Origin of the sequence: Phenylobacterium sp. (assembly GCF_036963605.1) — a bacterium.
In the GTDB taxonomy this organism is placed as follows: Bacteria; Pseudomonadota; Alphaproteobacteria; order Caulobacterales; family Caulobacteraceae; genus Phenylobacterium.
On sequence record NZ_JBALUY010000005.1, the window covers coordinates 1 to 55,506 of the forward strand.

The window sequence follows — 55,506 nt, forward strand, 5'->3', positions numbered from 1 at the left end:
GAGATCCGCGGCTATGTGGATTCCTGCCCCCATGCCGGCTGGCCGCTCTCAGCCCTGGACGACCGCTACCTGACGCGGGATCACCGCCACATCCTCTGCGCCGGCCACGGGGCGCTGTTTCGCCCCCTGGACGGCGAATGCGTCGTCGGCCCCTGCTTTGGCGAACGGCTTTCCCCCTGGCCCGTCGAGGTCCGCGACGGCCGAGTGGTGACGGCCTGATTGTGAGGATCGCTGCGGCCCAGACGCCAGTTTTCTGGAAGGATGTGGAAGCTGCCCTGGCCTATGCGCGGGGGGTGATCGGGCAGGCGCAGGCGGCCGGCGCCGCCCTGCTCTGTTTCCCGGAAGGGTTTCTGCAGGGCTATCTGGTGGAGCCGGAGGCTGCGCGGCGTGCGGCCCTGGATCTTGGGTCGTCGGCCTTCGCCGATGTGGTCGGCCAGTTGCCGGAGTCCGGTCCCACCCTGCTCCTAGGCTTGATCGAGGCGGAAGGGGAGCGGGTCTACAACACCGCCGCGGTGATCCATGGCCGCCGGCTGATCGGTCGCTATCGCAAGACCCATCTGCTGAAGAGCGAGACGGTGTTTGCGCCCGGCGAAGACTGTCCCGTCTTCGAGGTCGGCGGCGTGAGTTTCGGAATCAATATCTGCTTCGACACCAACTTCCCGGAAGCCGCCCGGAAGGTGGCCGATCAGGGCGCGTCCCTGCTGGTCTGTCCCGCCAACAACATGCTGCCCCGCGACATCGCCCTGGACTGGAAGGATCGGCATAATCAGGTGCGCGGCGAGCGATGCCGCGAGACCGGCCTTTGGTGCCTCTCCGCCGATGTCACTGGCGCGCGGGGCGACCGGGTGGCCTGGGGGCCGACGGGGCTGCTTGACCCCGCGGGCGAGCTGGTGGCTCAATTGCCCTTGGACGCGCCAGGCCTGCTGGTCTGCGACGCCCCAGTTTTCTCGACCAAGTAAAGCCTCGCCTTGACTATCATTTAGACATTTAGCTAAATGTCGTCATGAGCAGTGTCTTCAAGGCCTTGTCCGATCCCACCCGACGTCGGGTGCTACAGCTGCTCAAGGCGCGTTCCATGAGCGCAGGGGAGCTGGCCGACCATTTCCCGGTCTCCAAGGCCACGATGTCGGCCCACTTCGCCGTGCTCCGCGAGGCGGACCTGGTTGTCGCGGAGAAGCAGGGAAAGTCGATCATCTACGCCCTGCGGATCTCGGTCCTGGAGGACGCCCTCCTCGGCTTCGCCGACGGCCTCGGCCTTGGTATCGCCCGCTCGCCGGAGGCGCGCCCACAAGAAGGTGAGACATGAACCGGCACGTGAAGTTCGTTCTGCTCACCGCCGTTCTGGCGAGCCTGGTCTTTGCGCTGGCCGCTATCGGTTGGCGCATCCACATGGTCCAGAACCTCGGTCTGGAGCTTCGGCCCCGGCCGCTGGCGCCCTTCATCCTGCTGGCGGTACCGGCCGTCCTGGCCGTGATTCTCTGGCGGTCGGACCGTCTCCTGGCAGAACACCGGCCAAGCGTCTTCGACGAGAACCCGCGTCACCTGCAGGCGAGCCTCATCTTCATCTTTGTCTTCACGGCGCTCTGCACGGCCTGGATGGGCCTGCTCTATGTCGCGGCCCGTCCCCCGGAGGGCGAACTGCTGATTCGGCTGACCGTCGGCCTGATGGGCCTGAGCGTCGCGATCCGCGCCAACCTGCTTGCCAAGCTGTCCCCACCGGCCCTGGACCGGCCTTTCAATCGCGACGCCTGGTCCCGGGCCGCTCTTCGCGCGGGCTGGGGCTCGGCGTGCATCGGCCTCGTGCTGATCGCCGCAGCCGCCGTTCTGCCGCTGAAACCGCTCTTCTTCGCCTGTCTGGCGGGGTCCGCCGCGCTCATCCTTCTCAGCCTCGCCCTCCGTCGCGCCGTGCGGCCCGGCTAGCCGCGGCCGCCTACATCACCCCCAGGCGGCGCAGGACCCGCAGGTGCAGGTCGCGCTCGTGGGTGTGGACCCCCGGCGCGCCGGCGACGACGATCAGCGCCTTCCAGAGCGCCCAGGCCTGGCCGCGCAGCCAGGTGTCGTCGTCCAGGGCCAGGCGCCGGCGGAAGGTGTCGCGGGCGGCCTCATCCAGGAAGGTCCAGGCGAAGGCCAGGTCGCAGGTCGGATCGCCGACCCCGCAGGTCCCGAAGTCGATCACCGCGGCCAGCCGGCCGTCCCGGACCAGCAGGTTGCCCGGCGCCACGTCCCCGTGGATCCAGACCGGCCGCGCGGTCCAGCGGGTGGCGAGCGCCGCATCCCAGAGGGCGAGCGCCGCGGCGTCGTCGATCTGGCCGCCCAGAGTTTCCACCGCCGCCCGGGTCTGGCTGTCATAGACGGCCAGGTCGCCGCCCCGGTGGAAGTTGTGCGGGCCAGCCGCCGGACCGTCTGAGGCTTCGAGGGCGTGCAGGGCCAGCAGGAAGTCGGCCAGGTCCCGGGCGAGCAGCTCATGGTCGAGGCCGTCTATGGCGGCGACCGTCTCGCCCGCGATCCAGGCGCAGATCGACCAGGGGAAGGGATAGCCATGGCCGGGCGCGCCCACCGCCACCGGCGCCGGGACCGGCAAGGGCAGGCCAGGCGCCAGGCGGGGCAGCCACATCTGCTCCTTCTCCACCTGGGCGAGGTAGTGGGCCGCGGCCGGCATGCGGACCAGCAGATCGGCGCCCAGCCGGAAGGTGCGATTGTCCCAGCCGCCGGGCTGAACCCGGGTCACCGGCAAGCCTGCCCACTGGGGAAACTGGTCGGCCACCAGGGCTGCGACCGTCGCCTCGTCCACCTTGACCCGCTCGGCCATCGCTTCATCCTTCCCCAGCGTCAGGGTTGAAGCCCCTGATCGGCGCGGTCCATGGTCCGCCCCATTGTTTTCACCCATTCAAGACACATAAGGGAGGGCCATATGCCCATCAGCCGCGAAGTTCATCTGATCACTCGCCCCAACGGCATGCCGCAGGAGCGCGAGTTCGAGATCGTCGAGACCAACGTCCCTGACGCCGCCGACGGCCAGGTGCTGGTCCAGAACCTCTACATGTCGGTGGACCCGGCCATGCGCCCGCGGCTGACCGCCGGCCAGGCCCTGAACGAGGCCATGATGGGCGGCGCGCTGGGCCGCGTGGTCCAGTCCAAGAGCCCCGACTTCGCCGTGGGCGACCTGGTCACCAACCGCCTGGGCTTCCGGGAATATTTCGTCTCCGACCCCAAGGGCCTGTCGAAGCTGACCCCGGCCGAAGGCCTGCCGCTGACGGTCCACATGCATGCGCTGGGTATGACCGGCTTCACGGCCTATGGCGGTCTGCTGTTCATCGGCGCCATGAAGGAGGGCGAGCAGGTGTTCGTCTCCACCGCAGCCGGCGCTGTGGGCTCCATCGCCGCCCAGATCGCCAAGATCAAGAACGGCTATGTGGTCGGATCCACCGGCTCGGACGACAAGGCCGCCTGGCTGCGGGACGAGATCGGTCTGGACGCGGTGATCAACTACAAGACGCAACCCATCCGCCAAGCCCTGGAAGAGGCCACCCCCAAGGGGATCGACGTCTATTTCGAGAATGTCGGCGGCGAGCACCTGGAAGCCGCCCTGCGTCGGATGAACACGCTGGGCCGCATCGCCGTCTGCGGCATGATCTCGGGCTATAACGAGGGCCAGGCGCCGGTTCGCAACCTGTCCAACATCATCTATTCGCGGGTGATGCTGCGGGGCTTCGTCGGCACCGACTTCATGCACCTGCAGCCCGACTTCCAGCGCGACATGGCCGCCTGGCTGCGCGAGGGCAAGATCAAGTACCAGGAGACGGTGATGGACGGGATCGCGTCTGCGCCCAAGGCGCTGATCGGCCTGCTGGAAGGCGCCAATTCCGGCAAGATGCTGGTCAAGCTCGCCGAGTAGGGGCGTCACCTGTCGCCGAGGGGTCCTGCGATGCAGGACCCCGGAAGGGGCTGCGCTTACAGCCCCAGGTCGGCGGTGACCGGGGCGTGGTCGCTGGGGCGTTCCCATTCGCGGACGTCATCGTGGACCCGGGAGGAGGCCGCGCCGGTGCGGAAGGCGGCCTCCTTCAGGCCCGGCGACACCCAGATGTGGTCCAGGCGCAGGCCGCGGTTGGACTTGCGGAAATCCGCCGAACGATAGCTCCACCAGGAAAACAGCTTTTCCGGCTCCGGCGTGGCAGCCCTTGGCAGGTCGATGAAGCCCAGGGATTTCTGCAGGGCCTCCATGGCCGCCACCTCGACGGGCGTGTGGCTGACGATCCGCGACATCTGCTTGTGGCTCCAGACGTCGAACTCGCCGGGCGCCACGTTCAGGTCGCCGACGATGGCCAGGGGCGCCTTGGGATCGCGGCGGCCCATCTCGGCGGTCAGGCTCTCGAAGAAGTCGAGCTTGTGGTCGAACTTCGGGTTCAGGGCGCGATCAGGCGTGTCGCCGCCGGCCGGCACGTAGAAGTTCTGGATTTCGACGCCAGCCACCTTGGCCGAGACGCAGCGGGCGTGGCCCTCGCGGCAGACATTGAGGATCGGCGCGTCCTCGATCGGCAGGCGCGAGGCGATGGCCACCCCGTGCCAGCCCTTCTGGCCGGCGATCTTCACATGCGGCAGGCCCATGGCGGCGAAGGCCTCGCGGGGAAACTCGGCCTCCTGGCACTTGATCTCCTGCAGGCACAGCACGTCGGGTCCCTGCTCGTCGACGAAGCGGGCGACCTGCTCGGCGCGCAGGCGGACGGAGTTGATGTTCCAGGAGGCGATACGGAGGCGCATGGCGGTGGTTTTAGGCCAGGCGGCGCCATAAGAAAACGCCCGGGGACTGGAGAACCCCGGGCGCCAAGTCATTCGTCTCTCATGCCGCCGCCGGGAGGGGATAGGTTCCGGCACGGCGCTGATATCGGGCCAGCGGCCCTGCCTCAGCGATGCGTGTCATATTTGCCACGAGCCCAATAAAAGTCAAGCGTCAATCACGATGATTCTTGCCTGTTGTGCGATTGTCACATTCGGCCCCGGCCGGGACGGAGATTGCGGGGGTCCTTGAGGACGAACAGGCTGTCATCCAGGCTGGCCACCCTGTCCAGGCGGGTCAGACGCACGCGGGTGGCCTGGCCCTGGGCGTCACTGATCGTCCAGCCCGCCAGCTTCAGCGGCGAATTGGAGAAGCTGAGCGTGATCTGGCCCTCGGCCTCCTTCTTGCCATCGCGGGCGGTGATCGAGAAGCCGTCCGCCAGGCGGTTCACCCGGGTCACCTGCACGCCGCGATCCAGCCGGATCTGCTTGGCCAGGAACAGGGACAGGGGCGTGGCGCCCAGGGGATAGGACTCGAAGGTCTTGAGCTTGGAATTGGCGACCGAGACCAGGCTGCCATCCGACACCACCAGCAGGCCTGAGGGCGCGGCATAGGCGAAGCGCGCCTTGCCGGGGCGCTTCAGATAGATCTCGCCCTGGGTGGTGACGCCCCGGGGATCGGTCTGCACAAAGGTCCCCTTGGCCTGGGTGAGGTCTTCCAGATAGGCCACGGCGCGGTCCACCAGGGCCTGGTCGGCCGAGGACAGGGCGGCCGCAGCCGGGCTCGCCGACAGCAGGCCGGCGAAGGGCGCGGCGGCGAGGCCAAAGGCCAGCGTGCGCCGGGAAAGGGCGGGGGTGCGGATCATGAAAATCGGCTCCTTGGTCTTAAGCGGCGGCCTTAGCAGGCGCCGGCGGCGTCAATAGGGCGGCGCACCCCTTCGCCCGGGGCATGGCCTAACGGCCACGCTTTGGCTTCGTTCCCGGGGTTCGAGGGCGCCTTCAGGCCGCAAGTTCTAGCCGAGGGCCGATGAATGGGTCATGTCCAGAGGGTTCAGCCCGCAGTGGATCGCCCATGACCTCCTCGTCCCCCACCTCGCCTCGCCCCGATCGCCCCATGGCCAGCCTCTGCCGCGACCGCGCCTGGATCGATCAGGCGGTGCAGACCATCGAGGCCGACTTCAACCGCTCGGCCGACACCCATCTGCTGCGCGCGCCCCTGGCCGGGGGGGTCCATCTCTATTTCAAGGACGAGTCCACCCACCCGACCGGCAGCCTCAAGCACCGGCTGGCTCGGTCGCTGTTCCTCTACGCCCTGTGCAACGGCTGGATTGGCCCGCGGACGCCGATCATCGAGGCCTCCAGCGGCTCGACCGCGGTGTCGGAGGCCTATTTCGCCCGGCTGCTGGGTCTGAGATTCATCGCGGTGATGCCGAGGTCCACCTCAACCGAGAAGGTGGCGCAGATCGAATTCCACGGCGGCGAGACTCACTTCGTGGAGGCCAGTCCCGATGTCTATGCCGAGAGCGCCCGGCTGGCCGCCGAGCTCTCCGGCCACTACATGGACCAGTTCACCTATGCCGAGCGGGCCACCGACTGGCGGGGCAACAACAATATCGCCCAGTCGATCTACAGCCAGATGGGTCAGGAGCCGCACCCCGAACCGAGCTGGATCGTGGCGGGCGCCGGCACCGGCGGCACCACCGCCACCCTCGGCCGCTTCATCCGCTACAACCGCGCCCAGACGCAGCTGTGTCTGGCCGATCCCGAGGCTTCGGTCTTCCATCGTCATGTGGCTGATCGCGCCGTGAAAGTCAGCGGCGAACGGGGCTCGATCATCGAGGGGATCGGCCGCGCCCGCTGCGAACCGTCCTTCAATCCCGAGCTGATCGACCGGGCCATCGCCGTGCCCGACGCGGCCAGCATCGCCGGCGCCCGGGTGGCTTCGCGGCGCCTCGGCCGGTCCTGCGGCGGCTCGACCGGCACCAACCTCTTCGCCTGCGCCCAGGTGATCGAGGCCATGGCGGCGCGGGGCCAGACCGGATCGGTGGTCACCCTGCTGTGCGATTCCGGCGAACGCTACGCCAGCACCCTGTCCAACCCCGCCTGGCTGGCGGCGGCGGGCCTCGACACCGCCCCCTACGAGGCGGCGCTGGAGGCCTTCTTCGACACCGGCCGGTTCAGCCTCTAGTCGGCCGGCCAGGGCTGGCGGGCGCCGTCCTGCCTGTGGATCACGCCCCGGCGCATGACGAAGGTGACCCGCTCCAGCTGGGTGACGTCCTCCAGCGGGCTTGTGGCGACGGCCACGATATCGGCCGACTTGCCGACCTCCAGCGTGCCCAGGCTGGCCGAGAGGCCCAGCAGGTCGGCGGCGTCCACCGTGGCGCTGCGGATGGCCCGGGCCGGCGTCATGCCGGCGTCCACCATCATCTTGAACTCCGTCGCATTGTCCCCGTGGGCCGAGACGCCGGTGTCGGTGCCAAAGGCGATCTTCACGCCGGGGGCGGCGTACTGCTCGATGTGCTTTTCGAAGGCGATGCGCGCGGCCTCCTCGGCCTTGGCCAGGACGGCGGGCGGGCGCTCGCCGGCCCGGGCCTGCTTCACCGCGGCTTCCGGGGCGATCATGGTCGGCACTAGATAGGCGCCGGTCTGGCGGAACAGGGCGAGCGTCTCAGCGTCGGTGAAGGTGGCGTGCTCGATGGAATCGACGCCCGCCCGCAGGGCGGCCTCGATGCCGTCCTTGCCGTGGGCGTGGGCGGTGGCCTTGCGGCCGAAGGCGTGGGCGGTGTCGACGATGGCCTTCATCTCGTCGTCGAACATCTGCCGGCCGAGTCCGCCGGCTACATTGGAGAGCACCCCGCCGGTGGCGGCGAACTTGATCACCTGCGCGCCCTGGGACACCTGGATCCGCACCGCGCGGCGGCAGTCCTCGGGCCCGTCGCAGGTGTTGACCGCGTGCGCCCGCTCAAGCTCCGCATAGGGCTCGGCCAGACCGTTGGCGCCGTCGCCATGGCCGCCGCTGATGGAGATCATGCGGCCGGCGTTGACGATGGTGGGACCCTCGATCAGTCCCTTCTCGATCCCGTCGCGCAAGGCGGTGATGGCGGCCGGATCGGAGCCCAGGTCGCGCACGGTGGTGAAGCCGGCGTCCAGGGTGCGCCGGGCGTTGTCGAGGCCGATCACGAACCGGCGCTCGGCGCCCCGCGTCATGGCCTCCAGGCGGGCGGCGGTCTTGTCGTCGTCGGAGAAGATATGGACGTGGGAATCGATCAGGCCCGGCAGGACGAACTGGTCCGACAGGTCGATCAGGCGCCCCCCGGCCGGAACCGGCAGCAGGCCGTCGGCCACCTGCACGATCCGTCCATCCTGCACCAGCAGGGTCGATGCGCCCCGCGGCGCCTGGCCGGGCCGGTCGAGCAGGGCGCCGGCATGGACATAGGTCCGGGTAGGCGCGGCGGTCTCCTGGGCCTGGGCCGACGGGCTGAGAAGTCCGGCGGCGAGGACGGCGGCGGCGATGTGGCGCAACATGAGCTTGAAACTTCCCCCTCTTAAGGCCCGGCGGGCCCCAGTGCGCCAGTCTAGCGGCGCGTCGGCCGCGGTCCAGGCTTCCCGCCTACCAGGGCTTCCACCAGGGCTCGGCGTCCAGGGCCGGGTCGCCGGGCTTCACCTCCTGCTTGCCCCAGGTCATGACCATCAGGAACTTGTGGCTGCGCATCTGGGTCTCGCCGGAAATCCGGTGGATCACCGGCACGGCCGCGCCGGTGCGGGCCTCGTAGGCGAAGATCGAGAACTCGGCGACGCCTGAGCGCTCCGCCTGGCTGTAGAGGGAGAGTTCCGGCACCGAGAAGGTCGAATAGTTGTTGCCGGTGGGCAGGGTCAGGGCTGGGACCCCCAGCACGCGGCTCATCTGGTCGATGGACAGGGCGCCCATCCGCACCTCGACGATCAGGTCGGCGTCGCTCCGGGCGGTCGACAGCCGATAGCCGCTGTTCAGGATCCGCTGGCGCAGGGCGCTGGCGGCATAGGGCGCCCATTCGCCGGTGAAGTTGATGGTGTCGAGGAAGACCAGGCTGCCCTGGGGCGCCTCAAGATGGAAATCGGCCGCCGCCCGCTCGGCGGCGTGGGCCACCAGCAGCTGCTCGGTGGCCGTGCGGCCGGGCCTCGTCTGCACGGCTGTGGCGCAGGCTGCGAGACCGCCCAGGACCAAGCTGAGCGAAAGGACCAGGGCGGCGCGGACGCCCGTATGCGTACTGGAAGATCTCATCACTCGACTCGCGGCCGGTCGCCCCCCGGCTCTCCCGGGGGCTTAAGCCTGATCCGCCGCCGGCCGCAACCGGAGCCCTGCAGATTCCGGGGGCTGCGCCTCGGCTTTCCGGTGGACGCCTGATCGGCGGGCGCGGGCGCCTACCAGGGTCCGGCCCCCTTGCCGAGCGCAGTTCCGGCGGCGCAAGCTGGAAGCGTCAAAAGGGGAAAGACCATGCCGTTCACGCCGCCGGACTTTGAAATTCCCCGCCGGCTCGAGCACGCCGAGTTCCGGCTGCGGCCGCTGACCATCCATGACGTGATCAAGGACTATGCGGCGGTGATGACCAGCCTCGACCGTCTGGCCGGCGTGTTTGGTCCCGGCAATGACTGGCCCCGGGCCGACATGACGCTGGAGGAGGACCTGGTGGATCTGGGCTGGCACCAGGGGGAGTTCGAGCGCCGCACCTCGTTCGCCTTCACCATGATGTCTCTGGACGAGAGCCAGTGCCTGGGCTGCGCCTACATCTATCCCGCGGGCCGGCCGGGCTATGACGCCAAGGCCTATTGCTGGGTGCGCGCCTCGGCGGCCCATCTGGATGAACCGCTCTATGGCGCCTTCAAGACCTGGCTGGCGACCGACTGGCCCTTCGAGCGGACGGCCTTCCCCGGGCGGGACGTCTCCTGGGCCGAATGGGACGCTACTTGATCACCATGCCCTGGCCGGTGGGCAGCTCCAGGATCTGGTAACCGCGCTCGGCCATCCAGGCCACCTCGGCCACCTGCTGGGCGCGGTAGGCGATCCAGCCGAAGTCATCGAGGATCAGCACGCCGCCCGGCGAGATCCGGTCGAACAGCACCTCCAGGGCGCCGAGCTCGGCCTCGGCGTTGTTCAGGTCCAGGTGCATGAAGGCGATCTTGTCCGGCGCCGCCTGCGCCAGGCTGTCGGGCACCCGCCCCTGGGTGATGGTCACATTGGGCATGTCGGAGAACCGCTCGCGGACCTCCTCGACCAGGGTCGCGCTGTGCTCCAGCATGGAGTGATGAGGCATCGACTCGTCATGCTCGAAGAGGTCGTAGAGGTAGTAGTGGCGGGGCAGGTCGGAAAATCCCACCACCTCGGAAATGATCCGGGCCGACACGCCCTTGTAGCAGCCGCACTCGACGAAATCGCCCTCGGCCCGCAGGGCTGTCCGCGCCGCCCAGGCCAGGGTGGCCAGGCGCCAGATGGCGCCCCGCTCCCCGGGGGTGGCGGCGTGCCGCTGGAAGGCGCCCATCAGCACCTTATCGTCCAGGAACCCCAGGGACTTGCCCAGGGTGATCAGGTTGTCGCCGGCGAAGACGCCCCGGGGAATGAGCATGTTGTCGACCAGCTGGTCGAGGGAGCCGATCAGGGCCGAATGGTTCTTCACCCCATAGAAGGAGCGCGAGATGATCGCGGAGGGCTGCAGGATGTCTTTGATGCCGGTCACTGGTCCTTGATCTCCCCGCCTGACGTTGCGGCCTGATCTAGCACGGCCCGGCCTGGACGCCAGTCCGCCAAGCCCGCCTCCCGGGGCCGTCCCACCATGCCTCTCCCGTCAGGTCAGCCAGCGGCGGGGTCGTCGCTCGCCCAGGTCGCGGCGCTCGCCAGGCGCCAGGCCGAGCGCCCGCATGCGCACCGGCGGCAGGGGCGCCAGGGCCTCCACCGGCTCCTGGCCGCCGGCCGGGCTGGCGGCGACCCGCAGGCCCAGGCTGATCGCCATGTCGACGGCCACCCACTCGGCCTGGGCGCGGTCGGCGCGGCCGATGGCGAAGTAGCGGCGGGCCTGTTCGGTCTCGCGTCCGGGTTCCAGCAGCACGGCCACGACCCAGCCGGCGGGCGCCCGGGATTCGGCGGCGCGGGGATCTGAGGGCGGGGCGGTCATGGCGCCCTTCGGATCACGGATGGCGCGCCAAGCCAAGGGCTTGCGACGCCCCTGGCTATTTCGGCCGCGACACCCCATCTGATGCCATGCGTCATCGGGCGTGTGCCGTGTCTCAAGCGGTCGAACCCCTCCGATGCGGCGCGATTCTGGTTTTCCCCAATGTCTCCCCTCCTGATTGTGTCGGCGGCCTGTGTCGTCACCGCCATTCTGGCCCCTGTGGCCTTCTCCCTGCTCGGCCTGCGGCCGCGCTGAGCCGCGACTACAGGCGGTCATCGAAGGCTCACGATGAACTTCTTCTGAGCCCAACCCTTCTCAATATCAGCGGCGCCCCGCCGCCCCGGAGACCCCCATGGCCAAGGGCCAGAAAAAGTCCAACAAAGAAGTCCGCAAGCCCAAGCAGGCAGCCGCCGCCAAGCCGGAAGCCGCCCCGCGCTCCTTCCTCGACGCCACCGGCGCCATGCCAGGCAAGAAGCGCTGAGCGCGCCTCGGGCGGGGACGCCCTCGATCTTCGAGATCGTCCATCAGACCGCCTACCGATTTTCGCGGCCCGTGGTCCTGCATCCGCACCGGCTGATGCTGCGGCCCCGGGACAGCCATGAGCTGAGCGTGCTGGACTTCCAGCTCGCTTGCTCGCCCGCCGCCGACATCACCTGGAGCCAGGATGTTTTCGGCAATCTCTGCGCCGTGGCGGGCTTTCGCCAGCCCACGGAGAGCCTGGTCATCGAGAGCCGCCTGACGGTGGCCTCGCGGGCCCAGCCCTGGCCGGTGTTTCCGATCACGCCGACCGCCCAGACCTATCCCTTCGCCTATGACGACGACGAGGCCACAGATCTCGGCCATCTGCGCCTGCCCAGGCCCGATCCCGACGTGGCGCGCTGGGCGCACGGGTTCGTCGCCGGACCCGGCACCGACACCCTGTCCCTGCTCAAGGATCTGAACGCCGGCGTGCTCGGCGCGGCGGCCTATCGGGTGCGGGATGAAGAGGGCGTGCAGAGCGCCGGCGAGACCCTGCGCCTGGCCAGCGGATCCTGCCGCGACCTGGCGGCCCTGTTCATCGAGGCCGTGCGCCAGTTGGGGCTCGGCGCCCGGGCGGTCAGCGGCTACCTGTTCGACCCAGACCAGGTCGAGCGGCAGGCCGACACCACCCACGCCTGGGCGGAGGTCTATCTGCCCGGCGCCGGCTGGATCACCTTCGATCCCACCCATAACGCCGTCGGCGCCGCGGGCCTGATCCCGCTGGCTGTCGGCCGGGCCAACGGGCAGATCATGCCGGTGGCCGGGAGTTTCGCCGGGTCAGCGACTGACGCCCTGGGCATGGATGTCTCGGTGAAGATCACGCCGGTCGGCTAACGCCTTGATTGCGCCGCGGGGCTTTGGCAGCGTGGACGCCAGAACATTGACCATCCGCCCGCGTCACCCACAAGGACAAGCCCATGACCCGCAACAGCCTCCGCGCCGTGCTGGCCGCCGCCCTGGCGGCCGCCAGTCTCAGCGCCGCCCCGGCCCTGGCCAATCCCGCCGCCGACAAGTGCGCCGCCGGCCTCTCGCCGGAGGGCAAGCTGATGCACAGGACCGTCGCGCCTCATGTGCAGGCCGATTCCGACATCGAAAAGCTGATGCGCAAGCACCTGCGCGGCCTGGTCATGGGCGGCCAGCTGAAGCTGAAGACCGCCGAGGCCAACGGCATGGCCGTCGGCCGCTGTCTCACCCTGCTGAAGGGTTAGGGCGCGACCCTTCGCCGGCCACGGCCGCGGGGATGAGCCCGTCGTCCAGCAGGTCGTGCAGATCGCTCACATGGCTCTCCTCCCGCGGGCGGGGCGAGGGGTCTGAGATCATCACCACGGTGAGGTCGAGGCTGGGGACGACGAACAGCATCTGGCCGCCATAGCCCCAGGCGAAATGCACGTCGTGGCCGGCCGCCTGCTTGGTGAACCAGCCATAGCCATAGTCGTGCCCGCTCCAGGGCGAGCGGGTGCGCGGCGTCCAGCTTTCTTCGATCCATTCGGCGGAGATGATCCGCCGCCCATCGATCTCGCCCCCCAGGCGATAGAGCTCGCCGAACCGCAGCAGGTCCCGCGGCGACATCATCATGTCGTTGCCGCCGAAATAGATCCCCTGCGGGTCCCGCGGCCAGGGCGGGATGGTCACGCCCAGGGGCTCGGCGAGCCAGTCGCGGGCAAGGCTGTGGGTGCTGGCGCCGGCGGCTTGCGTGAGCGCCGCCGACATCAGGTGCGAGGTTCCGGTGGAATAGATCATCCGGCCCCCCGGATCGTCGTCGAAGGGCCTCGCCAACGCATGGCGGACCCAGTCGGGACTGGTCACCCAGGCCCCGTAATACTGGCCGGAGGTGCGCCCGAGGCCGGCCTGCATCGAGAGCAGATGGCCGACCTCGATCTCCTGCAGCCGGGGATCGCCGCCCGCGGGCAGGTCGCTCGCCAGCAGGGGCGCGATCTTCTGGTCGGTTCCGGTCAGCACGCCGCGCTCGATGGCGATCCCCACCAGGGCCGAAAGCACGGTCTTGGAGGCCGACTTGATGTTCACCGGCTGGTCGAGGGCGGCGCCCCGCAGACGGTGTTCGGCCAGCACCTCGCCATCCCGGGCGACGATCACGGCGTGCAGATTGGGCAGGGCGCGGGCCTGCTCCACCACGGCGGCCATGGCCACAGGATCGAGCCCCTGGCTCTGCGCGGCGGACGCCGTCTGGGCCTGGGCGCGATCGGGCGTCGGGGCGGGCGAACAGGCGGCCAGCAGCCCAAGGGCCAGGGCGCCGACGATCTGGCGGGACGGGCTAAATCTCATCCTTCGGAGATAGGCGCCCGGCGGGCAAGGTCCAGCTAGGCCTTGGGCCCGGCGCGCTGCGCGGCGCCGGACCCCGGCTTGCCTCAGGCGGCAGGCGGCAGGGGCGCCGGACCCGGCGGATCAAACTTCTCGCCTGCGGGATTGCTCGGCTGGACATAGAAGAAGATCAGCACCAACAGGCCGATCAGGGGGATGAGCCCGATCAGCACCCACCAGCCGCTGCGACCCGTATCGTGCAGCCGCCGCACGGCCATGGCCAGGTGCGGCAGGAAGACCGCAAGACCCAGCAGAAGGCTGAAGGGCTCCATGTCGCCCGCCCCCAGACCTTCGTCCAGAATACCGGCCACGATGGCTGCGAGGATCACCGCCAGGACCCACCACCAGAAGGTGGCCCGACCGGTGCGGCCGTTGAAGTTCACATAGTTGGCCAGGCCGTACTTGACCGCTTCAATCATGTTTCATTCCTCCCGGCGTTCGGCGCGCACATCGGCGCGCCGCAATATCGTGCCGGCGTCACCTTAAGACGGGATTTGCACAGGGATCGACCCCTGCGTCCTTGGCCAGGATCAAACCGCAGCACCCCAGCCGCGGCGCCCGTGGGCGTGGACCCCATGACCGCGCCGGAGATCATGGCCCTGCCGACCGCCTGTCAGGAACAGATCGACCTGATGTGACGGCTGCTGGACCGGGATGGCCGGTGAGGCCAGCGGTCCGGACATTCGGGACCTGGAGGCCAGGGACGACCGTGGCGCCCGCCGCTGAGAATGCTATGGATTTGGCTTCGTCACCCGGAGCTCGCCATGTTTCGCGCCGTCACCCGCATCGCCCTGGTCATCGCCGTGCTGGCGGCGCCGCTCTCTGTTCAGGCCGCCGACATTCCGCCGATCGAATATCGCGAACGGGTGCTGGACAATGGCCTGCGGGTGCTGAGCGGGGTGGACGCCACCACGCCGAACGTGACGGTGCAGGTCTGGTACGGGGTCGGCTCCAAGGACGACCCGCAAGGGCGCTCGGGTTTTGCGCACCTCTTCGAACACATGATGTTCAAGACCACCCGCAACATGCCGTCCGAGACCATGGACCGCATGACCGAGGATGTGGGCGGCTTCAACAACGCCTCCACCTATGACGACTTCACCAACTATTACGAGGTGATCCCCGCCAACCACCTGGAGCGGCTGCTCTGGGCCGAGGCCGAGCGGATGGGCTCCCTGGTGGTGGACGCCGAGATCTTCGACTCCGAGCGGGACGTGGTGAAGGAAGAGCTGCGCCAGCGCATCCTGGCCGCCCCCTATGGCCGGCTGTTTGGCCTGATGATCCCCCAGGCCAGCTATCAGGAGCACCCCTACAAGCGGCCGGGCATCGGCTCGATCGCCGAGCTGGACGCGGCCACCATCGATGATGTGCGGGCCTTCCACCGGGACTATTACCGCCCCGACAACGCCATGCTGATCGTCATCGGCAATTTCGACGAGAGCGAACTCGACGCGTGGGTGGACAAATATTTCGCCCCCCTTGAGGCCCCCGACGCCCCCCTGAAGCGGGTGACCGCCGGAGAGCCGCCGCGGACAGGTTCCGGCGTCTATGACGGCTATGGCCCCAATGTGCCGCTGCCGGCGGTGGTGCTGACCTGGCTGGGCGCCGAGGCCGCCAGCGCCGACGCTCCGGCCCTGCAGGTGCTGGACACCATCCTGTCCGGCGGCAAGTCCTCGCGGCTCTACAACGCGCTGGTCTATGAGCAGCAGATCGCCGTGGAGGCCTTTTCCCAGGCCGATCTGCCCCAGCAGCCGGGCCTGTTCGCCGTGGGCGCCATCCTGGCCAGCGGCCAGACGGTGGAGGCCGGCGAGGCCGCCCTGCTGGCGGAGGTGGCGCGCCTGCGGGACACGCCGCCGACGGAAGCCGAGCTGGAGGAGGCCCGCAACGAGGTGATCGCCGGCGCCCTGCGCGAGCGCGAGACGGTGGACGGCCGCGCGTTCGCCCTGGGCTATGCCTGGGCGACCCAGGGCGATCCGGCCCGGGCCAATACCGAACTGGCCGACCTGGCCGCCGTCACCGCCGCCGACGTTCAGCGGGTGGCCCAGACCTACCTGCCCGAAGACCGGCGGATGACCATTCGCTACCGGCCCGAGTCCGAGCGTCCGGCCGGCGAGACCCCCGCCGAGCCCGCCCCGCCGCCGGCCCAGGCGGTGGTGTTCGACGGCGAAATCGTCACCCTGGCCCCGGAGGCCCAGCGTCAGGCGCCGCCGCCCGTGGGCGAGCCGGTGGACCCGGTTCTGCCGCAGCCGGCTGAAACCACCCTGGACAATGGCCTGCGGGTGATCGTCGCCCGCTCCAGCGATCTGCCGCTGGTTTCCGCCGCCGTCATCGTGCGGGCCGGCGCCTGGGCCGATCCGAAAGGCCTGGCCGGCGCCATGTCCATGACGGCGGGCATGCTCACCGAGGGCACGGAGACGCGGACGGCGCCGGAGATCGCCCAGCAGGTGGAGGCCCTGGGGGCGACCCTGTCCTCGGCGGCGGGCGCGGAATCCTCCAGCGTCGGCCTGACCGTGATGTCCGACAAGGTGGCGCCGGCCTTCGCCATCCTGGCCGATGTGGCGCGCAACCCGGCCTTTGCGGCCGAGGAGCTGGAGCGCCAGACCGCCCAGGCCCTGGATGGCCTGTCGGTGGCCTATGGCGATCCCGGCCAGCTGGCGGCCATGACCGCCAGCCCGCTGATCTTCGCCGGCACCCCCTTCGGCCACGCCGCCGACGGCACGCCGGCCTCCCTGCCCAGGCTGACGCCGGAAACCCTGCGCCGCCTGCACGGGACCTATTTCCGGCCCGACAACGCCATCCTGGTGCTGACCGGCGACGTCACGCCCGAGGCGGGCTTCGCCCTGGCCCGGGAGGCGTTCGGGGACTGGGACGCGCCCGCGGCGCCCCTGCCGACCCAGCCTGAGGTCTCGCCGACAGCCGCTGGCCAGATGCTGGTCATCGACTTGCCGGGCGCCGGCCAGGCCGCCGTGCGGCTGGCCAAGCCGACCATCGCTCGCAGCGATGACGCCTATTATCCGGCGATCGTGACCAATTCGGTCCTGGGCGGCGGCTATTCGGCCCGGCTGAACCAGGAGATCCGCATCAAGCGCGGTCTCTCCTATGGGGCGGGCTCGTCGCTTGCGGCCCGCCGCGCCGTCGGCGCCTTCCAAGCCCAGGCCCAGACCAAGAACGAGTCCGCGCCCGAGGTGGTCGATCTGATCGCTGCGGAGATGACCAAGCTGGCGGCTGAACCGGTCTCGGCCGACGAGCTGCAGGCCCGCAAGTCGGTGCTGATCGGCGGCTTTGGCCGGGCGCTGGGAACCGCCGGCGGGCTGGGCGGGGTGCTCGGCGACCTGGCGGTGCAGGATGTGCCCCTGGAGGAGATCGGCGCCTATACCGCCAAGGTGGAAGCGGTGAGCGCCGACCAGGTGAACGCCTTCGCAGCAGGGTATCTGTCGCCGGCTGACGCCGCCGTCGTCGTGGCGGGCGACGCCAAGCTGTTCGAGGCCGGCCTGCGCGAGCGGGCGCCGGACCTGCGGATCATCGCCGCCGAGGACCTCGACCTGGACTCCGAAACCCTGACCAAGGTCGATTAGCCGACGAAGCCCCCCAAACAGGGCTTGAACCTTGGCCTTGGGGCATGCCTGGATAAAGGCATGCAGGATCGTTTCGATGTGGTCGTCGTGGGGGCTGGGGCGGCGGGGATAGCCGCGGCTGCGCGCCTGTCGCGGGCGCCGCTGTCGGTGGTGGTGCTGGAGGGCCAGGGGCGGATCGGCGGCCGGGCCCATACCCTGGCCGCCCGCCCCGACCTGCCGCTGGACCTCGGCTGCGGCTGGCTGCACAGCGCCGATCGCAACCCCCTGGCGCCGCTGTTCGAGCGGGCCGACATCCCCCTGGATCGCACGCTCCCGGCCTGGCGCCGCCCCGAAGCCAATCTCAGCCTGGGGCCGGAGGACCGCGCCCGCTTCGAGGCGGCCATGGGCGCGTTCGAAAAGGCCCTGGAAAAGGCCGCGAGGGCCGGCCAGGAAGGCCGCGCCAACGCCTACCTCCCTCGGGCGGCCCGCTGGCGGCCCTTGCTGGAGGCCTTTTCCAGCTATTATAACGGGGCGCCCCTGTCGCAGGTCTCGGTGCAGGACTATGGCGCCTTCATCGACACCGGCGTCGACTGGCGGGCGGTTGAGGGCTACGGGGCGGCGATCTGCGACCTGGCCGACCGCTCGTTGATCGTGCCCCACTGCGCTGTGCTGTCCATCGACCACAGCGGCCAGGCCCTGCGGCTGGAGACGGCCCGCGGGGCGGTGACGGCGCGGGCGGTGGTGCTGACCATCTCCAGCGACCTGCTGGCCCGCGAGGCGATCCGTCTGCACCCCCACCTGCCGGCCAAGACCGACGCGGCCACCGGCCTGCCGCTGGGCCTGGCCGACAAGGTCTTCCTCAGCCCCGCCGCGCCGGAGGCCTTCCCCCGGGAGCACCATCTGTGGGGCGATACCGAGAAGGCCGAGACCGGCAGCTACTACCTGCGGCCCCTGGGGCGGCCGGTGATCGAGGCCTATTTCGGCGGCGACCACGCCCGCGCCCTGGCCGCCGAGGGGCCGCGGGCGGCGGTCGACTTCGCCATCGAAGAGCTGGTGGGCGTCTATGGCGCCGACGTCCGCCCGCAGCTGCGTCTGCTGGCGGCCACCAGCTGGAGCCAGGACCCCTGGGCGCTGGGCGCCTATTCCCACGCCCTGCCCGGCTGCGCCCCGGCCCGCCAGGTGCTGGCCGAGCCGGTCGAAGGGCGGTTGTTCTTCGCTGGCGAGGCCACCTCGACCCGGGCCTTCTCCACAGCCCACGGCGCCTGGGAGACAGGGCTGCGGGCCGCCGACGAGGTGCTCGCCGCCCTGCGGGTGGCGGCGGCCTGACCGCCCTTCAGGCTCCGATCGCCGCGCGCTCGCCCCAGCGGTCGAGGTCGGGTTCGTGGCCCATCAGGGCCAGGCCCGAGGCGATGGATTCCAGCTCCCCGCCGGTCTCGATCCGGTCGGCGGCGAAGCGCCGGGCGAAGATGGCCCGCACGGCGGGCGTCAGGGACGAGCCGCCGGTGAGGAAGACCCGGTCGATCTGATCGGCCGCCAGACCGGCGTCGGCCAGGGCTGCGTCCACCGCGCCCTCGATCTGGGCCAGTTCCGGCGCGATCCAGCTCTCGAACTCGCTTCGCGCCACGTCCCGCGTGATGGAGACGGCGCCAGCCTCGAAGGCGAAGGTGGCCTCGTCCTTCGCCGACAGGGTCTCCTTCAGCCGGGAGACGGCGCGATAGAGGGGATAGGCGTGGTTGTCGTCGAGGATCTCCACCAGGGCGGCGATCTTCTCCGGTTCCACGGCCTCGCGCTCCAGGCTGCGGATCTCGCGCATGTCCCGCGAGGCCCGCAGCAGGGCCAGCTGGTCCCAGCGGGCGAAGGCCGAATAGTAGCGGTTGGGAATGGGCAGGACCTTGCCGAAGGTCTTGTAGCTCGACCCCTTGCCCAGCGCCGGCGAGACCAGGTTGTCGATGATCCGGTAGTCGAAGGCGTCGCCGGCCACGCCGACGCCGGACCGCCCCAGGGGCTCGGCCCGGAAGGCGCCGGCGTCGTCCCGGCGAAAGCGGATGATCGAGAAGTCGCTGGTGCCGCCGCCGAAGTCGCCCACCAGGACGGTGGCGTCGGCCTTGAGCGTGCGGGCGAAGAAGAAGGCCGCGCCCACCGGCTCATAGACATAGAGGATTTCCGAGAATCCCAGGCGGGAAAAGGCCGTCTCATAGCGGGCCAGCGCCAGCTCGGCCTTGGGCGCGGCGCCGGCGAAGGTGACGGGGCGGCCGACGATGACCCGGCCGGGCAGGTCGTTAAGCGCTGCGCCCGCATGGTCGCGCAGCTTCAGCAGGAAGGCCGAGAGCAGGTCTTCGAAGGCGTAGCGCCGACCGAGAATCTGGGTCTCGGTGAAGTTGGCCGAGGCCGCGAAGGTCTTGAACGACTGGATGAACCGCGTCTCCAGCGGGTCCTCCACATAGGCCTCGATGGCCCAGGGGCCGGCCTCCACCGTGCGTTCGGTGGGGTGTTCGGGCGGGGCGTGGAAGGCCAGCGCCGAGCGGAAGGCGAAGAGCTCGCCCTCGGGCGCGGGGAACCGCACCAGCCGGGCCGGCTCGCCCGGCAGGGCGAGCGCCACGACGGTGTTGGTGGTGCCGAAGTCCACCCCCAGGGTGAAGCCGGGGGCGGACGAGGCGGATTCTGAGGCGCCCATGGCGCGGTCTCCCCCGGAGCGGCGGCGACGGATCGCCCGCCGCCCGGAGGCGCGCGATCCCTAGGTCAGGCGGTGGTCTGCCTTGTTGATCACAGGACGGCCTCGACCGGGGCCTGGGCCTGGGTCTGGTCGTAGGCGGCCAGGGTGGCGAGCTGCAGGATGCGCGACACCGAGGCCGAGAGCGGGCAGATCTGCACCGACTTTTCGAGGCCCAGCAGGATCGGTCCCACCACGGTGGCGCCGCCAAAGGCCTGGACCAGCTGGGTGGAGATGGCCGCCGAGTGGATGGCCGGCATGATCAGCACATTGGCCGGGCCGGTCAGGCGCATGAAGGGGAAGTTGCCGCGGCGTTCCGGCTCCAGCGCCAGGGCCGGGGGCATCTCGCCCTCGTACTCGAAGTCCAGGTCCATCTCGTCGAGCATGGCCACGGCATCGCGCACCTTTTCGGAGCGGTCGCCCATGGGATTGCCGAAGGTGGAATAGGACATGAAGGCCAGGCGGGGGGTGTAGCCCAGGGCCTTGACGGCCTGGGCGGCCTCCAGGGCGATCTCCACCAGGTCCTCGGCCTCGGGCATCTCGGTGACATTGGTGTCGGCGATGAACAGGGTGTGGCCCTTGCCCAGCAGCACCGACATGCCCATCACCCGGCCGCCGGCGGCGGGATCGATGACCCGCAGCACCTCGTCCAGCACCTGATCGTAGGAGCGGGTCACGCCGGTGACCATGGCGTCGGCGTGGCCCAGCGCCACCATGCAGGCGGCGAAGGTGTTGCGGTCCTGGTTCACCAGCCGCTGGACGTCGCGCATCAGGTAGCCCTGACGCTGCAGCCGCTCGTACAGATACTCGGCGAACTCCGGATTGTGGTCGGAGACCCGGGCGTTGATCACCTTCAGGCCGGCGCCCTCGGGGCTGAGGCCCACGGTGCGCATGTTCTCGGCCACCAGCTCCTCGCGGCCGACCAGGATGGCCTCGCCGAGGCCGGCGGTCTGGAAGGCGTAGGCCGCGCGGATCACGCTGGGCTCCTCGCCCTCGGCGAACACCACCCGCTTTTTCGGCCCCGACAGGACCGAGCCCTGCAGCTTCTGCAGGAAGGCCGCCGTGGGGTCGAGGCGCTGGGCCAGCTGCGCGCGATAGGCGTCCATGTTCTCGATGGGCTTGCGCGCCACGCCGGTGTCCATGGCCGCCTGGGCCACGAAGGGCGGGATGTACCAGATCAGCCGCGGGTCGAAGGGCGTCGGGATGATGTATTCCGGGCCGAACTTCAGCTGCAGGCCGTGATAGGCCGCGGCCACCTCGTCGGGCACGTCTTCGCGGGCCAGCATGGCCAGCGCCTGGGCGCAGGCGATCTTCATCTCCATGTTCACCCGCCGGGCGCGCACGTCCAGCGCGCCGCGGAAGATGTAGGGGAAGCCCAGGACGTTGTTCACCTGGTTGGGATAGTCGCTGCGGCCGGTCGCCATGATGGCGTCGCTGCGCACGGCGTGAACCTCTTCCGGCGTAATCTCCGGATCGGGATTGGCCATGGCGAAGATGATCGGATTGGGGGCCATGGCGGCCACCATGTCGGCGGTCACCGCGCCCTTGACCGACAGGCCCAGGAACACGTCGGCGCCTTCCAGCGCCTCGGCCAGGGTGCGCTTGTCGGTGTCCACCGCATGGGCGGACTTCCACTGGTTCATGCTCTCGGAACGGCCGCGATAGATGACGCCGGTATTGTCCACCGCGATGCAGTTCTCGGCCCGCACCCCCATGGCCTTCATCAGCTCCAGCGAGGCGATGCCCGCCGCGCCGGCGCCGCACAGGACCAGCTTCACATCGGCCAGCTCGCGGCCGGTGATCTTGCAGGCGTTCAGCAGGCCCGCGGCCGAGATGATCGCCGTGCCGTGCTGGTCGTCGTGGAACACCGGGATGTCGAGCAGTTCCTGCAGCTCGGTCTCGATGCGGAAGCATTCCGGAGACTTGATGTCCTCCAGATTGATGCCGCCATAGGTGACGCCGATATTCTTGACGACGGTGATGATCTCGTCCGGATCGGTGGCCGAGACCTCGACGTCGATGGAGTCCACGTCGGCGAAGCGCTTGAAGAGGACGCTCTTGCCCTCCATCACCGGCTTGGACGCCAGGGCGCCGAGATTGCCGAGGCCGAGGATCGCCGTGCCGTTGGAGATCACCGCGACCAGATTGCCCTTGGACGTATAGTCGTAGGCCTTGTCCGGGTCCTCGGCGATGGCCAGCACCGGTACGGCCACGCCGGGGGAATAGGCCAGCGAGAGGTCCCGCTGCGTGGCCATCGGCTTGGTCGGCACGATGGCGATTTTTCCAGGCGTGGGATGACGGTGGAAGCTGAGCGCCTCCTCGTCGGTGAAGGTGCGTTTCTCGGCGTCGCTCATGAGCGCGGACGGTCCTTGCAGACACGGATGATGGGATGAGGGCCGCAACCTACATAGGCCGCCCCCCCGCCACAACCTCCAGACTCCTGCGGAGCGGTAGGAATTGCGGGTGGGGGGGCGGGGCGGAGCGCGGCTGTTGGCGGATTGGGCTCGAAGCCGTCCTTGGCGATGGCCGCTTCCGGCCAAGATCGCCCAACCTCGGTGGAATGGCCGAGTCTGGCGCTGGCTCGACCCTTCCATACGGGCTCGCCGCCGGGCTGGGCGACTGAAACGCGCGGCCGCGCTGCGCACATTGCAAGGCGCCCAAGGCGCAACCCAGAATAACGAGATAGCTTGGGGGTGGGTGCGGTCGAGTGAGGAACGGCTCTGTGTTAGCCGTCCTCGGCAGCCCCCTTTGGGCGCACGGGAGGCGCCGGGTGGCCTAGGTGAATACCTGCTTCGAAAGAAGCACGTCCACCTTCTGCACATGCGCCGGGCGGATGAGCAGGTGGTTCATTCGCGCGACGTCGCGGAAGATGTCGCCACCCCCGCCAGCCACATGCGCATCGCGCCCGGCGATGTCGGGGAACGTCTCGAAAATGGCGAAGGTCGTGGGTGAGTGGCGCACCGCATACCACGGCCCGGTGGCGGGCTCGTGCTCGACGCAGGCTCGAATATCCCGAAGCATCTGCAGAACCTCGTCCTCGCGGCCCGGCCGAGCCTCGATCAGGATGTAGAAGGCCTTCCGACCCTCGTCGCCGTCGTCGCCGGTCATGACGACGCCGCGGTGCTGTGGTGCGGTGTGCGTGTCCATGGGTGATCCCTCTGTGCGGCGAGCGTTTCCGCCGTCGTATCCTCTTTTCGGGCGATGGCGGGTTGCCCGATCCATCGAGAACCTTGCCTAAATCTCCGACCTCGCCCTACCGTCACGATCAGCCGGTAAGGATGTCTGCATGACCCACGCCTTGCGGGAGGCCATTCGCCGCCACACCGAGCGGCATGCTGACGCGGCGGGCATCGCCCGCACGGCCGTCAGGGGTCTGAACCTCGTGCGCACGACGTCGACGGGCGAGCTTCGGCACGCCGTCGAGCGGCCGCTGATCTGCCTTGTCGTGCAAGGCGCCAAGCAGGTCACGATGGGGAGCCGAACCCTGACCTTCAACGCCGGGGATTCAATGCTCCTCACCGCGGACGCGCCGACCGTCAGCCAAATCATCCAGGCAAGCGGCGGCGCGCCTTACCTTGCGTTGGCGCTCGACCTGGACGCGGCTGTGATCGCCGCCCTCTGCGCCGAGATGAAGGCCGCCGCCGTCGATGTCGGCCCGGCGCTCCGCTTCCAGACTACCGACGCCGAGGTGGCCGATGCCGCGCTTCGCATGGTCACCCTTCTGGAACGGCCGGCTTCCATTCCCGTGCTTCAGGCTCAGTTGGTGCGCGAGATGCACTATTGGCTCCTGGCAGGGCGCCACGGCCTCGCCATTCGCCAGCTGGGCTCTCCCGAGAGCCAGGCGCGGCGGATCGCGCGGGCGGTGGAGATCCTCCGCAAGGACTTCACCTCGCCGATCGCGGTGGCGCAACTGGCGGCAGCGGCCCGCATGAGCCCGTCGACCTTCCACAAGCATTTTCGGACCGCGACCTCGCTGTCGCCACTGCAGTTCCAGAAGCAGCTGCGGCTCATCGAGGCGCGGCGACTGATGCTGGCCAAGGGCCTCAAGCCAAGCGTCGCAGCCTACGAGGTCGGGTACGAGAGCGTGCCGCAGTTCACACGGGAGTATCGTCGCCAGTTCGGGGAACCGCCGGGCCGCGAGACCCAGCAGGCAAGGCGAGTGAACCAAGCGGTCTGAGCGCGCAAGCATTACAAATCCCCGCAGAGGGCCTTCTAGAGCGCCTGGCGGGAGAGGCCGGTCCCTTCGGCCAGTTTCGACATCCCCTTGACCGCGCCCGCCCAGGCGCGACATTCGCATCCCTTGCGCGCGCCCAAGCCCCGGAGAGATCGCCCTGACCGCACCTGTTCGTATCGCCGTCGCGGGCGCCCTGGGGCGTATGGGGCAGGCTGTGGCCGCCGTGGTGGAGGGGCGCGGGGACGCTGACCTGTTCGCCTGTTTCGACCGGCCGGGCGCTGAGGATTCGCGGTTGGTGGATCGGGCGAGCGCCCTGGCTGCGGCGCAGGTGGTGATCGACTTCTCCACGCCGAAGGCCTCGGTCGAACTGGCCCAGGTGTGCGCCGCCCAAGGGGGCGTGGCCCTGGTGATCGGCTCCACCGGGTTCGAGGCCGACCAGATCGCGGCGATCGACAAGGCGGCCCAGGCCATTCCCATCGTGCGGGCCGGCAACTTTTCGCTGGGCGTCAACATGCTGCTCGGCCTTGTGGCGCAGGCGGCCCGGGCTTTGGCTGCGTCCGACTACGACATCGAGGTCTTCGAGGCCCACCATCGGCGCAAGGTCGATGCGCCCTCGGGCACGGCGATCATGCTGGCCCAGGCCGCCGCCGACGGGCGCGGGGTGGCGCTGGAGGATGTGGCGCGGCCTGCGCGGGACGGGATGACGGGGGCGCGGCCAGAGGGCGAGATCGGCTATTCGGTGATGCGCGGCGGCGGCATTGTCGGCGAGCATTCGGTGGTGTTCGCCGCCGAGGACGAGATCCTGACCCTGTCCCACTCGGCCCGCGACCGCAGCCTGTTCGCCCGCGGGGCGGTGGAGGCGGGCCTGTGGGCCGTGCGCCAGCCGCCGGGCGCCTATGACATGCAGGACGTGCTGGGCCTGAAGAAGGTGGACGCGTGAACCCCGATCTCGACGTCCTGGCCCTGGACGCCAGCGGCCAGCTGGCCCTGCTGGGCGCCGGCCGCATCGGCGCGGTGGAGCTCTTGAAGCTGGCGCTGGCCCGTCACGAACAGACCCACCGGCGGCTGAACGCCGTGGTCGCCGCAGACCTGGAGCGCGCCCTGGAGCGGGCCAAGGCCGTCGACGACATCCGCGCCCGGGACGGCACGCTCGGTCCCCTGGCCGGCCTGCCCATGACCATCAAGGATACGCTGGACGTGAGTGGCATGCCGGCCTCGGCCGGGCTGGAGATCCATCGCCGTCGGCAGGCCGAGGACGCCACGGTGAGCGCGCTCGCCCGCAAGGCCGGCGCCGTGATCTGGGGCAAGACCAATGTGCCGGTGATGGCCGGCGACTGGCAGAGCTTCAATGCTCTCTATGGGACCACCAACAATCCCTGGGACGTGAGCCGCACGCCCGGCGGCTCGTCCGGCGGAGCGGCCGCGGCCCTGGCCAGCGGCGTCACGGCCCTGGAGATCGGCTCGGACATCGGCGGCTCCCTGCGCATTCCGGCCCATTTCTGCGGGGTGTTTTCGCACAAGCCCACCTGGGGCCTCGTGCCCCAGCACGGCCATGTGCCGCCGACCCCGGGCTCGTGGCAGGAGCCGGACCTGAACGTCATTGGCCCCATGGCCCGCTCCGCCCGCGACCTGCGGCTGCTGCTGTCGGTGATCGCTGACGGCGGGGTCTCGCCCAAGGCGCCCCCGGCCGATCTGGCCAAGGCCCGCATCGGCGTCTGGGTCGAGGCGCCGGGCCTGCCGCTGGACCCGCAGGTCAGGGCGGTGATCGAGACCTTCGCCGGCGAGCTGTCATCGGCCGGGGCGACGGTCGAGTTCGTCTCCCCGCCGGTGGACGTGGCCACCCTGCTGGACGCCTATATGGTCCTGCTGGGCGCCATCATCGGGTCAGACATGCGCGAGAAGGACCTGCGCAGGATGGAGTGGATGCGTCCGGCGGCGAAGATCGCCCGGGCCCGCGGCGCCGGCCCCTTCTCCTGGGCGGCCACGGCGCTGGCCTATACGGCCCGCCACCGGGAATGGCTGGCCGCCGACGCCATCCGCGCCCGCCTGCGCCGGGAGATGGAGGGGGTCTTCTCCACCTATGACGCCATCCTGGCGCCGGTCGCCCCGGTCACGGCGTTTGCGCACAGCCAGGGCTCGTTCCCGTCGCGGGCGCTGAAGCTGTCGGATGGGAAGAGCGTCCCCTATGTGACCCTGCTGGGCTGGATCGGCTTGGCGACCGCCTGCCTGCTGCCGGCCACCACCCTGCCGGCCGGCTTCTCGCCCGACGGCCTGCCGGTGGGCGCGCAGCTGATCGGGCCGCACGGGGGCGATGCGCGCAACCTGTCGCTGGCCCAGGCCATCGACGAGAATGTGCGGGGCTTCACCGCCCCGGAGCTGAAGGTCTAGATCACTTGCGTGATCTAGTTTTTTCGTGGGCGCGCGTTTCGATCCGATAACCGGTTCCCACTTATCGGAACGCGCTTCTAGCGCACCGCCGCCCACGGCTTGGACAAGAGCGCCGCGCAGTTGATCAGCCCGACCAGGGAATAGGTCTGCGGATAGTTGCCCCACAACTCGTTGCCATCGAACGAGATGTCCTCCGACAGCAGGCCCGCCGCTGTCCGCCGGGTCAGCATCTCCTCGAACAGCTCGCGGGCCTCATCGGCCCGGCCGCTGAGATAGAGGGCCTCGATCAGCCAGAAGGTGCAGATGTTGAAGGCGGTCTTGGGCTCGCCGAAGTCGTCGGGCAGGGCGTAGCGCAGCATGTAGGGACCCCGCCGCAGGCCCTTCTCCACCGCCTCGATGGTGGCGGCCATGCGTGGATCGCCAGGCGGCACAAAGCGTACGTCCACCAGCTGCAGCAGGCTGGCGTCCAGCTCGTCGCCGTCGAAGGTGGCGGCGAAGCGGCCGAGTGCGGGGTTGTAGGCGCGCGCCTCGATCACGCCGCGCATCTCGTCGGCCCGGGCGTTCCAGTACTTGGCGCGCTCCAGCAGGCCGAGCTGGACGGCGGCGTTGCCCAGCCGGTCGCAGGCGGCCCAGCACATCACCGCCGAGTAGGTGTGGATCGCCTCGCGCCCGCGGAACTCCCACAGGCTGGCGTCCGGGGTGTCGTACATCTCATAGGCCCGCTCGCCGACGGGCTCGAGGTCGCGGAAATCCTCCACCGTGGCCGGCCGCAGCAGGCGCTCGTCGAAGAAGGCCTGCACGGTGGACAGGATGATCTGGCCATAGACGTCGTGCTGCAGGTGCTCGTGGGCCTGGTTGCCGATCCGCACCGGCCCCATGCCGCGATAGCCGGGCAGGGCGTCGGCGAACCGCTCGATGAGGCCAGGCTCCAGCCCCACCCCATAGACCGGCTGCACATGGCCGCCGCCCTCGGTGTCCACCAGGTTGCGCAGATAGGAGAGGTAGTTCTCCAGCATGTCGGCGGCGCCGAGCCTCGTCAGGGCCTGGACCACATAATAGGCGTCCCGCAGCCAGCAATAGCGGTAGTCCCAGTTGCGGCCGGACTCCGCATGCTCGGGGATGGAAGTGGTCAGCGCCGCGACGATGGCGCCGGTCTCCTCGTAGGCGCAGAGCTTGAGCGTGATGGCCGAGCGGATCACCGCCTCCTGCCATTCCAGCGGCACCGACAGGGTCCGCACCCAGCCGCGCCAATAGTCGGTGGTCTCGTTCAGCATGCGCGAGGTGGTGGCCATCACGTCGGCGTCGAACCCCTCGTCGGGGCCGAGGAACATGGCGATCGGCTCCTCCAGGCGGAAGACGCGCTCCTCGGTGATGTGGCTGACCGAGGTGTTGGTGGTCAGGCGCATGGTGGTCGGCCCGCCCACATAGCGGATGTGATTGGAGCCGGTGGTCTGTTTGGCCGGCGCCTCGCCCCAGTTGATCGTCGGGCGCAGGCGGATGCGGATGCGCGGCGCGCCGGTGATGGGCCGGACCAGGCGGATATAGGCCGTCGGCCGATAGACCCGGCCGAACTGGCGATAGCGCGGGCAGAAGTCGAGGACCTCGAAGCTGTCCCCGTGCTTGTTGGTGACCTCGGTGCGCACGATGGGCGTGTTGCGAAGATAGGCTTGGCGGGTGCTGGCGTGGTCCTCGGCCTCGATGGCCCACAGGCCGTTCACGTCCCGGTCGGCGGGGTCGCGGTCGCTGAGCAGGGCCGAGAAGAAGGGATCGCCGTCCACCCGGGGCACGCAGCCCCAGACGATGCGGCCGTGCCGGTCCACAAGGCCGCTGGCCGCGCAGTTGCCGATGGGAAACAGGTCCAGGGTCTGGATCACAGGTTAGGCGCCTCGCAGTTGTGTCGCATGGGGCTGCGTCCTTTTTCTCGACGGCGGGTCAGCGCCGTTTGCTAAGCTGTGACGCGCCAAGTGACTCGCCGCCATCTTGGCCCTGTGCGGGCCGCTCTTCCAAACGGGGACCCCATGATCCGAGCCCGCCGCGCGCGTATCGTCGCCACCTTGGGCCCCGCAAGCCGCAGTCCTGCCCAGGTGGAGGCGCTGGCGCGTGCCGGGGCCGACGTCTTCCGCGTCAATTTCAGCCATGGGACCCACGAGGACCATGCCCGCGCCATCGCCACGGTGCGCCAGGCCGAGGCGGCTACGGGTCGGCCTATCGCCGTCCTGGCCGACCTGCAAGGCCCCAAGCTTCGCCTGGGGAAGTTCGCCGACGGCCAGGTGCGCATCCGCCCGGGCCAGACCTTCCGCCTGGACCTCGACCCGACGCCCGGCGACGCCGCGCGGGTCTGCGCCCCGCATCCGGAGATCCTGGCGGCGGTGAAGGCCGGGGCCGACATCCTGATCGATGATGGCCGAGTGCGCCTGCAGGTGACCCGCCACGGGGCCGACTTCGCCGAGACCCAGGTGATGGTCGGCGAGACCCTGTCCAACCACAAGGGCCTCAACCTGCCCGGCCACGCCATTCCGATCCCGGCCCTGACGCCCAAGGACCGCAAGGACCTGGCGTTCGCCCTGGACCAGGGGGTGGACTGGGTGGCGCTGTCCTTCGTGCAGCGGGCCGCCGACATGGCCGAGCTGCGCCAGCTGGTTCAGGGCCGCGCCGCGGTGCTGGCCAAGATCGAGAAGCCCGCCGCCCTGGAGGCGCTGGACGAGATCCTCGACCTCTGCGACGGGGTGATGGTGGCCCGCGGCGACCTGGGGGTGGAGCTCGCGCCCGAGGACGTGCCGGTGGTGCAGAAGGCGCTGATCCGCGCCTGCCGCACCCGGGGCATCCCGGTGATCGTCGCCACCCAGATGCTGGAATCCATGACCACGGCGCCGACGCCTACCCGGGCCGAGGCCTCCGACGTGGCCGGCGCGGTCTATGAGGGGGCCGACGCCCTGATGCTGTCGGCCGAGACGGCCTCGGGCGACTTCCCCCTGGAGGCGGTCTCGATCATGGACCGCATCATCGCCCGGGTGGAGCGCGATCCCCGCTGGCCCGAGCTGATGGCCGCGGAATATCCCATGGAGGACGCCGACGCCGACGCCCTGGTGGCCGCCGCCGGCCGCGCTGCGCAAGGCCCCTCCATCGCCTGCCTAGCGAGCTTCACCACCACCGGCCAGACGGCCCTGCGCCTGGCCCGCGAACGGCCCCTGCAGCCGGCCCTGGCGCTCACGCCCCACGCCGGCGTCGCCCGGCGCCTGGCCCTGACCTGGGGGGTGGAGGCCCGGGTGGTGCCCCAGCCGGCGGACTCCGAGTCCCTGGCCAAGATCGCTACCGAGATCGCCCGCGACCTGGCCCTGGCCGCGCCGGGCCGCCGCATCCTGATCCTGGCCGGCCTGCCCATGGGCTCGCCGGGCGCGGCCAACATCCTGCGCCTGGCCCACGTGCCCCGCCGCTAAAGCTCGGCCTCTCACGAAGGCGTTCAAGGGCTAGCCTCGGGGCTGCATGCCCACGCCGGAGGGGCTATGAGGGGGCATGATCGAGCGCTTCGACATCCCTGAGGCCCTGGCGGACGCCGCCGCGGCGGCCACGGTTTCGGCCCTGGCCGCCGGGATCGCCGCCCGGGGGCGCGGCCGGCTCGTGGTCACCGGCGGGCGCTCGCCGGGCGCCGTCTATGACCGGCTGGCCAAGGCGGATCTCGATTGGGGGCAGGTGGACATCACCCTGTCGGACGAGCGGTTTGTGCCCGTCACCGACCCCGCCTCCAATGAGGGTCTGGTGCGATCGCGCCTGCTGACCGGCCAGGCGGTCGCGGCCCATTTCGTCCCCCTGATGCGGGAAGCGCCGAGCGCGGCGGCCGCCGCCGACCTGGCCGAGGCCGAGGTGGCCGCTTTGGCGGCCTTCGACATGACCCTGCTGGGCATGGGGCCGGACGGCCATGTGGCTTCGCTGATCCCCGGCGCGGAGGGGCTTGAGGCCGCCATGGGGCCGGACGGCGCCCGGTTCTGCCTGGGTTTCGATGAGGCGATCGGCGATCCGCCCTGCCCGCGGATCACCCTGACGCTGGCGGCGTTGTTACAATCGCAAGCCATCATCATCCTGATCGCTGGTCCTGAGAAACGCTGGGTCATTGAGCGGGCCATGGCTGGAGCCGATCTGCCGGTCCGCGCGCTCTTGACCCAGGCCAGGGTTCCCGTGCGGGTTCTCTGGACGCCCTGAAGGGAACTGTCATGCCCATGCATCCGGTCGTCGCCGAGGTCACTGCGCGGATCATCGCCCGCAGCCAGGACAGCCGTAGCGCCTATCTGGCGCAGATCGACGCGGCCAGCCGGTCGGGTCCCGGTCGGGCCAAGCTGTCCTGCGCCAACTTCGCCCACGCCTTCGCCGCCATGCCGGACGACGACAAGACCCGCATGCGCAACCCCATGGCGCCCAACCTGGGGATCGTGACCGCCTATAACGACATGCTCTCGGCCCATCAGCCCTATGAGCGGTTTCCCGACGTGATCCGCGCCGCAGCCGAGTCGGTGGGCGCCACCGCCCAGGTGGCCGGCGGGGTGCCGGCCATGTGCGATGGGGTGACGCAAGGCCGTCCAGGCATGGAGCTGTCGCTGTTTTCCCGGGACGTGATCGCCATGTCGACGGGGATCGCGCTCAGCCACGACGCCTTCGACGCCGGCCTGATGCTGGGGATCTGCGACAAGATCGTGCCGGGCCTGACCATCGGCGCCCTGGCCTTCGGCCATCTGCCGATGATCTTCGTCCCCGGCGGGCCGATGACCTCGGGTCTCTCCAACGCCGAGAAGGCCCGGGTGCGGGGCCTCTATGCCGAGGGCAAGATCGGCCGCGAGGAGCTGCTGGACTCCGAGATGAAGTCCTATCACGGGCCGGGCACCTGCACCTTCTATGGCACGGCCAACACCAACCAGATGATGATGGAGATGACCGGCCTGCACCTGCCGGGCGCAGCCTTCGTCCATCCCAACACGCCTTTGCGTGACGCCCTGACGGCGGCGGCGGCGAAGCGGGCGGTGGAGATCATCGCCGGCGCCGAGGCCTATACGCCGATGGCGCGGGTGGTGGACGAAAAGAGCCTGGTGAACGCCATGGTCGGCCTGATGGCCACCGGCGGCTCGACCAACCACACCCTGCACATGGTGGCCATCGCCCGGGCGGCGGGGATCATCCTGACTTGGTCGGACTTCGACGACATCTCGCGGGTCGTTCCACTGATCGCCCGGGTCTATCCCAACGGCTCGGAGGACGTGAACGCCTTCCAGGCGGCCGGCGGCATGGCCTTCGTCATCCGCCAGCTGCTGGATGCCGGCCTCGCCCACGACGACGTGGTCACCGTGGCCGGCGGGGGCCTGCGGGCCTATCAGCGCGAACCCTTCCTGGAGGATGGCCGCCTGGTGTGGCGGGAGGGGCCGGAGACCTCCCTCAATCTCGACATCCTGCGGCCGGTGAGCGATCCTTTCCAGGCCGAGGGCGGCCTGCGCCTGATGGCCGGGGGCCTCGGGCGGGCGGTGATGAAGACCTCGGCGGTCAAGGCCGAGCACCACGTTATCGAGGCGCCGGCCAAGGTGTTCGACGACCAGGACGCCCTGCTGGAGGCCTTCCGCCGCGGGGAGCTGACGCAGGACTTCGTCGCCGTGGTGCGCTTCCAGGGTCCCAAGGCCAATGGCATGCCCGAGCTGCACAGCCTGACCCCGACCCTGGGCGTCCTGCTCGATCGGGGGCTGAAGGTGGCCCTGGTCACCGACGGGCGCATGTCGGGGGCGTCTGGCAAGGTGCCGGCCGCCATCCATGTGACGCCAGAGGCCGCCGACGGCGGGCCGCTGTCCCGGGTGCGGGACGGGGACCTGATCCTGGTGGATGCGCGCACCGGCCGGCTGGAGATCAAGGTCGATGCGGCTGAGCTGGCGGCGCGGGAGCCTGCCCGGTCGCACGAGCGCCAGATCGGCTTTGGGCGTGAACTGTTTGGCTGGATGCGTCGGGCCGCGGGCCCTGCCGAGGCGGGCGCCTCGGTGTTGTTTGAAGAGGTGGCCTGATGGGCGTGATCTATGCCGGCCTGGTGGGGGATGTGGGCGGCACCAACGCCCGGTTCTCCCTGGTCGATGGCGAGGGCCATCTGCGCAACACCAAGATTTATGCCTGCGCCGACTACGGGGCCCTGGACGAGATCATCGCCGAGTACCTTGAGGAGACGGCCGGCAAGAAGCGGCCGGCCAAGGCCGTGATCGCGGTGGCGGGACCCGTGGTGGACGGCGAGATCGAGTTCACCAACCTCGACTGGCGGGTGTCGGAGATCGACCTGATCGCCAGCTTCGGTTTCGACGCCATCAAGCTGATCAATGACTTCGCCGCCCAGGCCATGGCCACGCCGGTGCTGGACCCCACAGATCTCCGCCGCATCGGCCCTGAGGTGCGCGGCGCCGCCACCTGTCCCATCGTGGTGCTGGGCGCGGGCACGGGCTTTGGGGTGGGGGCCGTGGCGCGCTCGCAGCATGTGGACATCGCCGTGGCCACCGAGGGCGGCCATGCGGGCTTCGCCCCCCATGACGAAGTCGAGGTCGAGCTGTGGCGCCGGCTGATGGGCCTCTATGGCCGGGTGTCGGTGGAGCGGGTCCTGTCGGGCCAGGGGCTCTTCGATCTCTATCTGGCGCTGGAGGACATGGCCGGCCGCACGCCGCAACTGGACCATGAACGCGCCGTGGTAGAGGCCGCCGACGCCGGCGACCGGGTGGCCGGCGCGGTGCTGGACCGGTTCTGCGCCATCCTTGGCGGGGTGGCCGGGGATCTCGCCCTGACCCACGGCGCCCGGGGCGGAGTCTATGTCAGCGGCGGCATCGCGCCCCGGATGGGTGAGCGTCTGATGTCCGGGGGTTTCCGCGACCGGTTCGAGGCCAAGGGACGCCTGACCGACTATGTGCGCGAGATCCCCACCTATCTGATCACCCATCCCTATGCGGCCCTGGTGGGCTGCAGCCGGGAGCTGACCCAGCTGGAAGGCGTGCGCCTGTGACCCTGCCCATGACGGTGGACCACATCCTTGCCCTGGCCCCGGTGGTGCCGGTGCTGATCATCGAGGACGCCGCCGACGCCGTCCCCCTGGCCCGCGCCCTGACCCGGGGCGGCCTGTTCGCCCTGGAGGTGACCCTGCGCACGCCCGCCGCGCTCGACGCCATCCGCGCGATCGCGAACGAGGTCGAGGACGCCGTGGTCGGCGCCGGCACCGTCGTCTCGGCCTCGGCCCGGCAGGCGGTCGCCGACGCCGGCGCCCGCTTCGCCGTCAGTCCGGGCCTGATCGCCGGCGAGCGGATCGAGGGACCGGTCCCGCTGCTGCCGGGGATCGCCACGGCCACCGAGCTGATGGCCGGCCTCGACCACGGCTTCACCGCCTTCAAGCTGTTCCCGGCCAGCGTGGTCGGCGGGGTCGGCCTGCTGAAGGCCCTGGCCAGCCCCTTCCCCCAGGCGGTCTTCTGCCCCACCGGCGGCATCGATGCCGCAAAGGCGCCGGACTATCTGAAGGAGCCCAATGTGGCCTGTATCGGCGGCTCCTGGGTGGCGCCCAAGGACGCCGTGGCGGCCGGCGACTGGGACCGCATCGCCGAGCTGGCCCGGGCCGCGGCGGCCCTGCCCCGGGCCCGACCGGCCCCCGCGATCTTGACCTGATCCATCCACAGGCGCATAAGCGCGCCCTTCCGGCGCAACCTCGGTCAGCGCCCTCCCCCGCCACGACCCCCATCACCATATGGGACGAGGGCGGCGAGGCCCCCCGTCGACGTGATCGTCCACGGGGGTTGATCGCGTTTGGGCTCATGGTTTCCTGTCCGCAGGGGGCCTTGGAGCCGGAAGACAAGCGGGCGTGACGTCGTCACCCCATGGGAGTTTGAATGTTCGACGCACTTTCTGAACGGCTTTCCGGGGTATTCGACCGTCTGTCGGGCCACGGCGTGCTGTCTGAAAAGCACATCGACGAGGCCCTGCGCGAGGTCCGCATCGCCCTGCTGGAGGCCGATGTGGCCCTGCCGGTGGTGCGCGAATTCATCGCCAAGGCCAAGGAGCGCGCCTCGGGCGAAGAGGTGCTGCGCTCGGTTCGTCCCACCGACCAGGTGATCAAGATCACCTATGACGGCCTGGTGGAGATGCTGGGCGGCGAAGAGGTCGAGGGGCTGAACCTCTCCCTCAATCCCCCCACCGTCATGATGATGGCCGGCCTGCAGGGCTCGGGCAAGACCACCACGGCGGGCCGCCTGGCCCTGCGCCTGAGCCGCGAACGCAAGAAGGTCCTGCTGGCTTCGCTGGACACCCGCCGGCCTGCGGCCATGGAGCAGCTGGCCACCCTGGCGACCCAGGCCGGCGTCGACAGCCTGCCCATCGTGGCCGGCCAATCGGCGCCTGACATCGCCCGACGCGCGCTGTCGGCCGCCAAGCTGCAGGGTTATGACGTCCTGATCCTCGACACCGCCGGCCGCACCACGCTGGACGAGGCGATGATGGCCGAGGCGGCCGAGATCGCCAAGATCGCCAATCCGTCCGAGACCCTGCTGGTGGCCGACGCGCTCACCGGCCAGGACGCGGTGCGCACCGCCACCGCCTTCCATGAGCGCCTGCCGCTCACCGGCCTGGTCCTGACCCGGTCGGACGGCGACGGCCGAGGCGGCGCGGCGCTCTCCATGCGCGCGGTCACCGGCCTGCCCATCAAGTTCCTGGGCGTCTCGGAAAAGATCGACGGCCTGGACGTCTTCGACGCCCGCCGGGTGGCCGGCCGGATCCTTGGCCAAGGCGACGTGGTCGCCCTGGTGGAGAAGGCGGCCCAGGACTTCGATCAGGCCAAGGCCGAGGTCATGGCCAAGAAGCTGGCCAAGGGCCAGTTCGACCTGGACATGATGGCCGACCAGTTCGCCCAGATGAAGAAGATGGGCGGCATGGAGGGGCTGATGGGCTTCCTGCCGGGCGTCCAGAAGATGAAGAAGCAGATGGCCGAGGCCAATGTCTCGGACAAGACCCTGGATCGTCAGGCCGCGATCATCTCGTCCATGACCAAGGGCGAGCGCAAGAAGCCCGACATCCTGCAGGCCTCGCGCAAGCGCCGCATCGCCAAGGGCGCCGGCGTCGAGGTGGCCGAGGTCAACCGGCTGCTGAAACAGCATCGCCAGATGGCCGACGCCTTCAAGATGATGAGCCGCGACGGGGGCAAGGGCTTCGCCAAGATGGCGGGCATGCTCACCGGTGGCGGCGCGGGCGGCGCGGACATGGCTCGCATGAAGGCCATGGGCGGCGGCAAGGCCCCGACCCCGCAAGATATTGAGGAGGCCAAGGCCCGCCTTGCCGGACTTGGTGGCCCTGGCGGCCCCGGTCTCGGCGGGCTGGGCGGCGGCCTCCCCAAACTTCCCGGCCTTGGCGGCGGTCTGCCCCCGGGCGTGAATCCCTTCAAGAAATCCTAGAGCTCACAAGGAACATCCATGCTCAAGATTCGTCTGTCCCGTGGCGGCGCCAAGAAGCGCCCCTACTATTCCATCGTCGTCGCCGACAGCCGCGCGCCGCGCGATGGCCGCTTCATCGAGAAGGTCGGCGCCTACAACCCGCTGCTCAAGAAGGAAGACCCCAACCGGGTCGTCCTGAAGATCGAGCGCATCGAAGAGTGGGTCAAGAAGGGCGCCCAGCCCACCGACCGCGTCGCCCGTTTCCTCTCCCAGCAGGGCCTGGTGAAGTGGGAGCACGGCAACAACCCGCAGAAGGCCGAGCCGGGCCGTAAGGCCAAGGAACGGGCTGAAGAGCGCGCCCAGCGCGAGGCCGATCGCGAAGCCGCCGCCGCCGAGGCCGCCGCCCAGCCGGCGCCCGAGCCCGAGCCCGAAGCCCCCGCGGCCGAAGAGCCGGCCGCTGAAGCGCCGGCTGCTGCCGAAGAAGCCCCGGCCGCCGAAGAGGCGCCCGCCGCCGCCGAGGAAGCCGCTGTCGAGCCGGCCGCTGAGGCCGCTGACGACGCGACCGCCAAGGAAGGCTAAGAGCCTTCCCGCCAGGCTCATATCTCTCCGTCATGGTCGGGCTTGACCCGACCATCCATGAACGCTGATTTTGGCCAGTCTGGTTGGGCCGGTGTTCATGGACCTTCGGGTCAAGCTCGAAGGTGACGGGGAGGGGTCTGGGACAAGACCCTCTCAAACGAAGGCGCCATGCCCGACAAGCTGATCCAGGTGGCCCGAGTGGCCGGCGCTTTCGGCGTCCGCGGCGAACTGCGCATCACCACCTTCACCGAAGACCCGATGTCGCTGGCCGCCTTCAAGGCCTTGCTGCGCCAGGACGGTTCGCCTGGCCTGACGCTCACCAGCGCCCGGCCGGTCAAGGGCGGCGTGGTGGCCCGCGCCAAGGAGGTCGAGACCCGCGAGCAGGCCGAGGCCGCCCGCGGCCTGAATCTCTTCATTCCTCGCGACGCCCTGCCGGCGCCGGAGGAGGACGAATTCTATCTGACCGATCTGATCGGCGCCGTGGTGGAGACGCCGCAGGGCGAGCGCCTGGGCGAGGTGAAGTCGGTGCAGGATTTCGGCGCCGGCGACCTGCTCGAGGTTCAGCCGGCCAGCGGCCCGTCCTGGTGGCTGCCCTTCACCCGCGAAGCCGTGCCCGAGGTAAAGCTGGCCGAGGGCCGGCTCACCGCCATCCCGCCGGAAGAGACAGAGTAGGGGATTCACCACCCGCACGTCATCCTGGGCCTTGTGCCCAGGATCCCTCGCGGCGCTTGCGCCCGCCCTCGACAGGGATGCTCGGCACAAGGCCCAGGATGACGGAATGTGGGCAGGCGCTGGCGCGCCCTCAGTCGCCCTTGCGCATCCGCATCAGGCCTTCCTGGGCGACCGAGGCCACCAGGGTTCCGTCCTGGGCGTAGAGGGCGCCGCGCACGAAGCCGCGGCCGCCGGAGGCCGAGGGGCTGTCCTGGGTGTAGAGGTGCCAGTCGTTGAAGTTGGACGGCTTGTGGAACCACATGGCGTGGTCGAGGCTGGCCGACTGCAGGCCCGGCGTCTGCCACGCCACGCCGTGCGGGCGCATGGCGGTGGACAACAGGTTCATGTCCGAGGCGTAGGCCAGGATCACCTGGTGCATCCGCGGATCCTCGCCGATGGGGCCGGTGGCGCGGATCCAGACGTCGGACTTGCCCTCGGTGGGCTTGGTGGCGCCGCCGAAGCCGAAGGCGTCGCGGCCGCGCATTTCGATGGGCCGCGGGCGCGACATCATCTTGCGCATTTCCGGCGGCATCTTCTCGGCCGCCTTCTTCATGGACTCCGCCTCGCTGGGCAGTTCGTCCGGGCCGGGAACCTTGGGCATGGGCGCCTGGTGGTCGAAACCGTCCTCCACCACCTGGAAGGAGGCGGCGAGGTTGAAGATCTGCTTGCCGTTCTGGATGGCCACCACCCGGCGGGTGGTGAAGGTGCCGCCGTCGCGGGACCGGTCGACCTCGAACAGGATCGGGATGCGCGGATCGCCCGGGCGGATGAAGTAGCAGTGCAGCGAATGGCACATGCGCTCTTCGACGGTCTCATAGGCCGCCAGCAGCGACTGGGCGATCACCTGGCCGCCGAAGATGCGGGGCGGCCCGCCCTGCGGGCTCACGCCGCGGAACAGGTTCTGCTCGATGCGCTCCAGGGCCAGGGTGTCTGGCAGGATCTCGGGCTGGATCTCGGGGTTGTCCATAATGACTTATCGTATGTTGCAGGTGCGAAAGCGCCAGGGCTTAACCCTTGGCGCGCCTCGCGGCAAGGCGAAGCCCGGCCTTGGCTTTTGACCCTTCCGTGGTGCAGATGAGCCCATGTCCTTCGACGCCGCCGTCCTGACCATGTTTCCCGAGGCCTTTCCCGGGCCCCTCGGGGTGTCCCTGATCGGAACCGCCTGGCGCGAACAGGGGCTCTGGACGTTGGAAACAGTGGACATTCGCGCCTTTTCCAAGGATAAGCGCGGCTTCCTGGACGACACCCCCGCGGGGGGCGGTCCGGGACAGGTGATGCGGGCGGACGTCATTGCTTCTGCGCTGGACAGCGTGGAGCGGCGAGGGCGGCCGCTTTTGTACATGAGCGCTCGGGGTCGGCCCCTGACCCAGGCGCGTGCGAAGGAATGGGCTGCGGGTCCGGGCGTCATCGTCCTGGCCGGCCGGTTCGAGGGGGTGGACCAGCGGGTGCTCGACGCCCGGGGGTTCGAGGAGGTCGCCGTGGGCGACGTCGTCCTCGCCGGTGGCGAGGTGGCGGCCATGCTGACCATCGAGGCGTGCGTACGTCTTGTGCCCGGTGTGTTGGGCCAGGCGCTGAGTTTGAGCGAAGAGAGCTTCGAAGACGGGCTCCTGGAGCACCCGCAGTACACCAGGCCGCGGGCGTTCGAGGGGCGCGAGATTCCGCCGGTGCTGCTTTCTGGGCACCATGCTGAGGTCGCCAAATGGCGGGCGCAGCAGCGGGAAGAGACGACGCGGGAGCGGCGGCCGGACTTGTGGGCGCAGCATCTCGCCAATCAACAGGCAAAGGGCGCGTAAAGCCCAGTGACAAGGAATTGAACCGATGAACGTGATCCAGCAACTGCGCCAGGAAGAGGCCGACCGCCTCAAGTCCGCCCGCAACATGCCCGACTTCCGTCCGGGCGACACCGTCCGCGTCAATGTGAAGATCAAGGAAGGCGAGCGCGAACGCGTTCAGGCCTATGAAGGCGTCTGCATCGCCCGGTCGGGCGAGGGCGTCGACGAGAACTTCACCGTCCGCAAGATTTCCTTCGGCGAAGGTGTGGAGCGGGTCTTCCCGCTGGTGTCGCCGATGATCGAGTCCGTCGAGGTCAAGCGCCGCGGCGTCGTGCGTCGCGCCAAGCTCTATTATCTGCGCGATCGTCGCGGCAAGTCGGCGCGGATCGCCGAACGCCAGATGACCCCGGCCGAGCGCGAGGCCGAAAAGGCCGAACGCGCCGCCCGCGCCGAGGCCTCGGCCGCGGCCCACGCGCCCAAGAAGAAGGACGCCGAAGGCTAGATCGCCCCAGGCGCAATATTCGGAAAGGCGGCTGCAGGATCTGCAGCCGCCTTTTTTGTGTCCGTCGCACAGGCGCGGACGGCGTCCAGTTCTTCCGACAGGGCGGCCGCCAGATGGTCGAACATCAGCCGCATCCGCGGGGTGGTCCTCAGGCCCTCGGGCATGCAGACCCACATCTCCATCTCGATGGCGAAGCGTTCGGCCAGGATCGGGACCAGGCCATAGCGCCGGGCGACCAGGGTCGGGCAGGCGCCGATCCCCAGGCCGGCCCGCAACGCCGCCAGCTGGGCCACGTCGCTGTCGCTGCGGAAGGCGAAGATGTCGCGGGTGATTGGCCGGCCGATGTCGATCTGGCCGTCGAACTTGGGCGCCGCGCCATCGAAGCCGACGATGGGGTGGTCGTCCAGGGCTGTGAAGTCCGCCGGCGCCCCGTGGCGGGCCACATAGGCCGGCGCGGCGTAGAGCCCGAGATTCACCATGCCGATCCGCCGCCCGACCAGGGCGTTCTGGGTAGGCCTGGCCATCCGCACGGCGATGTCGGCGTCGCGACGCGACAGATCGGCCTGGCGGTTGGAGACGGTCAGCTCCACCTCGACGGCCGGATGGGCGGCATGGAAGGCGGCCAGGATCGGGGGCAGAACCTCGCAGCCGATGAGCTCGCTGGCGGTGACCCGCACCGCGCCGCCGGCCTGGTCGGCCGCGCCGGCCACATCCCGCAAGGCCGCCCCGGCGGCGGCGGCCATGTCCTCCAGCCGCGGACGGAGCGCCAGCGCGAGCTCGGTCGGCCGCAGGCCTCGCGGGGAGCGAAGGAAGAGCGGCGCGCCCAGGCGATGTTCGAGGGCCTCGATATGGCGCCCGATGGTGGGCTGGGTGACGCCCCGCGCCCGGGCCGCGGCCGACAGACTTCCCGCCTCGAGGACGGCGTGGAGGCTTTGGAAGAGGTCCCAGTCGGCGGCGGTGATCGACGGCATGGCTAGATGATGGGGATTGCAGCTGCGCCGTACAATGTTCGGCGAGCCGGGTTCGCCCTCAGGTCGCCGCCCCGGCTTCTTCCAGGGCCTCTTCCAGGGCCTCGGCCAGGGCCTGCTGTTCGGCCTCCCGCTCGGGCCTGCGGCGGCGGCGGCGTTCCATCAGCCGGCCGGCGGGGAAGGCATGCATCATCTTCAACCCGGCCACGGGCGAGAGGTTGGCCACCACGCGCCTCGCCTCCGTCATCATCTGCTGGACCATCTCCTTGTGCTCGATCTCGCCCTCTTCGCGCACCAGGGTCAGGCGGTGCAGGGCGTAGAGGCCGAGCAGGGCCGACATCAGGAAGTAGAAGTCCCAGTTGTTGAAAGCCAGGTGCAGGACGTCGACGTCCTCGCCGGGCTGGGACCAACGGATCAGGAGCTGGAGTTCACGGGTGGCGAAGAAGTCGGCGAACAGGCCCCCCAGGATCGGGGCGGCGGCCGCCGCCATCGAGGTGATCAGGGTGTTGGCGGCGATATAGGCCGTGGCCCCCCCGCGCGGGGCGAGCTTCAAGGCGATATTGACCGTGGCCAGGCCGACGCCGGCCGCCGCCCCGCCCAGCACCACATGCAGGCCCACCAGATAGGCGCCGGCCAGTTGCGGGTCGTCGATCTGCGAGGTGAGCGCCGTGGCGGCGATACAGAGGATGTAGGCCGGCGCCGTCACCGCCAGCACCGACTTGTTGGAGAACCGGTCGCTGAGCTGTCCCCAGAACCGCAGCACGCCGATATTGGCGATCTGGCTGACCACGCTGAGCATCATGACGAAGGTCAGCGGATAGTTGAGCTGGGTGACGAAATAGACGGTGAAGAAGGGGCTCGCCAGGTTCACCGCGAACTGCCAGCTCGACAGGAAGAAGATCAGGCGGCGGAAATTCTCGTCCCGCAGCGGCGCGCGCAGCAGGCGATAGAGGTTCACGCCTGCGGCCGGCGGCGGCATGGGCGGCTCGGGCGTGCGGGCCAGGGCCGCGACGCTGATCATGCCGAGGATGAAGGCGACGCCGAAGAAGGCGGCGAAGACCATGCCGCGGTCCTCGGCGGCGGCCTGGTCGAGGGCGACGCCCGAGAGGATGGTCACGCTGAGGGTGACGCCGGTGGCGATCACCGTGCGCCGGGCGGTGAACGAACCGAGCCGCTCCTCCGGTATCAGGTCCCGCACCCAGGAATTCCAGGCGCAGCTGGTCACCGCGCCCAGGGAGCCGATGACGATCTGGGTGGCGACCAGAGCCGTCAGGCTCCAGGCGTTGTGGGGCAGGAGCGCGATGGCGGCCATGATCGGCAGGGTAAGCCGGGCGCAGAAGGCCGCCGTCGAGGCGATCAGCCGTCGACGCCGCAGCTTCTCCACCAGGGGCACGGCCGGCGCCTGGATCAACTGGGTCAGGAAGGGCAGGGCGGCCAGCAGGCCGATGACCGCGTTGGAGGCCCCCAGGTGCAGGGCGAAGGCGGCCAGGACGATGCCGGAGGTCACCGCCGTCACCGCGGTGGCGGCGGCGGAATCGACCATCATCAAGGCGGTCGCCCGGTCGAGGTCGCGCTCGTCCTGAGGGTCCGTCTCGAGGCTCATGGGGCCTCTCCTAGACGGTTTGGGGGCGAGCCGAAACCTGTCGCGGGCCAAACTCGACGTCCGGACGCGCCTGCGACCTTTACGGAATGGCCCCGGGCCTCCTACATACCGCGCCATGGCCGCCAAGACGCTCTACGACAAAATCTGGGATGCTCACCTCGTCGCCGAACAGGATGGCGAGACGATCATCTATATCGACCTGCACCTGATCCATGAGGTGACCACGCCCCAGGCCTTCGCCGGCCTTCGGGCCAATGGCCGCCCCGTGCGCCGGCCCGACCGCACGCTTGCGGTGGCCGACCACAACGTGCCGACCGAGGGCCAGGCCTTGGGGGCCGCCGCCGTGGCCGACGAGGAGGCGCGCCTGCAGCTCCTGACCCTGGAGCGCAATGTCGCCGACAACGGCATCGAATACTTCCCCATGGGCGACCTGCGGAACGGCATCGTCCATGTGGTGGGGCCGGAGCAGGGGCGCACCCAGCCGGGCATGACCATCGTCTGCGGCGACAGCCATACCTCGACCCACGGCGCCTTCGGGGCGCTGGCTCAAGGCATCGGCACGTCCGAGGTCGAGCATGTGCTGGCCACCCAGACCCTGCGCCAGGCCAAGTCGAAGAACATGCGGGTGACCATCGACGGGACCCCGGCGCCCGGCGTCGGCGCCAAGGACTTCGCCCTGGCGGTCATCGGCGCCATCGGCACGGCCGGCGGCACCGGCTATGTGATCGAATATGCCGGCGAGGCGGTTCGGGCCCTGTCCATGGAAGGGCGGATGACGCTCTGCAACCTGACCATAGAGGCCGGGGCGCGGGCGGGCCTGGTGGCGCCGGACGAGACCACCTTCGACTATATGCGCGGCCGGCCCGCCGCGCCGAAGGGCGGCGCCTGGGACATGGCCATGACCCACTGGAAGAGCTTCTTCACCGACGAAGGCGCGGTGTTCGACCGCGAGGTCGTGCTCGATGCGGGCGACATCGCGCCCCTGGTCACCTGGGGCACCTCGCCCGAAGACGTCATGCCGATCACCGGCCTGGTCCCCGATCCGGCCAGCTTCGCGACGCCGGACAAGCGCGCCTCGGCCGCCCGGGCCCTGGACTATATGGGCCTGGTCGCCGGCCAGCCGATCTCCGAGGCCAAGGTGGACCGGGTGTTCATCGGTTCGTGCACCAACAGCCGGATCGAGGATCTGCGCGCCGCCGCCGCCGTGGTGCAGAAGGCCTTCCTGGAAGGCCGGCTGGTGGCGCCGCACGTCACCGCCATGGTCGTGCCGGGCTCAGGCCTGGTGAAGGCTCAGGCCGAGGACGAGGGGCTGGACGCCATCTTCAAGGCCGCGGGCTTCGACTGGCGCGAGCCGGGCTGCTCCATGTGCCTGGGCATGAACCCTGACCGTCTGGCGCCGGGGGAGCGCTGCGCCTCGACCTCGAACCGCAATTTCGAGGGCCGTCAGGGCCGCGGCGGACGCACCCACCTGCTCAGCCCGGCCATGGCCGCGGCCGCCGCCATCGCCGGCCACCTGGCCGACGTGCGCGACTTCATCTGATGATCAGCGGCCTCGATCACGTCGCGCTGGCGGTGCGCGACCTGGATCAGGCGCAGGCCGCCTATGCTCGCCTGCTGGGCCGCGCCCCCAACTGGGTCGGCGGCGACGGCGGGGCGCGGCACGCCTGGTTCCAACTGCCCAATATGGCCCTGGATGTCATCGCGCCCTCCGGCGAGGGCGCGTTCGGGGACGTGATCCGCGCCCATCTCGACGCCCACGGGGAGGGCGTCTGGGCCCTGGCCTTCACGACGCCGGACATCGAGGACGCCGTCGCCCTGCTGCGCCGGCGGGGGATCGGCGCCTCCGATCCCGGACCCGTGCGCTCCACCCATGAGGATGGCCGCAAGCGCTACTGGACCACCTCGACCCTGGACGTGGCCACGACCGGCGGCATGAACGTCCTGCTCACCGCCCCGCCGCGGGATGGCCAGCCCTGGCCGCTGTCGGCGCCCACCGAGGGCGAGGCCGCCGCGGTCACCGAGCTCGACCATGTGGTGGTCCGCACCCCGAACCCCGAGCGGGCATTGGCCGTCTATGGCGCCAAGCTTGGCCTCGACCTGCGCCTGGACCGCTCGAACGCCGACTGGGGCGCCCGGCAGCTCTTCTTCCGCTGCGGCGCGGCGGTGGTGGAGTTTGGGGCGAGCCTGAAGACGCCCGTTTCCGACGCGCCCGACTCCAGCGGCGGCCTGGCCTGGCGGGTCGATGATCCGGCCGCCGTCCATGCCCGCCTGGCCGCTGACGGCTGGGATGTCTCGGACCTGCGCCAGGGTCGCAAGCCCGGCACCCAGGTCTTCACTGTCTGCTCTGGCGCGCCCGGCCTGCCCGCCCTGATGATCCAGCAGGGGACGCCCGCGACGTCCCAGGAGACCGATCGATGAAGCCCTTCACCAAGATCGACGCCAAGGCCGCGCCGCTCGCCCTGTCCAATATCGACACCGACCAGATCATCCCCAAGCAGTTCCTGAAGACGGTGGAGCGCGAGGGTCTGGCCCGCGGGCTGTTCTACGACTTCCGGTTCGACGAGGCGGGGAACGAGAAGGCCGACTTCGTGCTGAACCAGCCGGCCTACAAGGACGCGGGCGTCCTGGTGACCGGCGACAATTTCGGCTGCGGCTCCTCGCGGGAGCACGCCCCCTGGGCGCTGCTGGACTTCGGGATCACCTGCGTGATCTCCACCAGCTTCGCCGACATCTTCTACAATAACTGCTTCCAGAACGGCCTGCTGCCGGTGGTGCTGAAGGCGCACGAGGTCGACGCCCTCATGGATCAGGCCCGGGGCGGCAACCATGTGGTCAGCGTCGACCTGGAGGCCCAGACGGTCACCGCGCCGGACGGCGCGGTCTTCGGCTTCGAGATCGACCCGGCCCGCAAGCACAAGATGCTCAATGGCCTCGACGCCATCGGCGAGACCCTGCAGCGGGCTTCCGACATCGATGTCTATGAGGGCCGCCGCGCCCTGGACAATCCCTGGCTGGAGCGGGCGTGAGCCTGGTCATCGCCGGGACGATCCGCGTGCCGACCGACCGGCTGGAGGCCTTCCGCCCGCACATGCTGGCCATGCTGGAGGCCAGCCGGGCGGAGGATGGCTGCCTAGAATATTCCTATGCGGGGGACGTCGCCGAGCCCGGCCTGATCCGGGTGTTCGAGGCCTGGCGCGACCAGGCCGCCCTGGACGCCCATTTCCAGACCCCGCACCTAGCCGCCTGGCGGGCGGCCTGGCCGGAATTCGGGGTTTCCGATCGCCGCCTCATCGCCTACGAGGTCGCCTCTGAGCGGGCGGTCTAGTTCTCCGTCCACACGACCAGCGACGGGGGCCCTTCATGACCGATCTTCTCCTCCTGCCCGGTGACGGCATCGGCCCCGAAGTGACCGATCAGGTGCGCCGGGTGATCGCCGCCCTGACCCCGGACCTGGTGGTCGAGGAACGGCCCTTCGGCGGGATCAGCTATGACCAGACGGGCCTGCCCCTGACCGACGAGACCCTGGCGCTCGCCAAGGCCTCCAAGGCCGTGCTGATGGGCGCCGTGGGCGGGCCAAAATGGGCCGGCGTTCCCCGGGACAAACGCCCTGAGGCGGGCCTGCTCGCCCTGCGGGCGGGCATGGAGGTGTTCGCCAATCTGCGCCCGGCCCTGTGCTTCGGCCCCCTGGCCGACGCCTCCTCGCTCAAGCGCGAGCTGGTCGAGGGCCTCGACTTCATGATCGTGCGCGAGCTGACCGGCGGTATCTATTTCGGCGAGCCCCGCTTCATCGAGGACCTGCCCGGCGGCGGCAAGCGGGCGGTGGACACCCAGGTCTATACGACCGCCGAGATCGAGCGGGTGGCGCGGGTGGCCTTCGAGCTGGCCCGGGGCCGGCGCAACAAGGTCCATTCGGCCGAGAAGTCCAATGTGATGGACTCCGGCCTGCTGTGGCGCGAGGTGGTCACCGACCTGCACAAGCGCGAGTTCGCCGATGTCGAGCTGGAGCACATCCTGGCCGACAATGCGGCCATGCAGATCGTCAAGAATCCCAAGCAGTTCGACGTCATGGTCACCGACAACCTGTTCGGCGATATCCTGTCGGATGCGGCGGCGCAGCTGACCGGGTCGCTCGGCATGCTGCCCTCGGCGGCGCTCGGCGCGCCGGGTAAGCCTGGCCTCTATGAGCCGATCCACGGCTCGGCGCCGGACATCGCCGGGCAAGGCCTGGCCAATCCCCTGGCCGCCATCCTGTCGTTCGAAATGGCCCTGCGCTGGTCCCTTGATCGCACTGAGGCCGCCGACCGTCTGCAGGCCGCAGTGATCAAGGCCCTGGAGGACGGCGCCCGCACCCGCGACCTCGGCGGCGCCCTGACCACCGTGCAGATGGGCGACGCCGTCCTGGCGGCGCTGGCTTAGGCGGCTCCGGGCTTAAAGGTCCTCGGCCAGGGAAGGCTCCAGCGCGATGGCGGCGGCCTGATCGGCGGCCGCCCCCTCGGCGTCCCCCAGTTCGCCGCGGACGAGGCCGCGGACAAAGAGAGCTCCTGCCAGGTTTGGATTGATCGCCAGGGCCTTATCCAACCACTCGCGGGCGCTGAGCGGGTCATCCAGCATGTAGTAGACGCCGCCCTTCTCCTCCATCAGGTCCGCATCATCGGGCGCCAGCGCCAGACCCGCATCGGCCTCCCGCAGGGCGGCCTCATAATCACCCTTGTTGCGGCGGATGACGGTGGCGACATAGCGGGAATAGGCGGTGTCGGCGCCTGCGGCGGCCAATCTGTCCATCTGCTCCAGGGCGCCGTCGACCTCGCCCAGCAGGTAGAGCGCCTCGCCGCGGATCAGCCTGTATTCGGGATTGTCCGGGGCGAGCGCCACAGCCCGCGCGCTGGGGCGCTCGGCCTCCTCGAAGCGATCCAGCCGGACCAGGGTCGCGGCCCACGAAGCGTGCATCTCGGCGTCGTCGGGATAGCGCTTCACGAGGCTGGCATAGCTGGCTTCGGCCCCTTCGTAGTCGCCGCTCCAGAACAGAGCCTCGGCCAGGCCATACGCGTAGGCGGCGTCGTCGGGATTGATGTCCAGAGCGCGCCGATAAAGCAGCACGGCCTGGGCGGGGTCTGTCTCCAGAGCCAAGGCGGCCAGGCCAGCCCAGGCGTCGCCCTCTTCAGGGTCCAGAAGGGCCGCCCGCTCAAGATCGGCCTTGGCGCGCGCATGGTCGTCCAGCAGGAACAGCAACCTTCCGCGCCGGGCGAGGCTGGCTGCGAGATCCCTTGCGCCGGTGGCCTCGACCATGTGTTCGGCGAAGACCAGGGCGCTGTCCAGGTCACCGGCCGCCTCGGCGGCGAAGGAGGCGTAGATCAGGGCCACGAAGCTGAGCGCCGCAGGATCGGGGATGGCGGCGAGATCGGCCCGGCCGCCGTCGAGATCGTCCATTGCGATGCGGGCGAAGGCTCGAAGGGCGTAGGCGTCCCCGGAGGGCGCCTCGTGGATCGCCCGGTCGAGGTCGCGGAGAGTCGCTTCTGGGCGGATCGGCATCTGGAGAGCCGCTCGGGCGAGGCGGAGATCAGCAGAATCCGGGGCTCGGGCGATGGCGCGATCCAGAATCTGGTCGCGCTTCTTGGGTTGCCCCGCATCATGAAGGAGGTCGATCAGCGTTACGGTCAGGTCGATATCGTCAGGGCGCTCACGGTGCAGCCGCTCAAGGTCTGGAATTACGTCCGAGCCGCGGCCCAGGGCGATGAAGAGCTCGGCGCGGGTGGACCTCAGCTCCATGGACTCCGGGTCGTCGCGAAGGCCGGCCTCGGCGAAGCCCAGAGCCTCGTCAAATCGTTCGGCCAACAGGCGCGTTCGCGCCTGAGCATTTCTGACGCCCGTGGTCGGCTGAAGCGCTGCAGCCTGGTCGGTGGCGGCGATGGCGTCGTCAAGCTGGCCGGTCGAGACCAGGGCGAACGCCATCCACAGGTGGACAAGGGCGCGATCCTCGTCGGTCTGCGCCATGGGCAGGGCTTCGCGGCAGAGGGCGAGGCTGGCGGCCGGGTCGCTGCTGGGTTCCGAATCCAAACAGGCCTGAACCTGAGGCGGGGTGGCCCCGTCCGCCCCCGATGTCTGCGCCGACAAGGGACTGGTCCAGAGGCTGGCGAGGATCGCCCCGGCCCCCACGGCCGAGGCGATGGACCGAGATGTCGCGGTCATGGCGGGTCTCCCAAGGGCGCGGCCGCGGGGCGGGCCAGGACGATGATCGGGGGGGTGGAGAGCCAGGGCCTGGCCAGGGCGTGGACATCGGCCGGCGTCAGCCTCGCCAGGGCCTGGCCCAGGCGGTCCAGCTCCTTGCGCTGGGTGTCCCAGTCGACGGGGCCGCCCAGGGCCTTGGCCCAGTAGAGGTCGGACCCGCGCAGGGGGTCCAGCTGGGTCAGCATGGGGCGGCGGGCCTGTTCGAAGGCCTCGGCCGTGGGCGGCGCGGCGACAAAGCCGGCGGCGGCCTGGCGCACGGTCTCGATGACGTCGTCCAGGCGGCGCGCCTCGGGCGTCACCTCCACATAGAGGGCGATGTCATGGGGTTCCGTCAGACTGCCGTCGAGCTGGGCGGTGGGGGAATAGGTGCGCCCCTGCCGCCGGCGGGTCTCCTCGACCACGGCGGTCTCCAGCAGGGCCGTCAGGACCATGGCGGCGGCCCGCTCCTCGATCGGGCCGATCGCCGGCCGCGTCCAATAGAGGTGGGCGGCGCTGCGCCCAGCCGGACCCTGATGGGTCACTTCGATCGGTCGCGGCGGCGCGGCGGAATAGTCGAGGGGCGGACGTTCAGGTCGCGGCCGGTGCGGCGGCCGGGCCGGGCGCGCGCCCAGGGAGCGGGCGGCCAGCAGGATCGCATCGTCTTCGCTGATATCCCCCACCAGGGTCAGCTCCACCGGGCCGGTGGTGAGGAAGGGCGTCAGGGCGGCCTTCAGGTCCGCAGGGTCGAGACGTCGATAGGTGTCCGGGTCGGCGGCCGCGCCGGCGGTGTCGGGCCAGATGGTCCGGGCGAAGGCGGTCTCGACGGCCTCGACCGGGTTCAGCCGGGCCTCCTGTTCCAGGCTCGCCGCCAGCAGGGCCAGGGAGTCGGCCAGTTCGGCGTCGAAGCCCGGGGTGATGAGATGGGTCATGATCACCGCCATATGGGCCGGCGTCTGACTGGCGAAGCTCTGGGCGCTCACCACCAGGCCGGCGTCGGAGAGGCTGGCCTCGAATTCCCAGTCCCACTCGGCGTTCAATTCCTGCAGGGCGCCGAAGCTGCGGCCCTCCACCCCGGCCGCGGGCAGGACGGCGGCGGCGGCGGAGGCGAGCACGAAGGCCTCGGGGCTGAGCTCCCGGCCGCCAGGCCCCATCCGGATGCGGATCTGCACGAAGCCCGGCGCATTTTCGGTGGCCATGTGCTTCAGCACCAGGCCGTTGGCGAAGGTCACCCGCACCACCCCTTGGGCCAGGACTTCCCGGCGCACGACCCGGCCCTCGGGGCCGAAGTCGTAGATCAGGGGCTCCGGCGGCGGGAAGGAGGCCGCCAGCGGGGCGGCGGCGCCCGCGCGCCAGCTGGCCGCCACGGCGGGCGGCGTCAGGCCGGTGTCCTCGACTGAGAGGGTGGGCGGCGTGGTCTCGGGCCACAGGGCCTCGAAAGCCGCGACAAGGGCCTCGGGCGTCAGGCTGGAGGCGACGCGGCTGATCTGGCGCATCGTCTGATGGGGGGCGAGGAAGGGCCGTCCATATTCTTCGTGACGGATCAGCTCGTCGGCCATCTCCGCCGCCGTGGCGCTGGCGTAGCTGGTCAGGGCGCCGCGCGCATAGGCCCGCTGGCTGGCCACCGCAGCGTCGATCTCGGCCTGGGTCGGCCCCTCGGCGGCGAAGCTGCGCAGGGTCGCCTGAGCCAGCCTCAAGCCCTCCAGCCCCCTATGCGGGGCGTGGGTCGCGCGGGCGCAGGCCACCTGACGGGTTTCGTACCAGTTCGGCCCCTCGACCCCCAGATAGTAGATCCCCGGGGTGGCCGCCGCCGCCCGGCTCAGCCGCTGGTTGACGATGCTGAGGAGGAGGGTCTCGCGCAGTTCCTCGGCCGGGTCATAGGCGTCATCCTCCGCCACCGGAGTGTTGCGACAGGCCAGACTCTGGGCCGGCAGGCGGCCAGGCGTCAGGACCAGGGCTGCGGGCGTCTTCGGCGGCTCTGGCGCAGGGGTGGTCGGAATCCGGGGCCGCGCGCCAGCGCCGGCCCAGCCGCCGAGACGGCGCTCCAGCTCGGCCGCCATGTCATCGGCGTCGAGGTCGCCGGTGACGATGATGACGCTGCGGTCGGGGCGATACCACTTGGCGTGGAAGACCCTCAGGTCGTCCGGCGTCAGGGCGGTCAGGGTGGCCACGGACCCGGCGGGGGTCAGATTGTCCTCGGGCCGGAAGTGGAAGCTGGTCTCCTGCTCGTCCGTGGCGTCGCCCGAGCGCAGCCGGTCCAGGCGCTCGGCCAGGATGACGCCCCGCTCGGCCGCCACTTCCTCGGGGCGGAACAGCTGGCCATCCCCCACGTCGCGCAGCCAGTCGAGGCCGCGGGCCATATTGGCCGCGTCGGGGGTCGGCAGGTCCAGGTGATAGGTGGTGGTCCAGCGGCCGGTGAAGGCGTTGTGGTCCCAGCCGGACGCGGCGCCGGCCTGGGCCATCACCTGCTCGATCTCGCCATCGGCGAAGTTGCGGGTGGAGCGGAAGGCCATGTGCTCGACGAAGTGCGCAACCCCGCGGTTGTCCGCGCCCTCGGCCTGACTGCCGACCTGAACCATCAGGCGGAACGAGAGGCCGTCGGCGTCGGCCATGGGCAGGATCATATAGGCCAGCCCGTTGGACAGCTCGCCCCGCACCAGGTCGGGATGCTCGTCTTGCGCCGACGAAGGTCCTGCGCAGCTTCCCGCCGACAGGGCGATCCAGCCTGCAAGGATGCATTTCGCCCAGAATCGTCCCACGAACCGCCCCACGCCAGCCCCGAACAAAACAGAAACGCCCGAAGCTCTACCTACAATAGGTTGTCCGGACTCGCCAACCCCTGTTGCGCCGGTTGGGCTGCGGGGCGGGGCCTCAGTCCAGGCCCAGGCTCTTGCGATAATCGGGGTGCAGCAGGTCCTGATACTCCTCGTGCCGCTTGATATAGCTGGCGAAGAAGGGACAGACCGGCATCACCGCCTGGCCGTGCTCGCGGGCGTAGTCCAGGCCCGCGCGGACCAGCTTGGAGCCGACCCCCTTGCCCTCGAAGGCCGGCGGCACCTCGGTGTGGGGAAAGAGGATGCCGGTCTTCAGCAGCCGGTATTCGGCATAGGCCACGTCGTCGCCGACGCGGATCTCGAACCGTCCATCGTCGGTATTGTTGATCACCGGCAGATCATCGGGGTCGGCCATGGCGGGCTCCTGGAACGGTTTGAGCCCCAGAGAAGCACGGCTCCCGGACGCAAGAAAGGCCGACGTCGCCGTCGGCCTTTCCAGAGGACCAAGAGGGTCGCAGAAGCTCCGGTCAGGAGCTTTCAGGTCAGCTTAGCGCTGGGCCAGCTCGATGCCGGCCATGGCGGCCAGTTCGGCGTCGCCGACCTTTTGCAGGGTGGCTTCCACCGTCGACTTCACGCAGCGGGCCTGGGCGGCCTGGCGGAAGGTTTCGCTGGTGGTTTCACGCAGGCAGACCGAGCGGGCGGCGCCCTGGATGTCGGCGTGGATTTGCTCGGCCGACTTGCCGGCGAGGGAGATCTTCACGCCTTCGGCGAAGGCCGGAGCGGAGATGGAGACGGCCGCGACGGCGGCGAGAGCAGCGATACGAGCGATCATTTTTTCAGTTCCCGAAAAGGGGGTTGATGACAACCACTTTGCGGGGCGTTCCTCTGGCGGCCTTCGTCGTCGATGTGCGTCGTTGCCGGCTGCCTTGAGACAGGTCTTAGCCGCCCTTTCCCCTGGGTCACAAGCTACAATTTTGCGACGCAACATCGCAGTGCTGCGTTGCGGGATGATAAGGCGCCGCTGATCAGGTTTTAGGCGCCTGGGGGTTGGGGAAGGGGATGAGCGGCTCCAGAAGCCGGTAGGTTGAGGCGTCCAGCACCGCCACGCCCGGCAGGGTCAGGGCGCGCCACAGCTCGAGCGGGGCCACGGTGTTATGGGCCGCGATGAAGCCGCTCATGGCCGTTCCGTGGGTGACAATAGCGACGGCGCCGTCGGTTGCGCCGTGGACGGCGATGTCGATCGCGGCCTGAAACCGGGTCAGGACGGACCGCGCTGACTCGCTCCCGATCACCACGGCGTCAGGAGTTTCAAAGTAGGCGGAGATGCGAGCCTCCAGGGCGCCGGCCGAGACGAAGCTCAGGCCCGTGCGGTCGTTCTCCTGCAGGCCGTCCAAGGGATGGAAGGGCAGCTGCAGATTCATGGCGACCAGGGCCGCTGTCTCCAGGGTCTTGGGCTCTGGGCTGGCGAAGATGCTGGCCACGCGCCTGCACCGACAGATCTCGGCGAGCCAGTCGCACCGCGCGCGCCCCTCGGCCGACAGCACCCAGCGGTGGGAGATCACCTCCGGCGTGATCTCCGGCGGCGCGTGCTTGATCAGAAGGAGTTCGCCCATGGGTCACTGAGGTCCTTGCCGGGATCACGCCGCCGCCAGTCGGCGGCGAGCGTGTAGGCCCCGGGGATGTGCGGATCGGTCCAGTCGGGGTGTTCCTCGAACGTTTTCAGCCGGAAACCGGCGCCTAGCGCGGCCCCCAAAACCTCGCTAAGGGTCCAGAATCGGTACTGGCATTCTCCAAGGACCCGGTCCTGGCCTGTCGGGTCAGGCACCGGCGCCCGGACGAGGTCAGCAGAAAAGTAGTCCGGCGCTTGCCCGGGATAGGACTGGAACAGCTTGCGCTGGACAGGGTGGAATTCATGCAGGACGAGCGCTGCGCCCTCGCCGCAGAGCCGCCCCATCACCCGGAAAAAGGCCGCGATGTCGAGGTGGTAATGGAGGATGCCGAGTTCCATCACCAAGGCGTCGAACTCCCCAAGGCCCAGATCGGCCGCCGCCATGATGTCGGACAGAACATAGTCGAGCCTGACCTGCGCCGCGCTGGCCAGTTCGGCGGCGTAGCGTCGGTTATCTTCGGCGAAATCAATGATAGTCACTTGCGCGCCCAGGAGGGCAAGGCTGACCGCGAGGCGGCCGTGCGACCCCTGCACATTGCAGATTCGCTTGCCAGCGATCGGGCCGAGATGGGGCAGGACGCGCCTGGCCGCCCTCGCAGGGTCGGCCTGCAGGCGGGCGGCCTCGTCTGCCGGGGCCCCAAGAGCCTCCTGCCACGCCTCATAGCGTGCGGCGTTCCAGGCGGCCCGGTTGGCCTGCATGACGTCGGCGGGGCTCTCCGAGGCCACGGCCTACCCTTCCACCGTCATCTGGGTCTGGATGACCAGGGCCAGCAGTCTGCCGGTCTCGTCGGTGATGCGGGTCTGCCAGACGCTGGAGCGGCGGCCGATGTGCAGGGGCGTGGCCTCGCCGGTGACGGTGGTTCCGACCTTGGCCGAGCCCAGGAAGTTGGTCTTGCTCTCCAGGGTCGTGGTGCGCGCGCCAGCCGGCAGGTTGAGGAAGCCGCCGATGGCGCCCAGGGCGTCGGCGAACGCCATGAAGGCGCCGCCGTGCAGGATGCCGCCGGCCGTGCACAGGTCCTCGCGGACGGTGAGGGTCCCCACTACGCGGTCCTTGGCCCGCTCGCTGATCTGAAGACCCATCAGGTCGGCGAAAGGCATGCCGGTGCTCGGCTGGCTCATGGCGCTGGTCTCCCTCATCTGGCCCCGGCGGTTCGCCACCGGGTTGCGCCAGGCCATCCTAGCCCCTAGGTGAAGGGGGACGAAGCCGCGGCCGGTCGGGCCAATGCGGCGGCGCGCTTGCGCGCGTTCATGCGGCGGCGTAACGAACGCACCGCTTAAAACATTCAGGAGAGACTTTGATGGGTTACCGGGTGGCCGTCGTCGGCGCCACGGGCAATGTGGGCCGTGAGATGCTGAATATCCTCGAGGAAGTCGAGTTTCCCGTGGACAAGATTCACGCGATCGCCTCGCGCAAATCCATCGGCGTCCAGGTGTCCTTCGGCTCCGAAACGGTGGCCTGCGAGGATATCGCCCAGTTCGACTTCTCCACCGTCGACCTGGTGCTGATGAGCGTGTCGGGTTCCTTCTCCAAGGAGTGGTCGCCCAAGATCGGCGCCGCCGGCCCCATCGTCATCGACAATTCCTCGGCCTTCCGGATGGACCCGGACGTGCCGCTGATCGTGCCGGAGGTGAATCCGGACGACGTCTCCTACGCCCACAAGAAGAACATCATCGCCAACCCGAACTGCTCGACGGCCCAGCTGGTGGTGGCGCTGAAGCCCCTGCACGACCGGGCGAAGATCAAGCGGGTGGTGGTCTCGACCTACCAGTCGGTCTCCGGCGCGGGCAAGGAGGGCATGGACGAGCTCTGGGATCAGACCAAGGGCGTCTTCGTCCTCGGCGCGCCGCCGCCCAAGAAGTTCCCCAAGCAGATCGCCTTCAACGTCATCCCCTTCATCGGCGCCTTCAACGACGACGGCTATACCGACGAAGAGGCCAAGATGTGGAACGAGACCCACAAGATGATCGACCCGGCCATCAAGCTGACGGTCACCTGCGTGCGCGTTCCGGTCATGGTCGGCCATGCCGAGGCGGTGAACATCGAGTTCCACGAGCCCCTGGACGAGGACGACGCCCGCGACCTGCTGCGCGACAGCCCCGGCCTGGTGGTGATCGATAAGCGCGACGAGACCGGCTACATGACCCCCAAGGAGGCCCAGGGCGAGTTCCCGGTCTTTGTCAGCCGCATCCGCAACGACCCGACGGTCGAGAACGGCCTGAACCTGTGGGTGGTGGCCGACAACCTGCGCAAGGGCGCGGCGCTCAACGCCATCCAGATCGCCCAGCTGCTGGACGAGCGCGGTCTGATCAAGACCAAGGCCATCGCCTAGCCTGAAAGGGCTCCAGACCGACACGAATGGGCGGCCGTCCCGCGGTCGCCCATTTGCATGTCCGCTTCCCGCCAGTCCGGCCCTGGTCTGCGCTTGTGAAGCCTGGCCGAAGGCCTAGGTAAGGCTCCGCCGCTGGGCTCCGCGCCTGGAGGCTCCCAATTCTTCCAGCCGAAAGCCCGCGCCTTGGCCCAGACGCCGCCTTCCTCGCCGCCGATCGCGTTCGCCGCAGGCCTGACGGCCTATCTGATCTGGGGCGTCATCCCGCTCGTCTTCCAGGTGATTGGCGGCTATGGCGTCGGCCCCTGGGAGACCCTGGCCCACCGCACCTTCTGGGCCATCCCGATCGCCGGCCTGTTCGTCTGGATGGCCGGGCAAGGGGGCCAGGCCCTGGCGGTGTTCCGCAAGCCCCG

55 protein-coding genes (1 of these 55 only partly in view) are annotated in these 55,506 nt (G+C 69.7%); 32 read left to right on the plus strand and 23 right to left on the minus strand.

Features of this window, described 5'->3' with window-relative positions; translation table 11 throughout:
• The 4 genes from V7702_RS01855 to V7702_RS01870 all read left to right on the plus strand — a co-directional run.
• A partial coding sequence (locus V7702_RS01855; protein ID WP_335648443.1) for a Rieske (2Fe-2S) protein occupies positions 1-219 on the plus strand: 219 nt, incomplete at its 5' end.
• Between the two features lie 2 nt (positions 220-221).
• Positions 222-959 (plus strand): carbon-nitrogen hydrolase family protein, encoded by a 738-nt coding sequence (locus V7702_RS01860; RefSeq protein ID WP_335648444.1) that lies wholly within the window; start codon positions 222-224, stop codon positions 957-959.
• 44 nt (positions 960-1,003) lie between these two features.
• On the plus strand, positions 1,004-1,306 hold the full coding sequence (locus V7702_RS01865) for an autorepressor SdpR family transcription factor (protein ID WP_335648445.1): 303 nt from the start codon (positions 1,004-1,006) through the stop codon (positions 1,304-1,306).
• A complete protein-coding gene (locus V7702_RS01870; protein ID WP_335648446.1) occupies positions 1,303-1,920 on the plus strand; it encodes a hypothetical protein in 618 nt (205 codons plus the stop codon). Before V7702_RS01865 ends, V7702_RS01870 begins: the two co-directional genes overlap by 4 nt.
• 10 nt (positions 1,921-1,930) lie before the next feature.
• On the opposite strand, the gene V7702_RS01875 is transcribed toward V7702_RS01870, so the two are convergent.
• The gene (locus tag V7702_RS01875) at positions 1,931-2,809 is read right to left on the minus strand and encodes an aminoglycoside phosphotransferase family protein (RefSeq protein WP_335648447.1); all 879 of its coding nucleotides are present in this window, start codon (positions 2,807-2,809) and stop codon (positions 1,931-1,933) included.
• 102 nt (positions 2,810-2,911) lie between these two features.
• Between V7702_RS01875 and V7702_RS01880 the strand changes: the two genes are divergently transcribed.
• Complete coding sequence (locus tag V7702_RS01880; protein ID WP_335648448.1) at positions 2,912-3,895, plus strand: NADP-dependent oxidoreductase; 984 nt, start codon at positions 2,912-2,914, stop codon at positions 3,893-3,895.
• A gap of 56 nt (positions 3,896-3,951) precedes the next feature.
• Here the strand turns inward: V7702_RS01880 and xth are convergent, their stop codons facing one another.
• Together xth and V7702_RS01890 are read right to left on the minus strand one after the other, a co-directional pair.
• Entirely contained in the window at positions 3,952-4,758 is an 807-nt protein-coding gene (gene xth, locus V7702_RS01885; RefSeq protein WP_335648449.1) for an exodeoxyribonuclease III, read from the minus strand.
• A gap of 224 nt (positions 4,759-4,982) precedes the next feature.
• Positions 4,983-5,639, minus strand: a complete 657-nt coding sequence (locus V7702_RS01890; protein WP_335648450.1) for a LolA family protein — start codon at positions 5,637-5,639, stop codon at positions 4,983-4,985.
• A gap of 206 nt (positions 5,640-5,845) precedes the next feature.
• On the opposite strand from V7702_RS01890, the gene V7702_RS01895 reads away from it, so the two are divergent.
• Positions 5,846-6,961, plus strand: coding sequence for a PLP-dependent cysteine synthase family protein (locus V7702_RS01895; RefSeq protein ID WP_335648451.1), 1,116 nt, complete (start codon positions 5,846-5,848; stop codon positions 6,959-6,961).
• Here V7702_RS01895 and V7702_RS01900 read toward each other — a convergent pair.
• Both V7702_RS01900 and V7702_RS01905 read right to left on the minus strand, forming a co-directional pair.
• Positions 6,958-8,298 (minus strand): metal-dependent hydrolase family protein, encoded by a 1,341-nt coding sequence (locus V7702_RS01900; protein WP_335648452.1) that lies wholly within the window; start codon positions 8,296-8,298, stop codon positions 6,958-6,960. The genes V7702_RS01895 and V7702_RS01900 overlap by 4 nt on opposite strands.
• An 85-nt stretch (positions 8,299-8,383) precedes the next feature.
• Complete coding sequence (locus V7702_RS01905; protein ID WP_335648453.1) at positions 8,384-9,034, minus strand: DUF6655 family protein; 651 nt, start codon at positions 9,032-9,034, stop codon at positions 8,384-8,386.
• 213 nt (positions 9,035-9,247) lie between these two features.
• On the opposite strand from V7702_RS01905, the gene V7702_RS01910 reads away from it, so the two are divergent.
• Entirely contained in the window at positions 9,248-9,721 is a 474-nt protein-coding gene (locus V7702_RS01910; RefSeq protein WP_335648454.1) for a hypothetical protein, read from the plus strand.
• Here V7702_RS01910 and V7702_RS01915 read toward each other — a convergent pair.
• A complete protein-coding gene (locus V7702_RS01915; RefSeq protein WP_335648455.1) occupies positions 9,714-10,484 on the minus strand; it encodes a TylF/MycF/NovP-related O-methyltransferase in 771 nt (256 codons plus the stop codon). The genes V7702_RS01910 and V7702_RS01915 overlap by 8 nt on opposite strands.
• 108 nt (positions 10,485-10,592) lie before the next feature.
• Positions 10,593-10,919: a hypothetical protein gene (locus V7702_RS01920; RefSeq protein ID WP_335648456.1), complete on the minus strand. Its 327-nt coding sequence runs from the start codon at positions 10,917-10,919 to the stop codon at positions 10,593-10,595.
• A gap of 349 nt (positions 10,920-11,268) precedes the next feature.
• On the opposite strand from V7702_RS01920, the gene V7702_RS01925 reads away from it, so the two are divergent.
• The 3 genes from V7702_RS01925 (at position 11,269) to V7702_RS01935 (ending at position 12,643) form a co-directional block, all read left to right on the plus strand.
• Positions 11,269-11,397 (plus strand): hypothetical protein, encoded by a 129-nt coding sequence (locus V7702_RS01925; protein ID WP_300574361.1) that lies wholly within the window; start codon positions 11,269-11,271, stop codon positions 11,395-11,397.
• 35 nt (positions 11,398-11,432) lie between these two features.
• The gene (locus V7702_RS01930) at positions 11,433-12,269 is read left to right on the plus strand and encodes a transglutaminase family protein (RefSeq protein WP_335648500.1); all 837 of its coding nucleotides are present in this window, start codon (positions 11,433-11,435) and stop codon (positions 12,267-12,269) included.
• Between the two features lie 83 nt (positions 12,270-12,352).
• Positions 12,353-12,643 (plus strand): hypothetical protein, encoded by a 291-nt coding sequence (locus tag V7702_RS01935; protein WP_335648457.1) that lies wholly within the window; start codon positions 12,353-12,355, stop codon positions 12,641-12,643.
• On the opposite strand, the gene V7702_RS01940 is transcribed toward V7702_RS01935, so the two are convergent.
• Complete coding sequence (locus V7702_RS01940) at positions 12,624-13,718, minus strand: serine hydrolase domain-containing protein (protein ID WP_335648458.1); 1,095 nt, start codon at positions 13,716-13,718, stop codon at positions 12,624-12,626. The two genes, V7702_RS01935 and V7702_RS01940, sit on opposite strands and share 20 nt — an antisense overlap.
• A gap of 83 nt (positions 13,719-13,801) precedes the next feature.
• Positions 13,802-14,173, minus strand: a complete 372-nt coding sequence (locus V7702_RS01945) for a DUF805 domain-containing protein (RefSeq protein ID WP_335648459.1) — start codon at positions 14,171-14,173, stop codon at positions 13,802-13,804.
• Positions 14,174-14,518: 345 nt separating this feature from the next.
• Between V7702_RS01945 and V7702_RS01950 the strand changes: the two genes are divergently transcribed.
• A complete protein-coding gene (locus V7702_RS01950; protein WP_335648460.1) occupies positions 14,519-17,329 on the plus strand; it encodes a M16 family metallopeptidase in 2,811 nt (936 codons plus the stop codon).
• Between the two features lie 60 nt (positions 17,330-17,389).
• Complete coding sequence (locus V7702_RS01955) at positions 17,390-18,634, plus strand: flavin monoamine oxidase family protein (RefSeq protein WP_335648461.1); 1,245 nt, start codon at positions 17,390-17,392, stop codon at positions 18,632-18,634.
• A gap of 7 nt (positions 18,635-18,641) precedes the next feature.
• Here V7702_RS01955 and V7702_RS01960 read toward each other — a convergent pair whose 3' ends face one another.
• The 3 genes from V7702_RS01960 to V7702_RS01970 all read right to left on the minus strand — a co-directional run bounded on the left by V7702_RS01960 (position 18,642) and on the right by V7702_RS01970 (position 23,165).
• Positions 18,642-19,982, minus strand: coding sequence for an Hsp70 family protein (locus V7702_RS01960; protein WP_335648462.1), 1,341 nt, complete (start codon positions 19,980-19,982; stop codon positions 18,642-18,644).
• Between the two features lie 89 nt (positions 19,983-20,071).
• On the minus strand, positions 20,072-22,372 hold the full coding sequence (locus tag V7702_RS01965; protein WP_335648463.1) for an NADP-dependent malic enzyme: 2,301 nt from the start codon (positions 22,370-22,372) through the stop codon (positions 20,072-20,074).
• A gap of 421 nt (positions 22,373-22,793) precedes the next feature.
• Positions 22,794-23,165 (minus strand): putative quinol monooxygenase, encoded by a 372-nt coding sequence (locus V7702_RS01970; RefSeq protein ID WP_335648464.1) that lies wholly within the window; start codon positions 23,163-23,165, stop codon positions 22,794-22,796.
• 139 nt (positions 23,166-23,304) lie between these two features.
• Between V7702_RS01970 and V7702_RS01975 the strand changes: the two genes are divergently transcribed.
• The 3 genes from V7702_RS01975 to V7702_RS01985 all read left to right on the plus strand — a co-directional run bounded on the left by V7702_RS01975 (position 23,305) and on the right by V7702_RS01985 (position 26,580).
• A complete protein-coding gene (locus V7702_RS01975; RefSeq protein WP_335648465.1) occupies positions 23,305-24,195 on the plus strand; it encodes an AraC family transcriptional regulator in 891 nt (296 codons plus the stop codon).
• Between the two features lie 154 nt (positions 24,196-24,349).
• The gene (gene dapB / locus V7702_RS01980) at positions 24,350-25,132 is read left to right on the plus strand and encodes a 4-hydroxy-tetrahydrodipicolinate reductase (protein WP_335648501.1); all 783 of its coding nucleotides are present in this window, start codon (positions 24,350-24,352) and stop codon (positions 25,130-25,132) included.
• On the plus strand, positions 25,129-26,580 hold the full coding sequence (locus V7702_RS01985; RefSeq protein WP_335648466.1) for an amidase family protein: 1,452 nt from the start codon (positions 25,129-25,131) through the stop codon (positions 26,578-26,580). The genes dapB and V7702_RS01985 overlap by 4 nt, the downstream gene beginning before the upstream one ends.
• A gap of 77 nt (positions 26,581-26,657) precedes the next feature.
• Here V7702_RS01985 and V7702_RS01990 read toward each other — a convergent pair whose 3' ends face one another.
• Positions 26,658-28,454 (minus strand): glycoside hydrolase family 15 protein, encoded by a 1,797-nt coding sequence (locus V7702_RS01990; RefSeq protein ID WP_335648467.1) that lies wholly within the window; start codon positions 28,452-28,454, stop codon positions 26,658-26,660.
• Between the two features lie 144 nt (positions 28,455-28,598).
• Between V7702_RS01990 and pyk the strand changes: the two genes are divergently transcribed.
• The 8 genes from pyk to rimM all read left to right on the plus strand — a co-directional run bounded on the left by pyk (position 28,599) and on the right by rimM (position 37,238).
• Positions 28,599-30,017, plus strand: coding sequence for a pyruvate kinase (pyk, locus tag V7702_RS01995; RefSeq protein ID WP_335648468.1), 1,419 nt, complete (start codon positions 28,599-28,601; stop codon positions 30,015-30,017).
• Positions 30,018-30,093: 76 nt separating this feature from the next.
• Positions 30,094-30,777, plus strand: a complete 684-nt coding sequence (gene pgl / locus V7702_RS02000) for a 6-phosphogluconolactonase (RefSeq protein WP_335648469.1) — start codon at positions 30,094-30,096, stop codon at positions 30,775-30,777.
• A gap of 11 nt (positions 30,778-30,788) precedes the next feature.
• Positions 30,789-32,609 carry a phosphogluconate dehydratase gene (gene edd / locus V7702_RS02005; protein ID WP_335648470.1) on the plus strand — a complete coding sequence of 607 codons (1,821 nt, stop codon included), beginning with the start codon at positions 30,789-30,791 and terminating at the stop codon, positions 32,607-32,609.
• The gene (glk, locus tag V7702_RS02010) at positions 32,609-33,583 is read left to right on the plus strand and encodes a glucokinase (protein WP_335648471.1); all 975 of its coding nucleotides are present in this window, start codon (positions 32,609-32,611) and stop codon (positions 33,581-33,583) included. The genes edd and glk overlap by 1 nt, the downstream gene beginning before the upstream one ends.
• A complete protein-coding gene (gene eda / locus V7702_RS02015; protein ID WP_335648472.1) occupies positions 33,580-34,233 on the plus strand; it encodes a bifunctional 4-hydroxy-2-oxoglutarate aldolase/2-dehydro-3-deoxy-phosphogluconate aldolase in 654 nt (217 codons plus the stop codon). Before glk ends, eda begins: the two co-directional genes overlap by 4 nt.
• Before the next feature lie 221 nt (positions 34,234-34,454).
• Entirely contained in the window at positions 34,455-36,008 is a 1,554-nt protein-coding gene (gene ffh, locus V7702_RS02020; protein WP_335648473.1) for a signal recognition particle protein, read from the plus strand.
• 18 nt (positions 36,009-36,026) lie between these two features.
• Positions 36,027-36,566 carry a 30S ribosomal protein S16 gene (rpsP, locus tag V7702_RS02025; protein ID WP_335648474.1) on the plus strand — a complete coding sequence of 180 codons (540 nt, stop codon included), beginning with the start codon at positions 36,027-36,029 and terminating at the stop codon, positions 36,564-36,566.
• 168 nt (positions 36,567-36,734) lie between these two features.
• Positions 36,735-37,238: a ribosome maturation factor RimM gene (rimM, locus tag V7702_RS02030; RefSeq protein WP_335648475.1), complete on the plus strand. Its 504-nt coding sequence runs from the start codon at positions 36,735-36,737 to the stop codon at positions 37,236-37,238.
• Positions 37,239-37,368: 130 nt separating this feature from the next.
• Here rimM and V7702_RS02035 read toward each other — a convergent pair whose 3' ends face one another.
• The gene (locus V7702_RS02035; protein ID WP_335648476.1) at positions 37,369-38,244 is read right to left on the minus strand and encodes an acyl-CoA thioesterase; all 876 of its coding nucleotides are present in this window, start codon (positions 38,242-38,244) and stop codon (positions 37,369-37,371) included.
• Positions 38,245-38,359: 115 nt separating this feature from the next.
• Between V7702_RS02035 and trmD the strand changes: the two genes are divergently transcribed.
• Both trmD and rplS read left to right on the plus strand, forming a co-directional pair.
• Complete coding sequence (trmD, locus tag V7702_RS02040; RefSeq protein WP_335648477.1) at positions 38,360-39,070, plus strand: tRNA (guanosine(37)-N1)-methyltransferase TrmD; 711 nt, start codon at positions 38,360-38,362, stop codon at positions 39,068-39,070.
• Positions 39,071-39,095: 25 nt separating this feature from the next.
• Complete coding sequence (rplS, locus tag V7702_RS02045) at positions 39,096-39,551, plus strand: 50S ribosomal protein L19 (RefSeq protein WP_335648478.1); 456 nt, start codon at positions 39,096-39,098, stop codon at positions 39,549-39,551.
• Here rplS and V7702_RS02050 read toward each other — a convergent pair.
• Complete coding sequence (locus tag V7702_RS02050; RefSeq protein WP_335648479.1) at positions 39,548-40,522, minus strand: LysR family transcriptional regulator; 975 nt, start codon at positions 40,520-40,522, stop codon at positions 39,548-39,550. The two genes, rplS and V7702_RS02050, sit on opposite strands and share 4 nt — an antisense overlap.
• Positions 40,523-40,580: 58 nt before the next feature.
• Positions 40,581-42,122 carry an MFS transporter gene (locus tag V7702_RS02055; protein ID WP_335648480.1) on the minus strand — a complete coding sequence of 514 codons (1,542 nt, stop codon included), beginning with the start codon at positions 42,120-42,122 and terminating at the stop codon, positions 40,581-40,583.
• A 115-nt stretch (positions 42,123-42,237) separates the two neighbouring features.
• On the opposite strand from V7702_RS02055, the gene leuC reads away from it, so the two are divergent.
• Genes leuC through leuB form a run of 5 tightly spaced genes read left to right on the plus strand, consistent with a single transcriptional unit; the run spans position 42,238 to position 46,538 of the window.
• On the plus strand, positions 42,238-43,662 hold the full coding sequence (gene leuC, locus V7702_RS02060) for a 3-isopropylmalate dehydratase large subunit (protein ID WP_335648481.1): 1,425 nt from the start codon (positions 42,238-42,240) through the stop codon (positions 43,660-43,662).
• Positions 43,662-44,540: a VOC family protein gene (locus tag V7702_RS02065; protein WP_335648482.1), complete on the plus strand. Its 879-nt coding sequence runs from the start codon at positions 43,662-43,664 to the stop codon at positions 44,538-44,540. The genes leuC and V7702_RS02065 overlap by 1 nt, the downstream gene beginning before the upstream one ends.
• The gene (leuD, locus tag V7702_RS02070) at positions 44,537-45,148 is read left to right on the plus strand and encodes a 3-isopropylmalate dehydratase small subunit (RefSeq protein WP_335648483.1); all 612 of its coding nucleotides are present in this window, start codon (positions 44,537-44,539) and stop codon (positions 45,146-45,148) included. Before V7702_RS02065 ends, leuD begins: the two co-directional genes overlap by 4 nt.
• Positions 45,145-45,447 carry a putative quinol monooxygenase gene (locus V7702_RS02075; RefSeq protein WP_335648484.1) on the plus strand — a complete coding sequence of 101 codons (303 nt, stop codon included), beginning with the start codon at positions 45,145-45,147 and terminating at the stop codon, positions 45,445-45,447. Before leuD ends, V7702_RS02075 begins: the two co-directional genes overlap by 4 nt.
• Before the next feature lie 35 nt (positions 45,448-45,482).
• A complete protein-coding gene (leuB, locus tag V7702_RS02080; protein ID WP_335648485.1) occupies positions 45,483-46,538 on the plus strand; it encodes a 3-isopropylmalate dehydrogenase in 1,056 nt (351 codons plus the stop codon).
• A 12-nt stretch (positions 46,539-46,550) separates the two neighbouring features.
• Here the strand turns inward: leuB and V7702_RS02085 are convergent, their stop codons facing one another.
• From V7702_RS02085 to V7702_RS02115, 7 genes are all read right to left on the minus strand, one after another.
• A complete protein-coding gene (locus V7702_RS02085) occupies positions 46,551-48,308 on the minus strand; it encodes a tetratricopeptide repeat protein (protein WP_335648486.1) in 1,758 nt (585 codons plus the stop codon).
• Complete coding sequence (locus tag V7702_RS02090; protein WP_335648487.1) at positions 48,305-51,082, minus strand: M16 family metallopeptidase; 2,778 nt, start codon at positions 51,080-51,082, stop codon at positions 48,305-48,307. The genes V7702_RS02085 and V7702_RS02090 overlap by 4 nt, the downstream gene beginning before the upstream one ends.
• Positions 51,083-51,194: 112 nt before the next feature.
• Positions 51,195-51,512, minus strand: coding sequence for a GNAT family N-acetyltransferase (locus V7702_RS02095; protein WP_335648488.1), 318 nt, complete (start codon positions 51,510-51,512; stop codon positions 51,195-51,197).
• 132 nt (positions 51,513-51,644) lie between these two features.
• Entirely contained in the window at positions 51,645-51,929 is a 285-nt protein-coding gene (locus V7702_RS02100) for a hypothetical protein (RefSeq protein ID WP_335648489.1), read from the minus strand.
• A gap of 193 nt (positions 51,930-52,122) precedes the next feature.
• Positions 52,123-52,710, minus strand: coding sequence for a histidine phosphatase family protein (locus tag V7702_RS02105; RefSeq protein ID WP_335648490.1), 588 nt, complete (start codon positions 52,708-52,710; stop codon positions 52,123-52,125).
• Positions 52,692-53,492 (minus strand): class I SAM-dependent methyltransferase, encoded by an 801-nt coding sequence (locus V7702_RS02110; RefSeq protein ID WP_335648491.1) that lies wholly within the window; start codon positions 53,490-53,492, stop codon positions 52,692-52,694. Before V7702_RS02110 ends, V7702_RS02105 begins: the two co-directional genes overlap by 19 nt.
• A 3-nt stretch (positions 53,493-53,495) precedes the next feature.
• A complete protein-coding gene (locus V7702_RS02115) occupies positions 53,496-53,885 on the minus strand; it encodes a PaaI family thioesterase (RefSeq protein ID WP_335648492.1) in 390 nt (129 codons plus the stop codon).
• A 179-nt stretch (positions 53,886-54,064) separates the two neighbouring features.
• Here V7702_RS02115 and V7702_RS02120 point away from each other — a divergent pair, with 179 nt between their 5' ends.
• On the plus strand, positions 54,065-55,096 hold the full coding sequence (locus tag V7702_RS02120; protein ID WP_335648493.1) for an aspartate-semialdehyde dehydrogenase: 1,032 nt from the start codon (positions 54,065-54,067) through the stop codon (positions 55,094-55,096).
• A gap of 183 nt (positions 55,097-55,279) precedes the next feature.
• A protein-coding gene (gene rarD / locus V7702_RS02125) for an EamA family transporter RarD (protein WP_335648494.1) crosses the window boundary here: on the plus strand, positions 55,280-55,506 show its beginning. 691 nt of this gene lie beyond the right edge of the window; only the first 227 of its 918 coding nucleotides appear in the window; it begins with the start codon at positions 55,280-55,282; its stop codon lies off the right edge, out of view.

What these genes read in the sequence shown, in the direction of transcription:
- V7702_RS02100 (WP_335648489.1), bottom strand. Translation starts at nt 51,929, where the DNA reads ATGATCGCTCGTATCGCTGCTCTCGCCGCCGTCGCGGCCGTCTCCATC.
- ffh (WP_335648473.1), top strand. Translation starts at nt 34,455, where the DNA reads ATGTTCGACGCACTTTCTGAACGGCTTTCCGGGGTATTCGACCGTCTG.
- leuC (WP_335648481.1), top strand. Translation starts at nt 42,238, where the DNA reads ATGGCCGCCAAGACGCTCTACGACAAAATCTGGGATGCTCACCTCGTC.
- rimM (WP_335648475.1), top strand. Translation starts at nt 36,735, where the DNA reads ATGCCCGACAAGCTGATCCAGGTGGCCCGAGTGGCCGGCGCTTTCGGC.
- leuB (WP_335648485.1), top strand. Translation starts at nt 45,483, where the DNA reads ATGACCGATCTTCTCCTCCTGCCCGGTGACGGCATCGGCCCCGAAGTG.
- V7702_RS01895 (WP_335648451.1), top strand. Translation starts at nt 5,846, where the DNA reads ATGACCTCCTCGTCCCCCACCTCGCCTCGCCCCGATCGCCCCATGGCC.
- V7702_RS01875 (WP_335648447.1), bottom strand. Translation starts at nt 2,809, where the DNA reads ATGGCCGAGCGGGTCAAGGTGGACGAGGCGACGGTCGCAGCCCTGGTG.
- V7702_RS01865 (WP_335648445.1), top strand. Translation starts at nt 1,004, where the DNA reads ATGAGCAGTGTCTTCAAGGCCTTGTCCGATCCCACCCGACGTCGGGTG.
- V7702_RS02105 (WP_335648490.1), bottom strand. Translation starts at nt 52,710, where the DNA reads ATGGGCGAACTCCTTCTGATCAAGCACGCGCCGCCGGAGATCACGCCG.
- V7702_RS01900 (WP_335648452.1), bottom strand. Translation starts at nt 8,298, where the DNA reads ATGTTGCGCCACATCGCCGCCGCCGTCCTCGCCGCCGGACTTCTCAGC.
- xth (WP_335648449.1), bottom strand. Translation starts at nt 4,758, where the DNA reads ATGCGCCTCCGTATCGCCTCCTGGAACATCAACTCCGTCCGCCTGCGC.
- V7702_RS02115 (WP_335648492.1), bottom strand. Translation starts at nt 53,885, where the DNA reads ATGAGCCAGCCGAGCACCGGCATGCCTTTCGCCGACCTGATGGGTCTT.
- V7702_RS02035 (WP_335648476.1), bottom strand. Translation starts at nt 38,244, where the DNA reads ATGGACAACCCCGAGATCCAGCCCGAGATCCTGCCAGACACCCTGGCC.
- leuD (WP_335648483.1), top strand. Translation starts at nt 44,537, where the DNA reads ATGAAGCCCTTCACCAAGATCGACGCCAAGGCCGCGCCGCTCGCCCTG.
- V7702_RS01935 (WP_335648457.1), top strand. Translation starts at nt 12,353, where the DNA reads ATGACCCGCAACAGCCTCCGCGCCGTGCTGGCCGCCGCCCTGGCGGCC.
- V7702_RS01880 (WP_335648448.1), top strand. Translation starts at nt 2,912, where the DNA reads ATGCCCATCAGCCGCGAAGTTCATCTGATCACTCGCCCCAACGGCATG.
- V7702_RS01940 (WP_335648458.1), bottom strand. Translation starts at nt 13,718, where the DNA reads ATGAGATTTAGCCCGTCCCGCCAGATCGTCGGCGCCCTGGCCCTTGGG.
- V7702_RS01870 (WP_335648446.1), top strand. Translation starts at nt 1,303, where the DNA reads ATGAACCGGCACGTGAAGTTCGTTCTGCTCACCGCCGTTCTGGCGAGC.
- V7702_RS02055 (WP_335648480.1), bottom strand. Translation starts at nt 42,122, where the DNA reads ATGAGCCTCGAGACGGACCCTCAGGACGAGCGCGACCTCGACCGGGCG.
- V7702_RS01960 (WP_335648462.1), bottom strand. Translation starts at nt 19,982, where the DNA reads ATGGGCGCCTCAGAATCCGCCTCGTCCGCCCCCGGCTTCACCCTGGGG.
- rplS (WP_335648478.1), top strand. Translation starts at nt 39,096, where the DNA reads ATGAACGTGATCCAGCAACTGCGCCAGGAAGAGGCCGACCGCCTCAAG.
- V7702_RS01950 (WP_335648460.1), top strand. Translation starts at nt 14,519, where the DNA reads ATGTTTCGCGCCGTCACCCGCATCGCCCTGGTCATCGCCGTGCTGGCG.
- V7702_RS02095 (WP_335648488.1), bottom strand. Translation starts at nt 51,512, where the DNA reads ATGGCCGACCCCGATGATCTGCCGGTGATCAACAATACCGACGATGGA.
- V7702_RS01925 (WP_300574361.1), top strand. Translation starts at nt 11,269, where the DNA reads ATGGCCAAGGGCCAGAAAAAGTCCAACAAAGAAGTCCGCAAGCCCAAG.
- V7702_RS01945 (WP_335648459.1), bottom strand. Translation starts at nt 14,173, where the DNA reads ATGATTGAAGCGGTCAAGTACGGCCTGGCCAACTATGTGAACTTCAAC.
- glk (WP_335648471.1), top strand. Translation starts at nt 32,609, where the DNA reads ATGGGCGTGATCTATGCCGGCCTGGTGGGGGATGTGGGCGGCACCAAC.
- V7702_RS02050 (WP_335648479.1), bottom strand. Translation starts at nt 40,522, where the DNA reads ATGCCGTCGATCACCGCCGCCGACTGGGACCTCTTCCAAAGCCTCCAC.
- V7702_RS01905 (WP_335648453.1), bottom strand. Translation starts at nt 9,034, where the DNA reads ATGAGATCTTCCAGTACGCATACGGGCGTCCGCGCCGCCCTGGTCCTT.
- V7702_RS01955 (WP_335648461.1), top strand. Translation starts at nt 17,390, where the DNA reads ATGCAGGATCGTTTCGATGTGGTCGTCGTGGGGGCTGGGGCGGCGGGG.
- V7702_RS02085 (WP_335648486.1), bottom strand. Translation starts at nt 48,308, where the DNA reads ATGACCGCGACATCTCGGTCCATCGCCTCGGCCGTGGGGGCCGGGGCG.
- V7702_RS01910 (WP_335648454.1), top strand. Translation starts at nt 9,248, where the DNA reads ATGCCGTTCACGCCGCCGGACTTTGAAATTCCCCGCCGGCTCGAGCAC.
- pgl (WP_335648469.1), top strand. Translation starts at nt 30,094, where the DNA reads ATGATCGAGCGCTTCGACATCCCTGAGGCCCTGGCGGACGCCGCCGCG.
- V7702_RS02120 (WP_335648493.1), top strand. Translation starts at nt 54,065, where the DNA reads ATGGGTTACCGGGTGGCCGTCGTCGGCGCCACGGGCAATGTGGGCCGT.
- V7702_RS01890 (WP_335648450.1), bottom strand. Translation starts at nt 5,639, where the DNA reads ATGATCCGCACCCCCGCCCTTTCCCGGCGCACGCTGGCCTTTGGCCTC.
- V7702_RS01975 (WP_335648465.1), top strand. Translation starts at nt 23,305, where the DNA reads ATGACCCACGCCTTGCGGGAGGCCATTCGCCGCCACACCGAGCGGCAT.
- V7702_RS01970 (WP_335648464.1), bottom strand. Translation starts at nt 23,165, where the DNA reads ATGGACACGCACACCGCACCACAGCACCGCGGCGTCGTCATGACCGGC.
- V7702_RS01920 (WP_335648456.1), bottom strand. Translation starts at nt 10,919, where the DNA reads ATGACCGCCCCGCCCTCAGATCCCCGCGCCGCCGAATCCCGGGCGCCC.
- pyk (WP_335648468.1), top strand. Translation starts at nt 28,599, where the DNA reads ATGATCCGAGCCCGCCGCGCGCGTATCGTCGCCACCTTGGGCCCCGCA.
- V7702_RS01965 (WP_335648463.1), bottom strand. Translation starts at nt 22,372, where the DNA reads ATGAGCGACGCCGAGAAACGCACCTTCACCGACGAGGAGGCGCTCAGC.
- trmD (WP_335648477.1), top strand. Translation starts at nt 38,360, where the DNA reads ATGTCCTTCGACGCCGCCGTCCTGACCATGTTTCCCGAGGCCTTTCCC.
- edd (WP_335648470.1), top strand. Translation starts at nt 30,789, where the DNA reads ATGCCCATGCATCCGGTCGTCGCCGAGGTCACTGCGCGGATCATCGCC.
- V7702_RS02065 (WP_335648482.1), top strand. Translation starts at nt 43,662, where the DNA reads ATGATCAGCGGCCTCGATCACGTCGCGCTGGCGGTGCGCGACCTGGAT.
- rpsP (WP_335648474.1), top strand. Translation starts at nt 36,027, where the DNA reads ATGCTCAAGATTCGTCTGTCCCGTGGCGGCGCCAAGAAGCGCCCCTAC.